The 57,671-nt window shown below is 38.9% G+C and carries 52 protein-coding genes (1 of these 52 running past the window's edge); 20 read left to right on the forward strand and 32 right to left on the reverse strand.

The features are described from left to right. Window positions 1-494: 494 nt before the first annotated feature. From GQR47_RS13865 to GQR47_RS13895, 7 genes are all read right to left on the reverse strand, one after another. Window positions 495-1,328, reverse strand: coding sequence for a sulfurtransferase (locus tag GQR47_RS13865; RefSeq protein ID WP_024597013.1), 834 nt, complete (start codon window positions 1,326-1,328; stop codon window positions 495-497). Next, complete coding sequence (locus tag GQR47_RS13870; protein WP_240915897.1) at window positions 1,328-2,422, reverse strand: capsular biosynthesis protein; 1,095 nt, start codon at window positions 2,420-2,422, stop codon at window positions 1,328-1,330. The genes GQR47_RS13865 and GQR47_RS13870 overlap by 1 nt, the downstream gene beginning before the upstream one ends. A 177-nt stretch (window positions 2,423-2,599) precedes the next feature. Next, on the reverse strand, window positions 2,600-3,019 hold the full coding sequence (locus tag GQR47_RS13875) for a group 1 truncated hemoglobin (RefSeq protein WP_024597015.1): 420 nt from the start codon (window positions 3,017-3,019) through the stop codon (window positions 2,600-2,602). Next, a complete protein-coding gene (locus GQR47_RS13880) occupies window positions 3,019-3,852 on the reverse strand; it encodes a DUF3034 family protein (RefSeq protein WP_024597016.1) in 834 nt (277 codons plus the stop codon). The genes GQR47_RS13875 and GQR47_RS13880 overlap by 1 nt, the downstream gene beginning before the upstream one ends. After that, window positions 3,839-6,154 (reverse strand): EAL domain-containing protein, encoded by a 2,316-nt coding sequence (locus GQR47_RS13885; RefSeq protein WP_024597017.1) that lies wholly within the window; start codon window positions 6,152-6,154, stop codon window positions 3,839-3,841. Before GQR47_RS13885 ends, GQR47_RS13880 begins: the two co-directional genes overlap by 14 nt. Next, entirely contained in the window at window positions 6,147-6,809 is a 663-nt protein-coding gene (locus GQR47_RS13890; protein ID WP_004335512.1) for a methylamine utilization protein, read from the reverse strand. Before GQR47_RS13890 ends, GQR47_RS13885 begins: the two co-directional genes overlap by 8 nt. A 122-nt stretch (window positions 6,810-6,931) precedes the next feature. Then, entirely contained in the window at window positions 6,932-8,035 is a 1,104-nt protein-coding gene (locus GQR47_RS13895; RefSeq protein ID WP_004335513.1) for a phosphoribosylaminoimidazolesuccinocarboxamide synthase, read from the reverse strand. Between the two features lie 178 nt (window positions 8,036-8,213). Here GQR47_RS13895 and GQR47_RS13900 point away from each other — a divergent pair, with 178 nt between their 5' ends. The 4 genes from GQR47_RS13900 to GQR47_RS13915 are packed head-to-tail and all read left to right on the forward strand — an operon-like array spanning window position 8,214 to window position 11,797. Further along, window positions 8,214-9,284, forward strand: coding sequence for a CDP-glycerol glycerophosphotransferase family protein (locus GQR47_RS13900; RefSeq protein WP_206016136.1), 1,071 nt, complete (start codon window positions 8,214-8,216; stop codon window positions 9,282-9,284). Window positions 9,285-9,291: 7 nt separating this feature from the next. Continuing rightward, window positions 9,292-9,990 carry an ABC transporter ATP-binding protein gene (locus GQR47_RS13905; RefSeq protein ID WP_024597019.1) on the forward strand — a complete coding sequence of 233 codons (699 nt, stop codon included), beginning with the start codon at window positions 9,292-9,294 and terminating at the stop codon, window positions 9,988-9,990. Next, the gene (locus tag GQR47_RS13910; RefSeq protein ID WP_165723907.1) at window positions 9,987-11,282 is read left to right on the forward strand and encodes an ABC transporter permease; all 1,296 of its coding nucleotides are present in this window, start codon (window positions 9,987-9,989) and stop codon (window positions 11,280-11,282) included. Before GQR47_RS13905 ends, GQR47_RS13910 begins: the two co-directional genes overlap by 4 nt. 14 nt (window positions 11,283-11,296) lie before the next feature. Beyond that, on the forward strand, window positions 11,297-11,797 hold the full coding sequence (locus GQR47_RS13915) for a DUF3299 domain-containing protein (RefSeq protein WP_004335523.1): 501 nt from the start codon (window positions 11,297-11,299) through the stop codon (window positions 11,795-11,797). Between the two features lie 69 nt (window positions 11,798-11,866). Here the strand turns inward: GQR47_RS13915 and mutM are convergent, their stop codons facing one another. Both mutM and GQR47_RS13925 read right to left on the reverse strand, forming a co-directional pair. Then, window positions 11,867-12,676, reverse strand: a complete 810-nt coding sequence (gene mutM / locus GQR47_RS13920) for a bifunctional DNA-formamidopyrimidine glycosylase/DNA-(apurinic or apyrimidinic site) lyase (RefSeq protein WP_004335526.1) — start codon at window positions 12,674-12,676, stop codon at window positions 11,867-11,869. Beyond that, window positions 12,676-13,191: a hypothetical protein gene (locus GQR47_RS13925; protein ID WP_004335529.1), complete on the reverse strand. Its 516-nt coding sequence runs from the start codon at window positions 13,189-13,191 to the stop codon at window positions 12,676-12,678. Before GQR47_RS13925 ends, mutM begins: the two co-directional genes overlap by 1 nt. A 118-nt stretch (window positions 13,192-13,309) precedes the next feature. On the opposite strand from GQR47_RS13925, the gene GQR47_RS13930 reads away from it, so the two are divergent. Next, a complete protein-coding gene (locus GQR47_RS13930) occupies window positions 13,310-14,236 on the forward strand; it encodes a manganese-dependent inorganic pyrophosphatase (protein WP_004335532.1) in 927 nt (308 codons plus the stop codon). 202 nt (window positions 14,237-14,438) lie between these two features. Here GQR47_RS13930 and rpmG read toward each other — a convergent pair whose 3' ends face one another. The 3 genes from rpmG to radC all read right to left on the reverse strand — a co-directional run bounded on the left by rpmG (window position 14,439) and on the right by radC (window position 15,791). Continuing rightward, window positions 14,439-14,594 (reverse strand): 50S ribosomal protein L33, encoded by a 156-nt coding sequence (gene rpmG, locus GQR47_RS13935; protein WP_004335545.1) that lies wholly within the window; start codon window positions 14,592-14,594, stop codon window positions 14,439-14,441. An 11-nt stretch (window positions 14,595-14,605) separates the two neighbouring features. Beyond that, on the reverse strand, window positions 14,606-14,842 hold the full coding sequence (gene rpmB / locus GQR47_RS13940; protein ID WP_004335549.1) for a 50S ribosomal protein L28: 237 nt from the start codon (window positions 14,840-14,842) through the stop codon (window positions 14,606-14,608). A gap of 274 nt (window positions 14,843-15,116) precedes the next feature. Beyond that, window positions 15,117-15,791, reverse strand: coding sequence for a DNA repair protein RadC (radC, locus tag GQR47_RS13945; RefSeq protein ID WP_024590645.1), 675 nt, complete (start codon window positions 15,789-15,791; stop codon window positions 15,117-15,119). Between the two features lie 144 nt (window positions 15,792-15,935). On the opposite strand from radC, the gene coaBC reads away from it, so the two are divergent. From coaBC to GQR47_RS13965, 4 genes are all read left to right on the forward strand, one after another. Continuing rightward, a complete protein-coding gene (gene coaBC / locus GQR47_RS13950) occupies window positions 15,936-17,129 on the forward strand; it encodes a bifunctional phosphopantothenoylcysteine decarboxylase/phosphopantothenate--cysteine ligase CoaBC (protein WP_154903588.1) in 1,194 nt (397 codons plus the stop codon). Window positions 17,130-17,240: 111 nt separating this feature from the next. Then, complete coding sequence (gene slmA, locus GQR47_RS13955) at window positions 17,241-17,828, forward strand: nucleoid occlusion factor SlmA (protein ID WP_004335558.1); 588 nt, start codon at window positions 17,241-17,243, stop codon at window positions 17,826-17,828. A gap of 140 nt (window positions 17,829-17,968) precedes the next feature. Beyond that, on the forward strand, window positions 17,969-20,737 hold the full coding sequence (locus tag GQR47_RS13960) for a prolyl oligopeptidase family serine peptidase (protein ID WP_024595538.1): 2,769 nt from the start codon (window positions 17,969-17,971) through the stop codon (window positions 20,735-20,737). A 251-nt stretch (window positions 20,738-20,988) separates the two neighbouring features. Then, the gene (locus GQR47_RS13965; RefSeq protein ID WP_024595537.1) at window positions 20,989-22,092 is read left to right on the forward strand and encodes a GGDEF domain-containing protein; all 1,104 of its coding nucleotides are present in this window, start codon (window positions 20,989-20,991) and stop codon (window positions 22,090-22,092) included. Window positions 22,093-22,094: 2 nt separating this feature from the next. On the opposite strand, the gene GQR47_RS13970 is transcribed toward GQR47_RS13965, so the two are convergent. After that, a complete protein-coding gene (locus tag GQR47_RS13970) occupies window positions 22,095-23,279 on the reverse strand; it encodes an NAD(P)/FAD-dependent oxidoreductase (RefSeq protein WP_024595536.1) in 1,185 nt (394 codons plus the stop codon). Window positions 23,280-23,607: 328 nt separating this feature from the next. Here GQR47_RS13970 and GQR47_RS13975 point away from each other — a divergent pair, with 328 nt between their 5' ends. Continuing rightward, window positions 23,608-25,734, forward strand: coding sequence for a S8 family peptidase (locus GQR47_RS13975; RefSeq protein WP_154903589.1), 2,127 nt, complete (start codon window positions 23,608-23,610; stop codon window positions 25,732-25,734). Between the two features lie 105 nt (window positions 25,735-25,839). Here the strand turns inward: GQR47_RS13975 and GQR47_RS13980 are convergent, their stop codons facing one another. The 7 genes from GQR47_RS13980 to rplU form a co-directional block, all read right to left on the reverse strand. Continuing rightward, window positions 25,840-26,313: a peroxiredoxin gene (locus GQR47_RS13980; RefSeq protein ID WP_024594812.1), complete on the reverse strand. Its 474-nt coding sequence runs from the start codon at window positions 26,311-26,313 to the stop codon at window positions 25,840-25,842. 130 nt (window positions 26,314-26,443) lie between these two features. Beyond that, the gene (galU, locus tag GQR47_RS13985) at window positions 26,444-27,328 is read right to left on the reverse strand and encodes a UTP--glucose-1-phosphate uridylyltransferase GalU (RefSeq protein WP_024594811.1); all 885 of its coding nucleotides are present in this window, start codon (window positions 27,326-27,328) and stop codon (window positions 26,444-26,446) included. Between the two features lie 448 nt (window positions 27,329-27,776). Further along, window positions 27,777-28,154, reverse strand: a complete 378-nt coding sequence (locus GQR47_RS13990) for a DUF3718 domain-containing protein (protein WP_024594810.1) — start codon at window positions 28,152-28,154, stop codon at window positions 27,777-27,779. A 78-nt stretch (window positions 28,155-28,232) separates the two neighbouring features. Next, window positions 28,233-28,724, reverse strand: coding sequence for a type 3 dihydrofolate reductase (gene folA, locus GQR47_RS13995; RefSeq protein ID WP_024594809.1), 492 nt, complete (start codon window positions 28,722-28,724; stop codon window positions 28,233-28,235). A 73-nt stretch (window positions 28,725-28,797) separates the two neighbouring features. Beyond that, a complete protein-coding gene (cgtA, locus tag GQR47_RS14000) occupies window positions 28,798-29,955 on the reverse strand; it encodes an Obg family GTPase CgtA (protein ID WP_002957746.1) in 1,158 nt (385 codons plus the stop codon). Window positions 29,956-30,093: 138 nt separating this feature from the next. Beyond that, window positions 30,094-30,351, reverse strand: coding sequence for a 50S ribosomal protein L27 (gene rpmA / locus GQR47_RS14005; RefSeq protein ID WP_002957747.1), 258 nt, complete (start codon window positions 30,349-30,351; stop codon window positions 30,094-30,096). A gap of 16 nt (window positions 30,352-30,367) precedes the next feature. Beyond that, window positions 30,368-30,679 (reverse strand): 50S ribosomal protein L21, encoded by a 312-nt coding sequence (gene rplU / locus GQR47_RS14010; protein WP_002957748.1) that lies wholly within the window; start codon window positions 30,677-30,679, stop codon window positions 30,368-30,370. 422 nt (window positions 30,680-31,101) lie between these two features. Here rplU and ispB point away from each other — a divergent pair, with 422 nt between their 5' ends. After that, window positions 31,102-32,073 carry an octaprenyl diphosphate synthase gene (gene ispB, locus GQR47_RS14015; protein WP_024596483.1) on the forward strand — a complete coding sequence of 324 codons (972 nt, stop codon included), beginning with the start codon at window positions 31,102-31,104 and terminating at the stop codon, window positions 32,071-32,073. Window positions 32,074-32,158: 85 nt separating this feature from the next. On the opposite strand, the gene mdh is transcribed toward ispB, so the two are convergent. Beyond that, window positions 32,159-33,091 carry a malate dehydrogenase gene (mdh, locus tag GQR47_RS14020; protein ID WP_002957751.1) on the reverse strand — a complete coding sequence of 311 codons (933 nt, stop codon included), beginning with the start codon at window positions 33,089-33,091 and terminating at the stop codon, window positions 32,159-32,161. 225 nt (window positions 33,092-33,316) lie between these two features. On the opposite strand from mdh, the gene argR reads away from it, so the two are divergent. Then, the gene (argR, locus tag GQR47_RS14025; RefSeq protein ID WP_002957753.1) at window positions 33,317-33,784 is read left to right on the forward strand and encodes a transcriptional regulator ArgR; all 468 of its coding nucleotides are present in this window, start codon (window positions 33,317-33,319) and stop codon (window positions 33,782-33,784) included. Window positions 33,785-33,791: 7 nt separating this feature from the next. Here argR and GQR47_RS14030 read toward each other — a convergent pair whose 3' ends face one another. The 4 genes from GQR47_RS14030 to GQR47_RS14045 are packed head-to-tail and all read right to left on the reverse strand — an operon-like array spanning window position 33,792 to window position 38,425. Continuing rightward, window positions 33,792-34,691: a Dyp-type peroxidase gene (locus GQR47_RS14030; RefSeq protein WP_154903590.1), complete on the reverse strand. Its 900-nt coding sequence runs from the start codon at window positions 34,689-34,691 to the stop codon at window positions 33,792-33,794. 48 nt (window positions 34,692-34,739) lie between these two features. Continuing rightward, window positions 34,740-35,789, reverse strand: coding sequence for an ABC transporter ATP-binding protein (locus GQR47_RS14035; RefSeq protein ID WP_002957755.1), 1,050 nt, complete (start codon window positions 35,787-35,789; stop codon window positions 34,740-34,742). Next, complete coding sequence (locus tag GQR47_RS14040; protein ID WP_154903591.1) at window positions 35,790-37,421, reverse strand: iron ABC transporter permease; 1,632 nt, start codon at window positions 37,419-37,421, stop codon at window positions 35,790-35,792. Further along, entirely contained in the window at window positions 37,421-38,425 is a 1,005-nt protein-coding gene (locus GQR47_RS14045) for a Fe(3+) ABC transporter substrate-binding protein (RefSeq protein ID WP_154903592.1), read from the reverse strand. The genes GQR47_RS14040 and GQR47_RS14045 overlap by 1 nt, the downstream gene beginning before the upstream one ends. Before the next feature lie 936 nt (window positions 38,426-39,361). On the opposite strand from GQR47_RS14045, the gene GQR47_RS14050 reads away from it, so the two are divergent. Next, the gene (locus GQR47_RS14050) at window positions 39,362-39,877 is read left to right on the forward strand and encodes a hypothetical protein (protein ID WP_024594644.1); all 516 of its coding nucleotides are present in this window, start codon (window positions 39,362-39,364) and stop codon (window positions 39,875-39,877) included. A gap of 10 nt (window positions 39,878-39,887) precedes the next feature. Here GQR47_RS14050 and GQR47_RS14055 read toward each other — a convergent pair whose 3' ends face one another. The 7 genes from GQR47_RS14055 to ampD all read right to left on the reverse strand — a co-directional run bounded on the left by GQR47_RS14055 (window position 39,888) and on the right by ampD (window position 49,540). After that, a complete protein-coding gene (locus tag GQR47_RS14055) occupies window positions 39,888-40,568 on the reverse strand; it encodes a tRNA-uridine aminocarboxypropyltransferase (protein ID WP_024594643.1) in 681 nt (226 codons plus the stop codon). Between the two features lie 136 nt (window positions 40,569-40,704). Next, a complete protein-coding gene (gene lpdA / locus GQR47_RS14060; protein WP_002957761.1) occupies window positions 40,705-42,129 on the reverse strand; it encodes a dihydrolipoyl dehydrogenase in 1,425 nt (474 codons plus the stop codon). A gap of 205 nt (window positions 42,130-42,334) precedes the next feature. After that, window positions 42,335-44,251 carry a pyruvate dehydrogenase complex dihydrolipoyllysine-residue acetyltransferase gene (aceF, locus tag GQR47_RS14065; RefSeq protein ID WP_154903593.1) on the reverse strand — a complete coding sequence of 639 codons (1,917 nt, stop codon included), beginning with the start codon at window positions 44,249-44,251 and terminating at the stop codon, window positions 42,335-42,337. Between the two features lie 10 nt (window positions 44,252-44,261). Then, on the reverse strand, window positions 44,262-46,928 hold the full coding sequence (aceE, locus tag GQR47_RS14070) for a pyruvate dehydrogenase (acetyl-transferring), homodimeric type (RefSeq protein ID WP_002957763.1): 2,667 nt from the start codon (window positions 46,926-46,928) through the stop codon (window positions 44,262-44,264). A gap of 90 nt (window positions 46,929-47,018) precedes the next feature. Then, window positions 47,019-47,768 carry a pyruvate dehydrogenase complex transcriptional repressor PdhR gene (pdhR, locus tag GQR47_RS14075; protein ID WP_002957764.1) on the reverse strand — a complete coding sequence of 250 codons (750 nt, stop codon included), beginning with the start codon at window positions 47,766-47,768 and terminating at the stop codon, window positions 47,019-47,021. A 352-nt stretch (window positions 47,769-48,120) separates the two neighbouring features. After that, window positions 48,121-48,972 carry a beta-lactamase regulator AmpE gene (ampE, locus tag GQR47_RS14080; protein WP_024597571.1) on the reverse strand — a complete coding sequence of 284 codons (852 nt, stop codon included), beginning with the start codon at window positions 48,970-48,972 and terminating at the stop codon, window positions 48,121-48,123. Window positions 48,973-48,985: 13 nt separating this feature from the next. Beyond that, on the reverse strand, window positions 48,986-49,540 hold the full coding sequence (ampD, locus tag GQR47_RS14085) for a 1,6-anhydro-N-acetylmuramyl-L-alanine amidase AmpD (protein WP_024597570.1): 555 nt from the start codon (window positions 49,538-49,540) through the stop codon (window positions 48,986-48,988). Between the two features lie 326 nt (window positions 49,541-49,866). On the opposite strand from ampD, the gene nadC reads away from it, so the two are divergent. From nadC to pilB, 7 genes are all read left to right on the forward strand, one after another. Continuing rightward, window positions 49,867-50,718: a carboxylating nicotinate-nucleotide diphosphorylase gene (nadC, locus tag GQR47_RS14090; protein WP_154903594.1), complete on the forward strand. Its 852-nt coding sequence runs from the start codon at window positions 49,867-49,869 to the stop codon at window positions 50,716-50,718. Between the two features lie 483 nt (window positions 50,719-51,201). Further along, a complete protein-coding gene (locus tag GQR47_RS14095) occupies window positions 51,202-51,615 on the forward strand; it encodes a prepilin-type N-terminal cleavage/methylation domain-containing protein (protein ID WP_029770243.1) in 414 nt (137 codons plus the stop codon). 64 nt (window positions 51,616-51,679) lie between these two features. Beyond that, complete coding sequence (locus tag GQR47_RS14100) at window positions 51,680-53,023, forward strand: O-antigen ligase family protein (protein WP_024597568.1); 1,344 nt, start codon at window positions 51,680-51,682, stop codon at window positions 53,021-53,023. Window positions 53,024-53,109: 86 nt separating this feature from the next. After that, a complete protein-coding gene (locus GQR47_RS14105) occupies window positions 53,110-54,339 on the forward strand; it encodes a type II secretion system F family protein (protein ID WP_024597567.1) in 1,230 nt (409 codons plus the stop codon). 163 nt (window positions 54,340-54,502) lie between these two features. Next, on the forward strand, window positions 54,503-55,396 hold the full coding sequence (locus GQR47_RS14110) for an A24 family peptidase (protein ID WP_024597566.1): 894 nt from the start codon (window positions 54,503-54,505) through the stop codon (window positions 55,394-55,396). A gap of 1 nt (window position 55,397) precedes the next feature. Beyond that, complete coding sequence (gene coaE / locus GQR47_RS14115) at window positions 55,398-56,039, forward strand: dephospho-CoA kinase (protein WP_024597565.1); 642 nt, start codon at window positions 55,398-55,400, stop codon at window positions 56,037-56,039. A gap of 126 nt (window positions 56,040-56,165) precedes the next feature. Then, window positions 56,166-57,671, forward strand: partial view of a type IV-A pilus assembly ATPase PilB gene (gene pilB, locus GQR47_RS14120; protein WP_002957773.1) — the 5' portion only. 171 nt of this gene lie beyond the right edge of the window; only the first 1,506 of its 1,677 coding nucleotides appear in the window; its start codon is at window positions 56,166-56,168; its stop codon lies off the right edge, out of view.

Below are 57,671 nucleotides of genomic sequence, written 5' to 3' on the forward strand. Positions count from 1 at the left end.
ATGAAGTAAATTTAAATCCAGAGAAAAAAGAAGCAATGCGGGCGGCATAAAATTTAATTTGATGCGACAACTAACTTGAAAAACTCCGTCATTTTCTTCTCTTTCACTTCTCCTTGTGAGTAATATTTTTAAATACTGTTATTCACAAAGAGGTTTAGAGGCGCTGCGTTTTTAGAGTAAGTGATTGTATAAAAATAGTATTCAAATACGAGTAAGCACTGGTTTTTACCTTCTCATTTTCTTCTCTTTCACTTCTCCTTGTGAATAATATTTTTAAGTACTGTTATTCACAAGAAGGTTTAGAGGCGCTGCGCTTTTAGAGTAAGTGATTGTATAAAAAGAGTATTCAAATACGAGCAAGCACTGGTTTTTACCTTCTCATTTTCTTCTCTTTCACTTCTCCTTGTGAGTAATATTTTTAAATACTGTTATTCACAAAGAGGTTTAGAGGCGCTGCGGCTTTAACGTGAGCAAGCTCTAAACCCACAACACATCTACTTTTCTCCTGTGGCGATGGGTAATGAATCACTTGCACCCCACTCACTCCACGAGCCATCATAAACGCTTAAATTACTGTAACCACATTCGGTAGCAAATAACGCTAAAGCACACGCTGTAATACCTGAGCCACAGCTAAACTGTAACTGCCGCGCATCATCAACCACGTCACTAAATATCGCTTTAATTTCGGCAAGTGGTTTGGCTTCACCTTTATTAAGTAAATCCATAAAAGGCAACGAGCGACTATTTGGGATATGCCCGCTACGCATGCCTTTTCGGGGTTCACTTTCTTCGCCTGTAAAACGCTTATAAGCACGTGCATCTACCAATACAATGCTGGGCTCATCAATTGCGTCAACCACTTGTTGGCTATTGATAAAATACTCAGGATTATAGCTTGCCGTAAAATCACCTTTACCTAACGATTTACTATAACCTTGCTGTGTGGCGTAACCACTCTCTAACCACTTTTTAAGGCCACCACTGAGTACTTTTACGTTGTGATGCCCCATAGCTTTAAACATCCACCACGCCCTTGCTGCGCTAAATAAACCGCCATCTTCGTATACAACTATGAACGAATCGTTATTTACGCCTGCATTTTGCATAACATGAGTAAATTGCTGCTCGCTGCATACCGTACTTGGTAAGGGGTTAGATCTATCGGCCAACTCATTTTTTATGTCAAAACGTTTAGCGTTGGGCAGCATTGCTTGTGGCGAATAAGTACCCAAAACACCTGGGCGCAGCATACCTGCATCAAATATCACTAATGCAGGATTATTAAGTTGATCGTGTAATTGCTGACAGCTAATTAGGTTTTTCACTACGATTCCTTATCACCATGATATTTAGCAAACTCATCATTACCCGTAAAACGCGCTTCAATCGCTTTAATGTGTTTATCTTCAGTGTGTTTCCAAACGCCAGGAATACAATATACATGTTCAATAAAGCTAAAAAACTTATCCTTTAATAATGTATTTGGTTGCCAGCCCTGCATTACTTCGTTCAGATTTGCTGCAAGCTGCTCTGCAGTGCTCGCATGCTTTACCAAACCCTCAATGTTGTAACAGGCTTGTCCAAGAGTTAAAACTCGTTTATTTAGCAGTAATGCTTCTAAGCCGACCGTTGAATTAATCGTTAATACGGCTTCTGCGCACTTAATCAAATCACTCGTTTGATTTCCATTAGCAAAAATTGCAATCGGATCTTTTTCATAAAGATGAGCGTAATGTTTATGCCACGACGGATGCTCTTTAAAAACCACTTTTAAACTTGGATCATTTAAGCTTTTGACGGCTTTAATCACCTCGTCGTAAAACATGTCCATAGAGTTTATCCACGGAGAAAAGCTAGCTAATTGAGTATCGTGAGGTACTTGAAAAGGCGCAAATATATAGCGTTCTGGCACATCGGCGCACTCAAATTCACAGCGCTTTTTATGATCAGCTCTTGGAATTAAATCCGGCGCAGAAAAGTTTAACTTATTTTGTGGGTCAAAATTTAGGTAAAAAGAAGGGTCACGGCTTAACGACGCATTATAGTTAATACCATTAGGGTCTAAACTGCTTGTACCGGGTAGTAAACCATTTTCATAATAAAACTGCTTTACACCTAATGCTTTTGCAGCCATAGCAACGGTTGTATTTGGAAGTTTATTGCCGTTCCAAATGACAATGTATTCAGGATTAGTCTCGGTTAATAAGGCTAAATACTTGGCGTATCGTAATCGTTCAAATAAAACTAAACCAGCACTATAAACCGCAGTAACGATAGAATTATTCCAAGTTGTATTACGTGCTCTTTTACGTTTTAGTTGAGAGTTTACTACACCAGTAAAATTAACTTGGAACGCATCTATTAAATATTTCACAGCAGAAAGCTTAGGCGCTCCCATGATGTGTAATTGGCAATTCATCGACAATCTTTTGATTATTTTTTTATAGTATTTTGCGTGTACATTTTTGCGAGAAATAAATAGATAAGCCATACAAGCTATATTTGCCAATTGTTGTTTTTATGAAATAATTCTATGTGGACAATGCAATCAAAGCAAGGTTCCCTTTACTTAATAATTACTTTGAAAGCTTTATAGTTACATTTTTATAATTTCATCACGAAGTGGCGCCATTCTAGAAAGAATATCGTTTTGTAAGCTATGGCTAACATCTTGCTCATTCATTGCATTTATAAGCAAATCAACAACATGATTAAAATCTTTCTCTGTAATATGCATACCAGTATGAATTGCCACCATAGAGTCACCATCGTATGTACACGGGCCCTCTACTAACATGCACATATGATTAATAAATCCTTGGCGGAAATGCGCTATATTACTGTGTTCAAAGTAATGAATTATCTGCTCGTCATTGCCTATTTGATAGATAAAGCTATCAACAATTCTGCCTATCCCAGCTTTACCATCCAGCTTTTGATAAAGTGAGAGCTTAGTAGAATTTGCACACCCACTAAGCAACCCTAAACAAATCAAAAAAATACCAACGCTTTTCATTACCAATACCCTGTAACCGATAAATACCAACCTGTTTGATCGTCAGCCCCTGCAATGCTTCCTAAATCAAGGTAAGCCGCAGTCACACTCACATGCTTGTTAGGCATCCACGCTACAAATAAGTCTTTCCAATCTTGTTCGCCTAAGTTTAAGTTATTTGATTTTTGACGATACTCAACACCTACGGCTATTTCGCGACTCAAAAATAGTGCTGTGCTGCCTTCAAATAATACTTTTCCGCTAGTATTTTCTCCACCGTAACCAAGTAAACCAAGTTGATTAGCTTCACTGTATCTTGTAGTTACGTTCCAAAACCAGTTATAGCCAGCAATAGCCCCTAAATGTAATTTACTAGCAGCGAGGTAGTAGTCAGTACCGCTAGTCTCTTCTGCGCCTACAAGTGTTGCAATACTGCCATCATCCAGTGATTTATGCTGAATCCCTAAGCTAAGCTGTGGCCAATCACTGTAAACAATATCGCCGTACAAACGTATTTTAGCACCTGTAATTGATTGCTCTATTTCAGCATCAAGTGCTGGTACATCAAAGCGCTGTTGGGCATAACTAAGCTCAACACGATTAAATAAATTAAGTTGTGCACCACATACGTCAAGTGTGTAGTCGGTTACATCTGCGCGACTACAAAAGCCATTTACCGAAAATTCATCATCACTTGCGTACCCAGCAAGTTGTGCCCACGGTACAATCCCCCCGCCGCCACTGCCTTCAATTTGAGAAACTCCCGGCGTAGCTAGCAGTTTTCCATTGCTTGCAATGCTCGGCACACTAACTATTAAAAACAAACTTGCTAATAAGTATTTAATTTTTTGCATAGTATTCCTCCAGCCATTCTTCTAATAGTTCTGCTTTTAAAGGCCTACTTAAGTAATAGCCTTGTGCATGGTCGCACTGCATGCCTCTAAGTAAATTTAATGAGCCAAGCGTTTCAACCCCTTCAGCTACAACCGAGAAACCTAGCTGATGTCCCAACGTAATTGATGATTGCACTATAAATTGATCTTTTTGCGATTCATCAAGTTTTAGGATAAAGCACTTATCTAGCTTAAGCTCATCAATAGGCAGCATTTTTAATCTACCAAGTGATGTTTGCCCTACACCATAATCATCTAATGATATTTTAACGCCAATTGCCTTTAGGTTTTCGAGCGCTTTAATACCTTTTTCTTCGTTTTCGATCATATCGCGCTCAGTAAGCTCAATAGTGATCAGCTTAGAATCTAATTTGTACTTTTTAAGCGTGCGAACTAATGCAGCGTGAAAGCCCGGAAATGCTATATCTTGCGCAGATACATTTATTGCAGCCTGTAAGTTTATATTTTTAGACTGCCAATCAGCTACTTGTGCTATAACCGTATTAACAACCCACCCAGTAAGCTCAACAATAAGCCCCGACTGCTCGGCTAAGTCAATAAACAGTTCAGGATTAACCCAGCTACCATCTTTTCGCTGCCAGCGAATAAGCGACTCAACTTTATCTATTTTTTGCGATTTCAAATGTAATTTTGGCTGATAAGTCATAAACAATTGACCATCGTCATCACTAATAGCCTGCTTTAGTTCATCAAGCATTATTAAGCGCTCTAAGTGCGCTTCGTCTTCGCCATTTTGATAGTAATGTATGCTCTCTTGTGTGTTTGCAGCACTTTCAACTGCAATTAGCACACGGCGCATTAAGTCATCACTTGCAATACCTTGTGTAGGATACTGCACAATGCCTGCACTAAAGCGTAAGTTAATTTTTAGTTTTTGAATGGTGTAGCACGCTTGTAATTGTGCCATTAAGCCAACAATACCGCTTTTGTGTTCACGCGCTGCCGCAGTCGGAAACACAGTTAAAAACTCATCGCCGCCAATACGGGCATGAAAGCCCCCTAACTCATCCGAAAACTCACTTATTCTGCAAGCAACGGCCTTTAGGCAGTCATCACCAATGCGCGGACCGAGCTTATCGTTTATATGGCGAAGACCTTTTATGTCTATTGCAACGAGCGTGTACTCGGCTGATGAATCTAACTCATCATCAAGCACCTCAAGCATTGCTGAGCGGTTATAAAAGCCTGTTAGGGAGTCGTGACGGGCTTGAAAGCTAATTTGTTGCTCGCGCTGATTAATATCATTACCCATGCTATCAAACGCTGCGACTAGCGTGTCTATTTCGGTACTTTGCCTTTGGCCTTTAAATTCAAAAGCATAATTCCCTTGTGCAAATTGCCTTGCTATTACAGCTAGTTGAGTAAGTGGCGTAGTTAAATTATTTGCAAATATGCTGCTTGTAATAACACCTACAAACATAGTTAAAATAGCTAAAATAATAAGTGTAAAAAGCAGTTTTTCGAAATCACTATAACTTTGTGTTAAATCGGCACTCAGCAAAATAATTATGGGATGGGTCAACAACGATGGTAAATCTATTTCTCGGTTACGAAACACTAAATACTCACCAAAAAACCGCGATGTGGTTACGGTACTAAAATAGCTAACAGGTTCAAATTGCTCAGGACGATTAGCTAATGAGCTAATAACAATATCGTCAGCACTGCCTATAAAACTTACATCCATGCCTGTTAAGCTTTTTAGTTCATGGGCTACATTGTCGTCAATTTTAAAGCCCACCAAACTATAGGCTACTGTACGTGGCGCTTTTACAGGTAATAAAATAATTTGATACAGCTCGTTATTAAGCACCACAAAACTAGACTCTTCTGGCGCACTTAAAAGCTCTTCCATCAAGGGCTTTAAGTTGTGTGCAAAAACGTCTTCGTCAGTATTGGCGGAAATTAGCTTACCCGATAAATCAAGTAACAACATTAATTCGGCATCAATACGCTGACTGTGATTAAACAACACGCTGCTGATTGTACCTGCATCTCGCGTTGCTACAGCTTGCTTAAAACCAAAATCGGAGGTGAGTACTTTTGCAGCGGTTAACAGTAGGCTTTCTTTTGACTTTAAATATTGCTTATAAACATTTTGCGCTACGGTAATATCTTGATTTACTTTTTCTTCTTGAAATTTACTCGTAGACCACCAAAAACTAAACAAGCTGACCATAGTGGTTAATAACACTAAGCCAACACATAAAATGGTTATGCGATTTCGTAAACTATTAGTCATTACCAGCCTTAAACTTACTACCAAAGGTATTTCTGGGTGCTGGAGTTGATGTGTTTACTGTTATCTGTAACTGTTTTTGAGAATTAATTGTTATCATTTTTTTATTCTCCAATGGTGCTGTTTGTAATGGATGCCACACACTCACTTGTGCAGGCAGTGTATTAATAGGCAAATTTACATAGCCTTTTTTATCTGTTTTATATACGAATTCGCTGTTAGCTACATAAATATAGCCAACCATAGAGTCATGTATATTACACCCCAAAACAACAACCCCTTGTTGCTCAAACGTAATGGGCTCTTTTGGTTGGCCTGAATATAATCTTAGTTGAAAAGGCTTAGCTTGTGAAAAAGAATAAACATGATGGCGAATATTATCGCTGTTAGGAAAGTTAACTTTTTGACCCTGTTGTACAACTAATAATTCGGGTAAAAACTGCTTATGGACTTGATCCATTATAGCAATGGGCAAATTTGATGGTGTGGCTTGTTTACCAGCAATATTAAGCTCAACCACAGCACCTGATAACTTTTGGCCGTGTTGATCTTCTATTACTAATTCAATATTCGCACTTAAAGCAAACTGACTAAAAAACAAACCTATAGCTAAAAAGTAATGACTTTTAGCAAACTTTTGCAATGCCCGTTCAAACATAACAATACCTAAACATTAATGTTAGGTTAAGTTAATTAGAGACGAGCACTAATTGCAAGAATTATAGCCCAGTAACTAAAAATAAAGATTTATTTACCGGCTTTATTAGCACTTAAGTGCTGTTATTTAACAATTAATCCGTAATCGTTATCTAAAATAGTAATAACTTCTTGGCGAGGATCTTCAGGGATCACGATATCTCTGCCAACAATTTTACTCGCTATGCCAACATAGGTATTTGACACTTCAAGCATTACTGATTCTGGTAAAATATAATCTTTAGCTAACTGCTCACGCTCACTCATGCGATCTTTATTTAATAATACGTCGCTCTCTGGCACGTTATTAATCAGTAATTGACGAAAGCCTTCTTTAGAATTTTCAACAATTTTACCGTCTTTGTAAGCGGCTTCATCCCAAATACGTGACGAATCAGGCGTGCCTACTTCATCAATATATATAAGCTGTTGCGCGCCATTTAAATCCTCTACATAACCAAACTCAAATTTAGTATCTACAAAAATTTGGTCAAGCTTCGCTAGTTCATCACTAATTAATTTAAAACCTTCAACTAACAGTTTTTCGTATTTGGTTACATCATCTGCCGATTTAAAGTTAAATACATCTAAGTTATTAGTAATATTAGCGCGAGTAATATTTACATCATCAACAGGCGGAATATCAGCAACGCCTTCAATAATACCTTTTGTTGACGGCGTAATTAAAACGTTATCAAGCTTTTGGTTCGCTTTTAAACCCTCTGGTAATTCAATACCACAAAAGTTACGTATGCCTTTAGCGTAATCGCGCCACATGCTACCCGTAATATATTGGCGAGCAATTGCCTCTACCTTCACTGTACTGGCTTTACGTACAATCCACACATACGGATGCGGAATATCTACAATATGATTGCCCGCAAGACCCGCTTTATCAAATAACTTAAACCAATGGGCTGCCACTGAGTTTAGCGCTATACCTTTACCTGGTACGCCATTTAAACCGTTTTCGCCCTGCCAAATGCAATCAAATGCAGAAATTCGGTCTGAAATAACCATAATAGCAAGCTCAGTACCTGTCGGTACTTGGTAGCCTTTATCTTTAATTAATCGTGCGCTGTCTTCATCAGTTAACCAATAAACTGAACGAACTTTACCGCTGTGTACTTCACCTTTGGTACGAATGGGTAAATCATCGTTTACGTCTAAAACTTTATAGCTAGTCATGCTATCTCCGGGGTTAGGGATGCTCTTTGAGCAAAGTATGGTATGGGGTTATATGGGCTGTATAATAATCTAGCCAACCTCAAAGCTCAATCGGATGCTTAAAACAAATAAAGGCATATATTTATAAGCGAGTCGCAATGGGGTAAACTTAATGTGCTAACCAGCCTGAGGAGATAGCTTGAACTACTTAACTGCCACTAAAAATAAAAAATACTTAATGTATATTTCTCAGAATTATTCATACGCTATCTTGAGACCTTTGCAGGCGCAAATATTGACACATGGTGGTGAAGTACGCTGGTTTTTAGCGGGTAGCGAAGTAAACCCCGATTTTTTATCCACAGACGAGCCACGTTTACATACCATAAAAGATGTAAAAAGCTGGGCTCCAAACATTACGTTTATACCGGGTAATATAGTACCTAGCTTTATTCCAGGTAAAAAAGTAGCTGTATTTCATGGTTTTAATTCTGAAAAGCGCAGCTCTGAAGGTAATCGTGGTCATTTTACTATTCGTGGTTGTTACGATTTATATTGTACGCAAGGCCCAAATACAACAACCCGATTTAAAGAGCTAGCTAAGCAGCATGGTTTCTTTAAAGTAACTGAAACTGGCTGGCCAACACTCGATCCACTTTTTAGTAACACTTCAAATAATCCTTATGTAAGCGACGACCCTCGCCCTACTTTACTTATATGCTCTACTTTCTCACGAAAGCTATCACTTGCTCCTAAATTATATGAGCAAATAAAACATTTTAGTGAGCAAGGTAAGTGGCGTATTTTGATGCAGTTTCATCCTAAAATGCCTGCCGAATGGGTTAATAAATATAAAGCGCTGAGTAACGAAAATCTAACATTTATTGAAACCGATAACGTTTTGCCGTTACTGCAAGCTGCTGATGTTATGCTGTGCGATACATCGTCAGTTCTTTTAATGTTTTTACTACTACGTAAACCGGTAGTCACGTTTTGTAATCAAAAACCACTTCCTCATTTACTTGATATTACCGACGCAGATGAAGTAGAAGCAGCTATTGAACACGTGCTTACTAAACCTAGTGATTTAATGCAAAATATTGAAAGCTATTGCCAGGAACTTCATCCGTATACCGATGGCCAATCTAGCCAACGCGTATTAAATGCAGCTAATGAATTTTTACAAAGTAACGAAAAACTAAAACCCAAGCCATTAAATATAATAAGACAGCTAAAAATGCGTAAAGATCTAAACTACTGGGGTTGGTAATCGGATAATGATAAACCTGAAAAACGTAACTTTTAAGTGGCATAAAAGCGATAGCTCACCCACGCTCAACATAAAAGAGTTAGTTATAGAAAAAGGTGAGCATATTTTTTTACACGGTCCTAGTGGCTCAGGTAAATCGACCTTATTAGCGATTCTTGCTGGCATTAATACAGCCACCAGCGGTGAGGTATCAATTTTAGACCAAAACCTAACTACATTAAGCAATACCACCCGTGATGTTTTTAGAGCGGATCACATTGGCTACATTTTTCAAAACTTTAACCTGCTTCCTTATTTAACTCCTATTGAAAATATAACGCTTGGGTGTGAGTTTTCAAAAAGCCGAAAACAAAAAATATTAAAGAAATCATCAAATAAAAACTCTGCCTTACAAAAAGAAGCGATACGGTTATTAAATGCTTTAGGCCTTACTGCCCAGTATCACCATAAAGATGTAGCGACACTGAGTATTGGACAGCAACAGCGCGTTGCTGCCGCTCGCGCATTTATAGGCAGCCCTGAACTAATAATTGCTGATGAGCCCACATCTGCACTCGATACAAATAACCGTGAGAGCTTTATAAAGCTACTGTTTGAACAAGCAAAGTTATCTAATAGTACGCTGGTATTTGTGAGCCACGATGAAACACTAAAGCCTTTATTTAACCGCTCCATTGATCTTATAAATTTGCAGGAGCAGGTATGATTCTCGCTAAACTTGCTTACAAAAGCTTATTAAATCGCCGCGCAAGTGTACTGCTTACATTATTTACTATCGCAATTAGTGTAATGCTACTTTTGAGTATTGAACGTGTACGAATTGATGCTAAAAGTAGTTTTAGTAATACTATTTCGGGCACTGATTTAATTGTTGGTGCGCGTACCGGCGATATACAGTTGCTGCTTTCGTCAGTATTTAGAATTGGCCATACTAATAACGGCGTAAGTTGGAAAAGTTATCAATACATAACAAGTCAGCGAGGCGTAAAATGGAGCATACCTATAAGCCTAGGCGACAGCCATAAAGGCCAAGCGGTACTAGGCACAACACTTGATTACTTTAGCCATTATCGCTTTGCAAAAAAACAAAATTTAACCTTTAACAAAGGCCACCCTTTTGCCGCAATTAACGAAGTGGTGCTAGGTAGCGAAGTTGCAAATAAACTAGGCTACAAACTTAACGACTCTATTGTTATATCGCACGGCATGGGGAACACCAGTTTTCATCATCATGACGATAACCCATTTAAAGTCGTCGGCATTTTAAACCCAACAGGCACGCCAGTTGATAAAACGCTGCACATTCCTTTGGCTGCAATCGATTTAATTCACGGCGGTAAAGCGAGCCTTGAGCATGAGCATGAGCATGAGCATGAGCATGAGCATGAGCATGAGCATGAGCATGAGCATGAGCATGACGAACATAACAACCTAGTCGGTCACCCAAAGCAAATTACAGCATTTTTAATGGGATTTAACTCGCCTTTGTATACATTACAAATTAGGCGCAATATAAATCAATATAAGCCAGAAGCCCTGCTTGGCATTATGCCAACCGTAACACTTAAAGAGTTATGGGAAATGCTCGCCATAGTAGAAAAAATACTATTACTATTCTCAGCTGTTGTCGTGTTAGTTAGCTTACTTGGTATGTTAACGACATTGCTTGCAAACCTGAGCCAGCGACGTCGCGAACTTGCTATATTGCGCTCAGTAGGCGCTCGCCCTTGGCATTTATTTACACTTATTAGTATTGAGTCATTACTGACCACTTTACTTGGTTGCCTAGTAGGTAGTGCGCTTTATTACTTAGTTATTTTTTCAGCCAGCGGTTACTTACAAAGCCATGCCGGTATAAGCGTAAATATCACAATGCTCTCTTACTATGAACTGGGCTTAATCGGGGTTATTATGGCCGCAGGTTTTGTTATTGGCTTAATACCCGCTACTCGCGCTTATTTTTATTCACTCAGCGATGGCATGAGTATAAAAGCATAATTTTTAGGTATTTTATGACATTTTTTAAAACAGCTTTTCAATACATTGCTGCTATTAGCTTATTATTTATAAGCGTAGCGAGCTATGCCAATCCACCAAAAGAAATTTTTTGGGAAGACTTAATTCCCAAAGGTCATATGCAAATAGACACTCAAGCACAAGCTAATCACGAAGGCAGCGATCAAAACTGGGTGCAACCCGATTTAGATGCTCCAGTGGTAAAAGCGCTTGATGGTCAATCGGTAAGTTTGCCAGGTTTTGTTGTGCCACTTGAGGGCGATAGCGAAGTCATTACTGAGTTTTTACTCGTGCCTTATTTTGGCGCCTGTATACACGTACCACCACCACCGCCAAATCAAATAGTCCATGTAACGATTAAAGGTGGTGTGCCTATAGATAGTCTTTACGACGCAATCGTTGTAACCGGAATAATAAGCACAGAAACATGGTCGGGCGAAATCGCGCAGGTAGGATATAAAATGAAGGCAGTCGGTGTAGCACCGTTCGAGCTTTAAAATAAAGGGCCCGCTTTTAGAGCTGGCCCTTAAATCTCATTAAATTTAGAGTCAGTAAAATTCAAATAACTACTTTTGGCAATTTGAGCAAAAAATAGTACTGCGTTGCCCTAATCTAATTTCTTCTAATTCGTTTTCGCACGTCATACATGGCTTACCTTTGCGCCCATATACTAATAACTCTTGGGCAAAATACCCAGGCTTACCATCACTTTGTGCAAAGTCTTTAAGCGTTGTACCACCTTGTGTAATAGCCGCCGCAAGCGTGTCTTTTATAATAGGGATAAGTGCTTGATAACGTTTGAGCGATACTTTTCCCGCTTCTCGCTTTGGATGTATACCCGCTTTGAATAACGATTCATTCGCGTAAATATTACCAACACCAACCACCACTGCGTTATCCATAATAAATTGCTTTACGGGTACTTTTTTATTGCGCGATTGTTCGTACACGCGTTTAGCAAAAAAATCATCGGTAAGCGGCTCAGGACCAAGCTTAGAGAGTAGCTTATGCACTTCACCGGGCTCTTGCCATAAGCAACAACCAAAACGACGAGGATCGTTTAAGCGCAGCGCTTTACCGTTGCCAAAAATAAACTCTACATGGTCATGCTTTTTAAGCGGCTCACTTTTATCTACTACACGCAAATTACCTGACATACCCAAATGTAAAATAGTGCTCCCAAGCTCACAATGTAAAAGTAAATATTTAGCTCGTCGCTCAATACTTGTAACAATTAGCCCTTCAAGTTGATACACATCATCGGGCACTGGCCAGCGCATACTGGCATTGTAAATATTTACCTTTGTAACAACTTGGTTTTGTACGTGGGGAGTGATACCCATTCGGCTCACTTCTACCTCTGGTAATTCAGGCATTAATTAGACTCACTTTGTGAAAAATCAAAACTAGGGAATAACTGCTGAGCAGTTTTTAAATCGAGTGCGAGTATTCGCTGGCTTCTCTTTTCGAGTAAATAATATTGTCCATCGCCTTTGTAGAGCAAATAAACCCACGGCATACTTTCGCCAGCCAACTCAAATGTAGCAACGTATAAAGGTGCATTAGGATTAAAAACAACAGACTCATTAACCCCCATTAGCGCCGCACTTTGCCATTGGTTAACTAAATCACTAAGCTGCTGCTCAGAAGCTTTCCACACGAGCGGTATATCTTTTTGTAGTGGTGTTGTACGCCAACTTGTTCCTATTCGCTCAATTTTTTGATCAACAAATTGCAGTGTAAGTACAAAACTTTGCTGGGGGAGTACAGCTTGTAACGCTGGTTTATCCTCCCCTCCTAAAAATTGCTTATGCCAGCCATTTAAAAAGAAGATCATAATCAACATCGAAAATATTATAACGTTGTTCCAACCTTTACGGCCCAGTCGCATATAAATACACCTAATAAATTCAAGATTTTAAAGTGTAACTAAAACTTAATTGCGCTGTCTATATGTTAAAGGCCGCAGACTTTGTTAGAATATCGGCAAATTTAAAGGAGTTCCGTCAATGTCTATGTATGTAGTGGGCCATAAAATCCCAGATTCAGATTCTATTTGTGGTGCAATTGCACTGGCTTATTTAAAAAACCAAATTGATGAGCCAGCAATTCCAACTCGTCTTGGTGAAGTTTCACCTGAAACTCAATTTATCCTTGATAGATTTGGTTTTGAAGCACCAGAGCTTAAGTTAAGCTACGCTGGTGAAGATGTGTATATTGTAGATCACACAGAAAAAACACAAGCACCTGATGATATCGACCAAGCTCGCGTTGTTGGTGTGGTAGATCACCATAAATTAGGTGACTTAACATCATCGACTCCGCTTGAATGTTGGATTCGTCCTGTTGGTTGTTCAAACACCATTATTAAAATGATGTATGACTTCTACAACGTAGAAATCCCTAAAGACATCGCTGGTATCATGATGTGTGCAATTTTAAGCGACACAGTTATATTTAAATCGCCAACATGTACCACAGCCGATATTAAATGTGTTGAAGCGCTAGCTGAAATTGCAGGCATCGAAGACTTTAAAGAACTTGGTATGGATATGTTCCGCGTTAAATCTGCGGTAGAAGACACACCAGCACGTGATTTAGTAATGCGTGACTTTAAAGATTTCAACATGAACGGTAACCTAGTAGGCATTGGCCAGCTAGAAGTAATCGACCTTGCTGTTTTTGACGATATTAAAGCAGACCTTGCAGCCGATATTGCTAAGCTAAAAGTTGAGGGCAACCGCCACTCTGTATTTTTACTGCTTACCGATATAATGAAAGAAGGCTCAGAAATGCTAATTGTATCTGACGATGCAAACTTAGTTGAGCAGGCTTACGGTGTAAAACCAGAGAATGATAAAGTATGGTTAGATGGTGTACTGAGCCGTAAAAAGCAAGTAGTACCACCACTACAAGATGCATTCACAAAAATCTAATGATACCAATTTTATTAAAAACATGATTATTTTATCGCATTAAATAAATCACTAATTTAATGCTATTGGTATAACGTTTTTTGATTTAAAAGCCTTGTTGGTTATGCCAACGAGGTTTTTTTATGTCAATTCGCTAATCATAGTTTAAAAACAAAAAACCCAGCCTAAGCTGGGTTTTTAAATTCTAAAAGAAGAACTAAAATTACTTAATTTTAGCTTCTTTAAAAAGAACATGTTTACGAATCTTTGGATCAAACTTTTTGATTTCCATCTTCTCAGGCATGTTACGTTTGTTTTTGTCAGTAGTGTAGAAAAAACCAGTACCGGCAGTTGAAACTAAACGGATTTTATCGCGCATGATTCAGATCCTTAAACTTTAACGCCGCGAGCACGGATTTCTGTAAGAACCGTGTCGATGCCTTTTTTATCGATAATACGCATACCTTTAGTAGTAGTGCGTAATGTTACAAAACGTTTTTCACTTTCAACCCAAAAACGGTGTGTTTGTAGGTTAGGTAGGAAACGACGTCTAGTCGCGTTTCTCGCGTGTGAACGGTGATTACCAACCGCTGGACGCTTACCTGTAACTTGACATACTTTAGACATGTCTATATATCTCCAATAACTTCGCTCGAGCTTAATTTAATCTAAGGCCGTGTATTTCCGCCCTAGAGATAAATCGAAGGGCGCTCTTTATACAGCTTTTACAGGCAAAGATCAAACACTGATCTATCCAATCAGCTCATATATGTAAATTTGATAGCGGCTAATTATAAAGATCGAATGCCCTTAGGGAAAGTAAAAACTGCATTTAAATTAAACTAATTTGCCAAAACACGTTAAACAGCTCATTTTTAACACACTTATGTGTCTAACAAAGCTAAATCAGGCCTCGCTCGGCAAACGAAACACAGGTTTCTCCACCAACAATGATGTGATCGAGCACACTTATGTCGACCAATTGCAGTGCTTGCTGCAATTTATTCGTAATAAGTTTGTCTGCTTGGCTCGGTTCTGCAATACCACTTGGGTGATTATGCGCAAAAATAACAGCGGCTGCATTATTTTTAAGGGCAGCCTTTACCACTTCACGCGGATAAACACTGGCAGAATTAATTGTGCCATAAAAAAGTATTTCGTCTTTTACTAATCTATTTTGGCTATCTAGGTATAACACCATAAATACTTCTTGTTGCAAGCCTCGCATTTGAATTGTTAGATAGTCATAAACTGAGTTAGGCGAATTAAACACTGCATCTCGTTGGCAACGCTCCTGCATATAACGTTGGCTTAGCTCTAATACAGCTTGTAGCTGCACATACTTAGCGGTCCCTAACCCCTTTTGAGAGCAAAACTCCTCAATACTGGCATTAAACAAATTATGTAGGGTTTTATTTTCATTTAATAGATGCTGAGCCAACTCAATTACATTCATTCCTGGTAACCCTGTTCGTAAAAATATGGCAAGGAGCTCAGCATCAGTAAGCGCTTTAGCTCCTTTGGAGATGAGTTTTTCACGAGGTCGAAGTGAGTTTGGAAGTGAAGTAAGTTGCATTGTTCATCCTTGAGAGGCGAAAGTGTCTTATAAATGTAATGCAAATTTAAAATTTAGCCTGTTATTTCGAATTAAAAAACTTCGCTGTACGGGTAAAGATTTGTTATTTTAAGCCCAATATTTAATAAAAACTGATGAACATTCATGACTAACTTAACAAACAAAAAAATTGTACTAGGTATTACCGGCGGTATTGCAGCTTATAAATGCGCAGAACTCGTTAGGCGATTAAAAGACGCTGGTTGTGAAGTAAAAGTAGTTATGACTGAATCAGCTAAACACTTTATTACACCACTGACCATGCAAGCCGTTAGTGGAGAAACAGTCTCTGACTCATTACTAGACCCTTCTGCCGAAGCTTCAATGGGGCATATTGAATTTGCAAAATGGGCTGACTTAATTTTAGTTGCCCCAGCTACCTGCAATATTATTGCAAAAATGGCAGCGGGCATTGCTGACGACCTACTAACGACGTTACTGCTAGCAACGCCTGCAAAAGTAGCTGTAGCACCTGCCATGAACCAGCAAATGTATGCACACGCAGCTACACAAGCAAATTTAGCCACATTAAAAGCACGTAACGTACTTATTTGGGGCCCAGGTAAAGGTGAGCAAGCGTGTGGTGATATAGGCGCTGGACGCATGTTAGAGCCACATGAGCTAGTTGCGCTATGTATAGCAAAAGAGCAACCGCAACTACTTGCAGGAAAAACAATTACAATAACGGCAGGCCCAACGCGTGAGCCTCTCGATCCGGTACGTTTTATATCAAATCACAGTTCTGGAAAAATGGGTTATGCACTAGCAGAAGCAGCTTTGCAATTCGGTGCTAAGGTTAATTTAATTTCGGGCCCTGTCACTATAAAAGCCCCAACTGGCGTAAACCTTATTAATATAGAAAGCGCTGAGGAGCTATTAACTGAGTCACTTACCTATGCATCACAATCTGATGCTTTTATAGGTTGCGCTGCTGTTGCGGATTATCGAGCTGCAAACATTGCGACTCAAAAAATGAAAAAGCAAGGCGACGAACTCACCCTTACTTTAACTAAAAACCCTGACGTAATTGCAGCTATTGCAAACCTTACACAAAACCGCCCCTATACGGTTGGATTTGCCGCCGAAACTCAAAATGTAGAAAGCTATGCTAAAGGTAAACTACAAAATAAAAATCTAGATATGATTTGCGCTAATGACGTATCAAAAAGTGGCTTAGGGTTTAATTCCGATCATAATGCTTTAACACTGTACTGGCACAATGAACAACTAGAATTACCAACAACAAGTAAAGTAGAAATAGCTCGCAAGGTGATCGAACAGCTGGCTAAACATCTATAAAAAGGCTGGAAACAAACTGAATAAAACATTAACATACGCCAATCATTTGAACAAAAAATGACTAGGGTTCTTAACTGCGCCACTAAGAATAACTAATAAAAAGGAATGTTCATGCCTGCGACAAAAAGAAGTAATCGCAAAGAGCAAATACTGCAAGCACTCGCACAAATGTTAGAAACTAATTTAGGACAACGCATCACCACAGCAAAACTAGCTGCTGAGGTGGGTGTGTCTGAAGCCGCGCTATACCGTCATTTTCCGAGCAAAGCGCGTATGTTTGAGGGCTTAATTGAGTTTATTGAAGATACCCTTTTATCTCGTATAAATATTATTATTGAAAACGAAAAAGAAAGCCAAACGCGCATTTATAACATTCTATTATTACTTCTAACCTTTGCTGAAAAAAACCCAGGTATTACTCGTATTTTAACGGGCGATGCTCTGCAAGGTGAGCAAGAACGTTTACGCGAACGTGTACAAACCTTGTTTGAAAAACTAGAAACTCAGTTTAAACAAGTGCTTCGTGAGCGCAAATTACGTGAAGGTAAAAACTTTCAAAGTGATGAGCTTACACTTGCAAACTTTTTACTTGCCTACGTTGAAGGCAAAATGAATCAGTTTGTACGTAGCGACTTTAAAGCAAAACCTAGTGTTCAATTTGAAAAACAATGGCTTGAGCTACAAAAAATTTGGCTGTAATGTTTGCTAAATTAATAAATTGAATACTAAAAAACGACCTGCGGGTCGTTTTGTCGTATGTAGCTGCCATTTATCTGATCCGCTCGAATTATGAACCAAACTCGTTACAATGAAACAATGTCATAATACGAGAATCAATAATGAAAACAAAACTCACCTTATTAAGCACGGCACTCGTTGCCAGCTTAACTAGCACCGGCATACACGCCAAAGAATCGCTACAATTTAAAGACGTATTTAGTTTTAAATCAGCTAAAAGCACACAACTATCTGACAATGGTCAAGTACTCACTTTTAGTGCAACGCCGTATCGTGGAAATGCAACTGGTCAAGTTTACTCACTACAAAGCAATACACTCATCGCAGAAGTAGAACGCGGCACTAAGCCTCATATTAATAAAGCCGCTAACTGGGTCGCCTTTACACAAGTACCTACCTTACTTGAAAAAGAAACAACCAAAAAAAAAGACACACTTAAAAACAATCTGGTACTCGTAAACACACAATCAGGTGCCCAACAAAGCTTTGCTAATGTAAAAGATTACACGTTATCTGATGACGGTATGTGGCTTGCTTATCGTTTAAATAAAAAAGACGATGACGCAAAAGTAGAAGATAAAACCGATAGCACTAAAAACGAAGAAGACAACGCTATCACGCCCGATAAAAAAGATAAGAGCTATGCGCTTGTTATCGTAAATTTATCTGATAAACGCACTCATACAATAGAAAACGTATTTAGCTACGCTATTAACTCAGCTAACAGCCAGCTATTAGTGAGTCAAAGTTACAGCGATGGTAATAACAACCAAATAGCGTTAATTGAGCTCAGTGACTTTAATAGCAGCGTATTAATTGATGAACCTGGCGTAATCGCAAATAAAATAGCGTGGCACCCCACTGACAATATTGCAGCGTTTACATTGGGTAACTATGTAAATGATGACACGCGCCGCCGAAACTACACTTTACAGCTATATAAAAACGAGAAGCTCTCAACTATAGATTCACCTAATAAAGCATGGACGTTAGGGAAAACAGCCACCCTTGAATGGTCAGAAAATGGCGAGCGCTTATATTTTGAAAACCATCCTAAATTAGCAGCTAAAGTAAAAACTAAAGAATATACCGACGAAGCCTCACTGTACGACTTTGATACCATACGTGAGCATAAAGGTCTTAATGTATGGCACAACAACGATGCGCAAATAAAACCACGTGAAGAGCAACAATGGAACGAAGTTAATAAAAATCGCCATTACAGTGCGGTGTATCACGTTAACTCGCAAAAAGTTGCGCAACTTAGTACACCAAACATGCCTGAGGTTGCACTAAACCCTCAGCGAGATATATCTTTACTTGGCTCATCTAACATCCCCTACCTAAAAAAAATTATGTACGGCGGTTTTTTTGCTGATTACTTTGCAGTAAATATACACACCGGTAAACAAACTCCAATTATAAGTAACTACCCGTTTAGACCGAGCCTTGCCCCTAATGGTGAGTTTGCAGCTTATTTTAGCGATAGCCAAATACAGTTAAAAGATTTAAAAAATAATAAAGTAACACCGCTTACAAAAGCGATTCAGGCAACCTTTGCTGATGATAAACACGACTACCCATCTACTCAACCTGGTTATGGTTTTGCTGGTTGGATGACCGATAGCAGCCAAGTGCTTGCTTATAGTAAATACGATATTTGGGCGTTTGATGTAAAAACGCAGCAAGCTAAACGCCTAACTAATGGTAAGCAAAGCAATACGCAGTACCGTGTTATTAAGCTTGATAAAACCCAAGTGGGCTTTAAAAAAGGCGATACATTACTTGTCTCTGCTATTAACTTACAAACTAAACAAAGCGAAGTTGCAAAGCTCGACTTAACCACTAACACACTAACTAAGGTGCTTAGCGGTGATAAACGCTTTGATATGGTTAAAAAAGCCAAAAAGGCTGACAAGTACTTATTTACCTCGCAAACTTATAGCCAATTTCCTGATTACTACCAAACAGATTTTAGCTTTAGTTCACCAAAACAAGTGACCACGCTAAACCCACAAATTAGTAATTTTGCCTGGAGCGAAAAGCCAGAACTAATAAGCTATAAAGGCTTTGACGGTGAAGATTTACAAGGTGTATTAATAAAACCAGCGGGATATAAAAAAGGCGATAAAGTACCTGTGGTTGTGTATTTTTACCGTTACATGAGTCAACGCATGTTTGATTTTCCTAAAATGGAATTAAACCATCGCCCTAATTTCCCTATGTTTACCTCAAACGGTTATGCGGTATTTTTACCTGACATTCGTTTTGAAATAGGTCACCCGGGTAAATCGTCAACGCAAACCATGATCAACGCCACCCAAAAATTAATAGATTTAGGCATAGCCGACCCAGATAAAATAGGCTTACAAGGTCACTCTTGGGCAGGCTATCAAAGTGCGTTTATGATAACCCAAACAGATATGTTTAAAGCGGTTGTATCTGGCGCGCCAGTATCAAACATGACCAGTGCTTACAGTGGCATACGTTTGAAATCAGGTCTTGCTCGTCAGTTTCAATACGAAACAGGGCAAAGCCGTATAGGTAAAAACTTATTTGAAGCACCAGAGCTGTACATAGAAAACTCACCGGTGTTTTTTGCAGATAAAGTAAATACCCCTATTTTAATTATGTTTGGCGATAAAGACGATGCAGTGCCTTGGCACGAAGGCGTGCAGTACTACTTAGCGCTTCGTCGCGCAGGTAAAGATGCAACCTTTTTACAATACGAAGGTGAACCACACCACTTGAAAAAGTTTCCTAATCAGGTCGATTTTTCAGTACGTATGATGCAGTACTTTGATCATTACTTAAAAGGCAAACCTGCTGCTAAGTGGATGACACAAGGCGAAGCATTTATAGAGGAATAGATATAGCATTTATTCAGAGCTCTACGTAAGCGATAACGGCGAGCTCTGCGTCAATTAAATCAAGGCGAGGCATATTACATTTAAGTAATCAGTCACTACCTAGTCCTTCATACCTTTGAAAAATGCTGTAATGATCTTTAAACTTTTATAAACACCACCGTATATAAGCGTTTTAATCAAAGTAAAAAACTATAATAAAAGCCTAATATAAGTAATAATCACTAAATTCAGAGGTTAAAGAGTCGTTCATTATGCTAGGTTTTTGGTACAAAGAGTTTCCACAATACCCAAAAGACCATAAGGATTTTTGGCGTACTCGCTTAATAGCCCACTCTTTACTAATAACTACATGTTACTTTTTAGTTTTAACACTCCTCAATCTTTTTTATTTTAAAAGCTATAACATTGCTTTAATTGATGCCTTAGGGCTGACTATATCACTAGGTATCTATACTTGGTTTAATAAAACAGCCAACGTAAATGCAGCAGCATGGGCCGTTGCCCTTATGGTTGTTAGCTTAATAATGATGTTTGTGATTTCTGTAGGCGGACATGCGCATTCTTTATTTTGGGCAACGTTGATCCCGCCTTTTAGCTTTTTTTTAGTTGGAAGAAACTGGGGAAGCCTATTTAGTGCAGTCGCTTTTGCTATTTGTGCGTATCTTGTGTATTTACAACAACAGCAAACTGTAACAATTGGCTTAGGCTCTTTATTTAATCTTATAGAGGTAAGCCTTGCTCATATTTTAATTTTTAGGTTTTACGAAAAAACACGGTTTTCGGCATACACTCGATTATCTATCCGTAACTTAGAAATTCAACACTTAGCAGAAACCGATAAGTTAACGGGGCTTTATAACAGGCAAAAATTTGATTTTGAATTATCACAGTTAATTGCTAAAAATGACGTTTTTAAAACCCCACATTGCTTACTTATTTGCGATATAGATCACTTCAAAAATATAAACGATACCTACGGGCATTTGGTTGGTGATAACGTGCTAACTGAATTTGCAAAAATATTAAAAAGCCGTATGGGAAATGACGCACTTATTGCGCGATGGGGTGGAGAAGAATTCACTATTATTTTATCCAACACCTCTTTAAATGATAGCGCTAAAAAAGCCGATGACCTGAGAAAGTATATTGCCGAAAACACAGTTACAAATGTAGCATTTACTATAAGTATTGGATTAGCAACGATACAAAAAGACGATACAGTGCTAAAACTACTGGAGCGGGCTGATACAGCGCTATATAAGGCTAAAAATAATGGACGCAATAAAGTATGTGTTAGCGATAACGATTCAACCGTTATCGCTCAATCAACTTACTTAGATGGGTTTATAGCCTAAACTTAAGCGTGCTGCCCACAAGCAAATCCACAGCTCCACGCATATTGGAAGTTGTAGCCTCCAAGCCACCCTGTTACGTCAGTTACTTCGCCTATAAAGTATAGGCCTTTAGCTTTTTTAGCTTCAAAGGTTTTTGAGCTCAACTCGTCGGTATCTACACCGCCCAATGTTACTTCTGCTGTTCTATAACCTTCTGTGCCATTGGGTTTAATTTGCCACGCATGAATATAATTTACTAACTCATTTATTTGAGCATGGGTAAGCTGATTAATATTACAATCTGGTATCGCTTTGCTTTCGTGCAGTATTTCTATAAAGCGTTTAGGTAAAATAGTTGCAAGGCTATTTTTTAAGGACTTTTGGGCTTGCGTTTCTCGCCAATCAGCAAGTTGCTGCCTTAAATCAATTTCAGGTAATAAGTTTATAGTTACAGCCTGCCCTGCTCGCCAAAATGAGCTTATTTGCAATATTGCTGGGCCCGATAACCCTCGGTGAGTAAAGAGGATGTTTTCTTTAAATACGGTGCCGTCTTCGCTTGAAACTTCACAAGGGATACTAATTCCCGAGAGCCCTTCAAAACGCTCTTTATCATGCTGATGCAAAGTAAACGGCACAAGTGCAGCCATAGTTGGTAACACGCTTAAGCCAAACTGCTCTGCAATTTTATAACCTATTGGTGTAGCCCCTAGTTTTGGCATAGTTAAGCCACCTGATGCTATAACTAACGACTCACAGCTTAAGGTTTCTTGCTCTGTGGTAACGCTATAGCCGGTTTCGGTTTTTGATACGCTGATCACTTCACTGCGTAGTTTTATATTTACCCCGGCCCACTCACATTCGGTCAGTAAAATATCAACAATGTCTTGTGCATTGTTATCGCAAAAAAGCTGACCTAGTGTTTTATGGTGATACGCCAAGCCATGTCTGTCTACCAGCTCAATAAAGTCATGCTGTGTATAGCGACTTAAACATGATTTAACAAAATGAGCATTTGCGCATAAGTAGTTATCAGGGGTTGCGTTTTCATTTGTAAAATTACAACGCCCACCACCACTTATTAAAATTTTACGACCTGGTTTTTTCCCCATATCAAGTACTGTAACGCTTCGGCCACGGTATCCAGCTTGCGCTGCACACATTAATCCTGCAGCTCCCGCACCTATTACAATTACATCTACTTGACTCATTATTTTACCCTACTAAAAAATTTTTCCGATTATAGCAAAGTTTGATAGCTAACAACGTAGCATTTAAATTATTAGCAATAACACAACAAAAACGCATCAGTAATAAGTCGGGAATAATTACCCGCACAATAAACCAACCCTTTATACTTATTTTTAATTTATATGACAAATACTAAACAACGAGTAAACCGCGAAAAACCTGAGTTATAACTAAATGAAAGAGGTACATAATAAATTGATATTTTAACCTAGTTAACAGATCGTTTACTTTTGTTCCCGCATCGTGATCCTACATCACGAAATAATAAATAAAAATCTAGGGATAATTATGACAACAAGTAAAACTTTTAAAAGATGCGCAATTGCAATTACAGTTAGTACGCTTTTTGCTGCAACATCTGGCATGGCTCAATCAGTTTCAAGTTCAATGGCTGAAACATCGGCTAAACTACAAAGCCAAGGCGGTTTCGAAACTCAGTTCATTATTAAATATAAAAATAATAACGAAATGGCGAGCCTCTCAACTGCAGACGCAAGCCCAGCTAGCATGAAAAAGCGCGCACAAAGCTTTGTTAAAAACTTCGCTTCTAAAAAAGGCAAAGTAAAAGCAAAATACGTTCGTGCAATGGCACTTAATAATCATCACGTAATGCGTGCTGATAAAAAATTAAGTGCGGCTGAGGCCCAAGAGTTTATGCAAGAAATGGTTGATTCTGGCAATGTTGAATACATTGAAGTGGATCAAATGCTAAAGCCGTTTTCAACTCCTAACGATCCACGTTTTGATGACCAATGGCACTACTACGAGCAAGCCGGTGGTTTAAACTTACCGACCGCATGGGATACCGCAACGGGTAGCGGTGTAGTTGTAGCTGTACTAGATACGGGCTACCGCCCTCATGCTGATTTAAACGCTAATATTTTACCGGGTTACGATATGATCTCTAACCTTTCGGTAGCTAATGACGGTGGTGGTCGCGATAGCGATGCACGTGATCCTGGTGATGCAGTTGCTGCGAATGAATGTGGTACTAACGGTGCACAAAACTCTAGCTGGCATGGCACGCACGTAGCCGGCACAGTTGCTGCGGTAACCAATAACGGTGAAGGTGTTGCAGGCGTAGCTTATAACGCAAAAGTAGTGCCTGTTCGTGTACTAGGTAAGTGTGGTGGTTTAACCTCTGATATTGCAGACGGTATTATTTGGGCATCTGGTGGAAGTGTTTCAGGTATTCCTGCTAACTCAAACCCTGCTGATGTAATTAATATGAGTTTAGGTGGGAGCGGTTCATGTAGCTCTACAACTCAAAATGCAATTAACACAGCACGTAGTAACGGCACTGTGGTAGTTATTGCTGCAGGTAACGATAACGATAACTCAGCAAACTACAACCCAGGTAACTGTAACGGTGTAGTAAACGTAGCCTCAGTGGGCCGTAATGGCGGCAGAGCTTATTACTCAAACTACGGTAGCAATATTGATGTTGCAGCACCAGGTGGCGCACAAAGCTTTGCAAACGACTCTGAAGGCGTTCTATCAACTTACAATTCAGGTTCGTCTACACCTTCAAGCGACAGCTATGGCTTTTCACAAGGTACATCAATGGCTGCGCCCCACGTAGCAGGTGTTGCGGCACTTATTAAGCAAGCAAAGCCAGATGCAACGCCTGACGAAATAGAAAGTATTTTAAAATCAACTACCCGTTCGTTCCCTGCAACATGTACTAGCTGTGGTACGGGTATTGTTGATGCTGCCGCAGCTGTTGCAGCAGCAAGTGGCGGCACTACTCCACCTACCGGTGGCGATAGCGAGCTTATTAATGGTGAAGCTAAAACAGGTTTAAGTGGGGCTGCAAATGCACAAGCATTTTACACGATGACAGTACCAAGCGGTGCAACTAACGTAACATTCACTATGAGTGGTGGTACTGGCGATGCTGATTTATACGTACGTGCAGGCAGTAAACCTACAACTACTACCTATGATTGTCGTCCATATAAAGGCGGTAATAGCGAAGAGTGTTCTATTGATAACCCTACTGCGGGAACTTACCACGTAATGCTTAACGGCTACTCTGCGTATTCAGCTGTTAGCTTAGTAGGTAATATTACTGGTGGTTCATCATCGGGTGGCGGTTCAGGTACTCCACAAGCAGGTGGCGGCACTATAAGCGATGTGTCAGCCAATACTGGGCAGTGGAAACATTACACGTTAGATGTACCAGCTGGAATGACTACGTTTACAGTAACAACATCGGGTGGCAGTGGCGATGCTGATTTATTTGTAAAATACGGTAGCCAACCAACAGCAAGCTCATACGATTGCCGCCCTTATAAAAATGGCAATGCAGAAACATGTACATTTACTAATCCACAAGCAGGTACTTGGCACTTAAGCGTTAACGCTTATAGCACTTTCTCTGGTTTAACGCTTAGCGGGCAATACCAACCGTAATTTAAAGTTTGAGCCTTTAATAAAAAAACCGATGTTGCTGCCAACATCGGTTTTTCAATAATAACTAGCAGATTAGTTAAAACTAAAATCTACACTTTATTACTGTTATAGCTTCTCTAGTACTGATTCTGCGCGGCTTACAACAAACTCTTTGTCTTGTTCTACAAATAAACCTGTTACTAGCGCATTTTCAATAATCATAGCGTAACGCGTTGAACGTATACCACCAAAACTAGCAGTATCTTTATCAAGCCCTAACGATTTAGTGAAACTTCCATCGCCATCCCCAAGCATTGTAATTTCTTGCGCGTTTTGTGAGTCACCCCATGCTTTCATAACAAATGCATCATTAACTGATACACAGTAAATAGCATCAACACCTTTTGCTTTAATTTTATCAGCAAGGGTAATAAATTCAGGTAAATGGGCATTTGAACACGTTGGTGTAAACGCACCAGGAACTGCAAATAACACGACTTTTTTACCTTCAAACAATTCTTTATTTGTAAGAGATTGCATACCGTCGTCAGTTAATTGCGTTAACGTCACTGCTGGTAATTCTTGGCCTTGCTCAATCATGGTAATTCCTTGAAAAGATTAATACAGAATAAGTAACAATCGTACTACGTAGCCTACTACTATGTATAAAAAGTACGGCTAACTTAGTAGCTCAAAACAGCCTACCATAGAACGAAGAATACGCGCTGTATTAAGGTAAATTCAAATCATTTATAAAACTTGAAAAATCATTACCTAGCTTTTCATCTCGCAGACTGTACTCAACAATTGCTTTTAAGTAGCCTAACTTATCTCCACAATCGTGAGAGCGACCACTCATATGAAATGCTTCAACGGTTTCTTGTGCCATTAATGCGTCAATAGAATCTGTAAGTTGTATTTCACCGCCAGCACCTACAGACGTTTTTGCAAGTAGAGGCCAAATGTTCTTACTCAGTACATATCGCCCTACAACAGCTAGGTTAGAAGGCGCTAAATCTGCATCTGGTTTTTCAACCATTGCTTTTATTGCAGCACTTTTGCCTGGCATTAACTCAACACCGTTTATATCCGCAATACCATATTTACTAACGTCTTCTTTAGCTACTGGCTCAAGCATTATTTGGCTTGCTTGAGTTTCTTTAAAGCGTTTAATCATGGCCGCTAAGTTTTCAGTTTCTTGATCCGCAGTATAGGCATCAAGTATCACATCAGGCAGGAGCACAACAAAGTTGTTATCACCAACTATTGGTTTAGCGCATAAAATAGCATGCCCTAGCCCTTTAGCTTCACCTTGGCGTACACTCATAATAGTTACATCATTTGGACAAATAGAGCGAATTTCATCTAATAAAGCTCGTTTAACACGCTTCTCAAGAGTCGCTTCTAGTTCATAACTTGTATCAAAGTGGTTTTCGATTGCATTTTTAGAGCTATGCGTAACTAACACAATATCTTTAATACCAGCGGACACACATTCGCTGACAATATATTGAATTAGAGGCTTATCGACTATTGGGAGCATTTCTTTTGGGATAGCTTTTGTCATAGGGAGCATTCTCGTCCCTAAGCCAGCTACTGGAATTACAGCTTTCATATCTGTCCTTAGTGATTAAGTTTGTAAATAATATCAATTCGCTTAATTAAGTGATCTATTTTTAGGATGGAAAAACGTGTTGATAGCTAGGCAAAAAATTCGCTACTTAGTTGTTCTAAATGAGAATTATTTAACACAGGTGCGACACGTTTAGCCCCGCAAAATAATTAAGTATTATTGCGTATTGGTACAAACTAGCAGATACAAAATAGATACTAGCTGAATAAAGTTACCTCTTTTGAAGAAGTAAATTTGAAGCTGTTTATTAAACAGAGACTCTACATTTTTGGTTATTTAAAATGAGCAGGTAAGTTATGAAGTTTATTAATGATTTTGTTGTGGGGTGAGATTACATTAGCTAAACGAAAAAAGCCTGGGTTTGCTATAAATAACAAACCCAGACCAATAAATTTCTAACTAAAGGTCGCGTTACAAAACCTTTTTATAATTAAAGACCTGCACGCTCTTTAATTACTGCAATAAGCGGTGAGCTGGCAAAATTCCCTTCAGCCCAAGCAATATCAGCACCATCTGTTAACGCACTTTTTGATAAGTTTTTAACTATATACTCACCAGTATCTACTGCATTACTAGCAACAGCATGACGTAATAAGTTATTACCATTACATTGTACTGCATCATAAATATTACGAATTTTTACACGAGAGCTTTTAAGCTTGCTGCGTAATCGGTTTTTATCGTCTGCCGCAATATATTCACAAATAGATACTGCTAATTGATCTTCAGCATTTACAGGTGCTGTATACGAAAACGAACTAACAGCTACAACGGCAGTAAGTGCAACTAGCTTTGGTAATTTAAACATGACAAACCCTTTATAATACTTTGTTCTTATATAGACTATCGAATATTATATCAATCTATCAAAATTTACGCAATAATGTTAACGTTCTTTATATAAAGTTACGAATTTATAACTAGATAAATTCTTGTCATTCGGATGGTTTTCTTGCTCTTCTTTCACGTACCAATTAGCAACTTTATTGTAATCTGGAAACTGTGTATCGCCTTTAACATCTAAATCAATAAAAGTTAGATACAGGCGTTCTGCTTTTGGTAAAAATTGCTCATAGATATTACCACCACCAATAATCATTACTTCTTCAGCAGTAGTAACGAGTTCTAATGCGGCATCTGGCGTAGTTACTACTTCAATACCCTGTGCAGTATATTCGCTGTTTCGAGTAATAATAATATTACGGCGCCCAGGTAATGGACGGCCTATAGACTCAAAAGTTTTACGACCCATGATCACAGGCTTACCCGTAGTGACCTTTTTAAAATGCTGAAGATCTGCAGGTAAATGCCATGGCATTTTATTATCTAGACCAATTACACGGTTATTTGCCATTGCTGCAATCATTGAAATTATCATAATAAACACCTAGTACTTTATTCTTAAACAAAGAAAAAGGAGCATAAGCTCCTTTTTAGTAAATTCTATTTAATTAACGCTCGTAGACAACTTCTACGTCGTAATCATCTTCATCCCAGTCATCCCAATCATCATCATTACCCTTACCTTTAGTGGCTTTTTCATGATAGGTATCCCACTTAAATTCAACTTCTTCATCTTCCACTTGTACAAACTTCTCTTTAGGCATGCTATCAAGTAGTGTCATTATGTTGTGGATTAATGGTTGAGTGTTAAGTTTATTAATTGCTGAAATGTGATAGATATTTTCAGTTTCGCCCAGCTCTTCTGCAATCGATTCGCATAACGCTTTTGCTTCATCCTCTGGTAATAAATCTATTTTATTAAATACTAACCAGCGTGGCTTCTCAGCTAATTTAGGGCTGTATTGGTGCAGCTCGTTAATAATCGAAAACGCATTATCAACAGGGTTTGAACCATCTACCGGCATTACATCAATAATGTGTAATAACACACGACAACGCTCTAAATGTTTCAAAAAGCGAATACCTAGGCCTGCGCCATCAGATGCACCTTCAATTAGACCCGGAATATCGGCTATAACAAATGATTTATTTGCTTCAGGACGTACCACACCTAAATTAGGAATAAGCGTCGTGAATGGGTAATCAGCTACTTTTGGTCTTGCTGCAGATACACTGCGGATAAACGTAGATTTACCGGCATTTGGTAGTCCAAGTAAGCCAACATCAGCTAATAATAGTAACTCTAATTTTAAGTTACGTACTTCACCTGGTGTGCCTAATGTTTTTTGACGAGGTGCTCGGTTAGTACTTGATTTAAAACGCGCATTCCCCAAGCCGTGGAAACCACCTTTTGCAACCAAAATTCGTTGACCATGTTGAGTTAAGTCGCCAAGTCCCTCTTGGGTATCAACATCCATGATGCGCGTGCCTACAGGCACCATAACAAACAAGTCATCAGCTTTTCGGCCTGTACAGTTACGGCTACGACCGTTAGTACCACGTTCAGCTCTATGGAAGCGCTCAAACTGATAATCAATTAAGGTATTTAAGTTTTCATCAGCTTGTAGATAAACACTACCACCGTCTCCACCGTCACCGCCGTCTGGTCCACCATCTGGAACATATTTTTCACGACGGAAAGACACGATGCCGCTGCCACCGTCTCCAGCTTCTGCGCGAATTTCTACTTCATCTACAAACTTCATGATTACTCACTTTAGGGATTGGCTTGTTTAATAACTCTATTATATACCCAAGCCAGCACAAATGCAGGCTTGGGTATATATTGGCTGACTACAAAACAAAAAACCCCGCAAAGGCGGGGTTTTTAACTACCTTACTGATTACTCAGTTACGATAGTTACGTATTTACGGTTTAAAGGACCTTTTTGTTCAAACTGAACTTTACCATCTGCTTTTGCGAAGATAGTGTGGTCTTTACCGATACCTACGTTAGTACCAGGGTGGAAACGAGTTCCACGCTGACGAACAATGATGCTACCCGCTAGAACTGATTCGCCACCAAAACGCTTAACACCAAGGCGTTTGCTTTCTGAATCGCGACCGTTACGAGTACTACCAGCTGCTTTTTTATGTGCCATTTCTAAGTACCTCTAATTAAGCGCTAATGCTAGTGATTTTAACTTCAGTGAACCATTGACGATGGCCCATTTGCTTACGAGAATGCTTACGGCGTCTAAATTTAACAACCTTAATCTTCTCACCGCGACCATGTGAAACAACCTCAGCTGTTATCTTGCCACCGTTTACGAACGGTACACCGATCTCGATTTTCTCACCATCAGCAACTAAAAGTACTGAATCAAATTCTACTGCCGCACCAGTTTCAACGTCTAATTTTTCAAGACGAATCGTTTGACCTTCAGTCACACGATGCTGTTTACCACCACTTTGGAAAACCGCGTACATAATTAACTCCGTCTGTGCACCCTCAAATCGGCGCAACTAAAATATTCTTCGATAGGGCGCGAAGTTTACGCTAACGCGAAATAACTAGCAAGCCTATTTTGTAATTAAAATGAATAAAAAGTAGCTGCTTTGAGAGCAATTCAATATTTACCCCATTTTATATTAATTGGCCCTTTTGCCAAGCGCTTTTTAACTCTTAGCCGAAATAAATTAATGTACTCAAATATGACCCTCACAGCTCAATATCTAAGCACACCATAAACTCTATATTGATTATCAATTAATCAGTTATCTTGGCTAATTCAGTCTAAATTAAGTACTTTAATAGTGTTTTTTCAATCAATCGTCACAAAATATCGAGCTAGTGCATTTTTTGTTGTACAATCTGCGCCGTTCACACATAAAAATTGGCTCGGAGATCAATGGATATAAAAGCTATCCAGGCGTTAATCGAAAGCGATATGAATGACGTCAATCAACTTATACATGCGCAAATGCGCTCAGATGTGGCGTTAGTTAATCAGCTTGGTTTATATATAGTTAGCAGTGGCGGCAAACGCGTTCGTCCAATGCTGGCTATTTTAGCAGCCAAAGCGCTCGGTTATCAGGGTAAAGATCACATAACACTTGCAACAATTGTTGAGTTTATCCATACAGCAACGCTATTGCATGATGATGTTGTAGATGAATCAAACTTACGACGTGGCACGCCTACAGCAAATGCTGAATTTGGTAATGCTGCTAGCGTATTGGTTGGTGACTTTATTTACACTCGCTCATTTCAGCTTATGGTTGGCCTTGGAAAAATGCAGATTATGCAAGTACTTGCCGATGCAACAAACATTATTGCTGAAGGTGAAGTATTGCAGCTGATGAACTGCAATGACCCAGATACGACTGAAGCCAGCTATATGCAGGTTATTTACTCTAAAACGGCTAAATTATTTGAAGCAGCTACAGGCCTTGCTGCCATTATCACAGAGCAAGACCAAGCGACACTTGATGCACTAAACCTATACGGTATGCATTTAGGTACTGCGTTTCAACTAGTAGATGACGTACTCGATTACAATGCAGATGCTGAGCAGCTAGGTAAAAACATTGGCGATGATTTAGCTGAAGGCAAACCAACCCTTCCGCTTATTTATGCTATGCAACATGGTAGCGAGCAGCAAACACAGCTCATTCGTGATGCAATAGAGCACAGTAATGGTATGGAGCATTTAGAAGAAATTTTAACTGCACTAAAACAAACTAATGCGCTTGAGTTTACAATGCAAAAAGCAGAGCTTGAGGCCGAAAAAGCCATTGCCTGTTTAGACTTTTTAGCTGAGTCTGACTATAAGCAAGCACTTATAAGCCTTGCCCGTATTGCGGTTGACCGCGACCACTAGTTTTAACTAGTTACACAGTGTGACATTAATTCTGAGCAATAAAAAAGCCTGCAAATGCAGGCTTTTTTGTTGCTTAAAGCGGCTATTACGCCATGAAATCAACACCTTCTTTGATGTCTTTTTTCAGAGTTTCAAGCATGTCATTTTTTGCTTTTGTTTCAAATGCGCTTAGTTCGCCGTAAGAAAGAATTTCTTCTACGCCGTTTTTACCTAAACGTACTGGATGTGCAAAGTACTCTGCATCGCCATTTTCAACAGCAACGTAAGCGTAATCTACAACTTCTTCACCTTGTAGGCCTTTAACTAAAGACATACAAAAACGAGCTGCAGCAGCACCCATAGATAGCGTAGCTGAACCACCGCCTGCTTTAGCATTTACAACTTCAGTACCCGCATTTTGGATACGTGGAGTAAGTGCAGCAACTTCTTCATCAGTGAAAGAAACACCTTCAACTTGAGAAAGTAGAGGCAGAATAGTTGTGCCTGAGTGACCACCAATTACTGGTACTTTTACAGTTGCTACGTCTACGCCTTTAAGTTCAGCAACAAATGCTTCTGAACGAATAACGTCAAGCGTAGTAATACCGAATACGCGTTTAGCGTCGTAAGTACCTGCTTTTTTGAATACTTCAGCAACAATTGGAACTGTGCCATTTACTGGGTTAGTAATAATACCTACTAACGCTTTAGGACAGCTGGCAACAATGCCTTCTGCTAACGTTTTGATGATGCCAGCATTTACATTGAATAAATCAGCACGATCCATACCTGGTTTACGCGGCATACCCGCTGGGATAAGAACGATGTCAGAGCCTTCAAGCGCTTTATTTAAATCGTCTGCGCCAAAGCCTGCAACTTTAACATCTGTTGGGATGTGAGAAAGGTCAACCGCAACACCTGGTACTACTGGTGCAACATCATAAAGTGATAATTCAGAGCCAGCTGGTAAGCCTGTTTTTAATAATAAAGACAACGCTTGGCCGATACCGCCTGCAGCACCTAATACAGCAACTTTCATTGGAATTCTCCGTAATTTGAGGTAGGAAACATTTGTGGCTCTTAAGATAATGAAATTAGCGACTAAAAACAAATTTATCCTGTCTATTTCAAGTATATTTTCGACCATAGTCGTAAACTTATGTGATTTAACGCATCAAACTGGCAAGTTAACTAAACAACTGCTGCATAATTATTCATTTTTGTGTAGAATTTGCGGCATAAATAACAAAAACGAATAAAGACTATGCAACCACAAGATAAACAAGAAGCACTGGTAAAAGCATTTAAATCACTATTAAAAGAAGAAAATTTTGGCTCTCAAGGCGAAATAGTTGATGCGTTAAAAGATCAAGGTTTTGACAATATAAGTCAGAGTAAAGTTTCACGCATGTTAAGTAAATTTGGCGCTGTACGCACACGCAATGCCAAACAAGAAATGGTTTACTGCTTACCTGCTGAAATGGGTGTACCTACGGCTAAAAGCCCATTACGCCAATTAGTAATCGACATTATGCACAACGAAATGATGATCATCATTCGTACCAGCCCTGGTGCTGCTCAGCTTATTGCACGTTTATTAGATTCATTAGGTAAAGCAGATGGCGTACTAGGAACTATTGCCGGCGATGACACTATTTTTATCGCTCCTGCTAAAATATCTGAAATAGATGTAACACTTGAACGCGTTCGCATTTTATTTGATACGGTTTAATAGCAAATTAAATTTGTTTTAAAAACCCTATTGAAGGTGCAAAGAAAGCAGAGCCCATATCGGCTTGAGTAAAATCAAGCCAGTGGTCGTAGCAATCCCCTTCCCCTAAACGACTATTAAGTACTTTTTCAAATGCGGTGCCCGTACAAGCGCATGTAATTGATAACATTCCCTGCTCATACACGTCGCCATAAGGCATGCTTTGATTTAATAGTAGCGGTTGTCCGTCTTCGTCTTTTAGCTCACTTCGCGAAGCATGGCTGGTTTCGACCGCTGGAGTAATTAGCGTGTTATCAAGACGCGTACGTCCCATTATTTGCTCTTGCTCACTCAATGATAAATGCTGCCACATAGTTAAATCATGTTTATAACGCTGAACATGAATATAACTCCCCTGATCTTCAAAGCTACCAGAGTTGCTGATTAAAGCCGTAGCGCGCTTTTTTCTTCCATGTGCGGTGTCGCCACCATAAATAAAACCGTTAAAATCACGACCATCTAAAAAACGAAAATTACGAATTTGCTCCACCAGCTCAACATCGGGGGCAAATAGTTTTAAAATTTGCAGCGCAAATAAATGGTTAACATCTTCACGGTCAGAGCGAATTTGCACAAATAAATCGCACGGTTGTACGCTCATTTGGTGATCGCTATGGGTTATATTGGGAAAGCTCTGTAATTCGCTTGGAATGTATTCAGGGAGGATATGCGGCCAGTATTGCGCACCAATAGCAACCATACAAGAGAGCATTGATTCTGAAAATTGATCGCTAAACTCTTCTTCTATAGCGCTTACTTGTTTTAACTTTGCGCGAAGTGATTCGTCTTGACCATCAAACACATTAAAAAATAAGTGCAAACCGTGTAAGTTTGCTTCAGCACAAATCCCTGATTGCGCTTGCGCCATTGTTATTCCTTAGTTTTACAGATAAAAACACAGCGAATAACAAATTAATTACGATTCGAAAAAATTCACCGTGTGAGGTTTTATTTTTATTATAACCTGATCATTATTTTCAAATGACTGGCCATATTGTGCAGCAACTTCAATTTCTTGTTCATCAATAACAAGCGAATAAACATACGCCGAACCAATAAAGCGACGACTTATGATTGTAGCTCGCTTGCTGAATTTGTCACTTTGGTTATCTGCCACTAATTCTATTTGATGAGGGCGCACATATATAAGCCCTGCACTTACATTATGCTTACTCTCAACATAAGATTCGACTAAACCAAATGGTGTTTTATATTCAGTTGCGGTTAACACTTCTGCGCTTAAGTATATGCCCTGACCCAGAAACTCTGCAACCTCCTTTGAACATGGAGATGCAAAAAGCTGCTCAGGCGTGCCTTGTTGTGCAATTTTACCGCGATGCATAATGGCAAGTGTATCTGAAAACGCAAACGCCTCTTCTTTTGAGTGTGTAACAAACACAGCAGATACTTGAGTTGCCTTAATAATTCGACGTATATCGGCAATTAATTCAAAGCGTACTTGTGTGTCGATGTTTGAAAAGGGCTCATCAAGGAGTAATAAACTAGGTTTATAAGCTAATGCACGAGCGATAGCGACGCGTTGCTGTTGGCCACCCGATAACTGGTGTGGAAACCTGTCAGCACAGCCAATTAAATGTACAAGCTTAAGCATTTCATCAACGCGTTGCTGCTTTTGAGCTTTGCTCATATTACTAAGCCCAAATGCGATATTATTTGCCACCGTTAAATGCGGAAACAACGCATAGTCTTGAAACATCATGCCGATGTTACGATGCTCAGGTGAGACAAAAGATTGCTCATCACTCACTAATTTACCGTCTATAAAAATAGACCCTTGCTTAGCTTCAATTAAACCTGCAATCGCTTTTAACGTGGTCGTTTTGCCGCATCCACTCGCCCCGAGTAGACAAACAATTTCATCTTTACCCACCGTTAAATCTAAATCGTGAATAACCTTTGTGCCGTTATAGTGATAGCTCACGCCTTGTAAAATTAAACTACTCATTTAACTACGCTGCTCCATAGAACGATTAATAAAATACAAAGGAATAAACCCAACAATAACAATAAATAAAGCCGATATTGAAGCAAGCTCTAATTGCTCGTCACTTACATACTGAAATACATGAGTAGCTAAGCTTTCAAAATTAAACGGTCTGAGCAATAGCGCAGCCGGCAACTCTTTCATACACTCAATAAATACCAATAAGGCAGCAGTGAGCAATCCTCTTCGCAGTAAAGGTAAGTGCACTAAACGCAGCGTTTGCCCTTGGCTTTTACCCATTGATTGGCTTGCCATATCAAGTGATGGGCTAATACGTAAAAAACTCGACTCAATTGCTCCGTGTGCAATGGCGTAAAACCTAACAATATAAGCAATAATAATAGTAAGAATGCTACCTGTAAGCAGTAAGCCAATATCTAAATTATACGGCTCGAGCGCTGTGTTAATGGTGTTCTCTAATAATGTAAGGGGTAACAAAACCGCAATAGCGAGTACAGTTCCTGGCAACGCATAGCCTGTGCTTGCTAAACGCCCGGGAACAAGCGGATACGTTTGCTTTGCCACACGCTGATAAAAAACAACAAAAATACTCAATGTAATGGTTATAACACTTACAACCACTGCCACTTTTAAACTTTGCCAAGCGTAACTAAAAAACTCAACATTCCATGCTTTATCAAAGTAGGTAATGGCGTAATTTATAAGTACTGCAATAGGAATTACAAAAGCGATAAGTAAAATAAAGCTACAAAATGCCGTTGCGAGCCAAGCAGACTTTCCTTTTAATACATAGAGAGATTCACTATTTACGCTTGATTGTCGCTCAAATACCGCTTGGTTTCGGCGACTAAAACGCTCTGCCATTAATGCTAAAAATAACAGCAGTAACATCACACCCGATATTTTAGCGGCCGCTGTAAGTGAGTAATAACCAAACCACGTATCGTATACGGCGGTTGTTAATGTACTTACGGCAAAATAACTCACTGTTGCAAAGTCGGCCATGGTTTCCATACTAATAAGTGCAAGAGCCGCCACAATTGCCCCACGAGAGAGCACTAAACTGACTTTAAAAAAGCTTTGCCAAGGAGATAGCCCCATTAACTGGCTAGCTTGTACTAATTTGAATGACTGCTCGCGAAGGGCCGTTTTAAAAATTAAAAATAAATACGGGTAAAGCACCAAGGCAATCATAACGATGGCGCCGGGTAATGTACGTATATCAAAAAACCAATAGTCGCTAGGCGATTGCCAGCCAAACCATTCTCTCAGCGCTATTTGCACCGGGCCCGCATAATCTAATAAATCAGTGTATACATAGGCAATAATATAGGTGGGCATAGCAAGGGGTAGCATAAGTGCCCATTCAAACTGTTTTTTACCCGGGAAACTACAGTAAGCCGTTAGCCACCCAAGTGGCAAAGCTATGGCGCAGCTAAGGACGCAAACACCTAAAACTAACAATACGGTATTGTTTATGTAATCCCAAAGCACGGTATCCCACAGGTGAGAAAACACCTTAGAGCTACCTTGTAGAGATTCAAAAAGAAGAAAAAACAACGGGGCCGATAGTATTAAGCCAGTCGACCACGCAAAGAGCTGCCATTTAGACAGCTTAAATTTATTAGTCATTAAAGATCGAACTTCACCTCATCAATTAGCTTAAGTGCTAACGGACGATATTTACTAATCTCATCAAGTGGCAAGCTGTCTTCTCTAAAGCTACCCCAAGAGGCAACCAAAGTTGATAATTCAACACCCGACTTAACTGGATACTCCATATTTAATGAGGCATACATGTTTTGTGCTTTGCTGTCGGTCATATACTCTATGAGCTTTAATGCATTTTCAGGGTTTTTAGCGTATTTGGTAATAACCGCACCCGATACATTTATATGTGAGCCACGATTAACTTGATTCGGAAAGTTAATATTTACGGCCTCTGCCCAACCTTTTTGTTCTTTATCTTCTAGCATTTTGCCAAGGTAGTAACTATTACCTAATGCCAAGTTACATAAACCTTCTTTAACAGCTTTAACTTGAGCACGATCGTTACCTTGAGGCTTGCGCGCTAAATTAGCCTTCACACCTTCAAGCCACTCTTTAGTTTGCGCTTCACCATGGTGTGCAATCATAGAAGCTACTAAACCTAAATTATATGGATGTTTGCCTGAGCGCGTACAAATTTGTCCTTTGTATTTAGAGTCTGCTAAATCTTCATAAGTGAGCTTAGGTAACTCACCAACTCGCTCTTTTGATGAATACACATTACGCACTCGCTTAGTAAGCGCAACCCATTGGCCATCACCGTCACGAAAGGCGGCTGGAACATTATTATTTACACTGTCACTTTTTATAGTTTGTGTTAATTTTAAATCTTCTAATTGAATAAGCGCGCTAAAGTTAGAGGTTAATACTAAATCAGCTTTACTGTGCTTGCCTTCGCGTTTAACACGCTCAATTAGCCCTTTTTTAGCAAAAACAACATTGGTTTTTATGCCTGTTTGCTTTGTAAAGTCTTCTAAAATTGGCTGAATTAAAAACGGTTGACGAAAAGAGTAGATGTTAACAACATCGTTTGCAAAGACTGGTGCCGATGCAACTACCCCTAAAACAAGTGCAAATACTTTCTTCATTATTCCACCTAAATAACTGTTATTATCAACGAATTCTACCGTGCTCATTCTAAAAGTGCACACTTTAAATAAATGTAAATATGTAAATAACGCCCAAAAAGGAAATACGGTGTAAGAGATGTCTTACGGATGTGACAGCTAATGAGTAAAAAACAAGATAAAAAACAACCTAAAAACAGTTAAACACATGAATTATATGAGATTTATTTTTATTACTATTGCAAAAACACTAATTGAATGTAGTTTTATCTCTATTTTAGTTGCTCTATTGCACTATAATTTACGCATCAACCAAGCAATGACGCTTATTGAGTAAAAGGAAATGGACTGCTTACTCAACCAACCAATGATTAGGTTATCAGGACAACACGGATTTTAGGACAGGTTCAGGATGAGTATCACAACGCAATGTTGTAAAAAGGACAGCGTCAGGAAGATGCGAAAAGGATAATAACAAGGCTAAGTTGTTCAACAGGATGTTGAAGGAATAAATGGACAGGCCTTTAAGGCAACACAAGGGATTGGTTAAAACAAGGATACACTAGGAAGTGTAATTAAGGATTTGGTAATAGTATTTACCCTACAGGATGTTTAGGAATTAAAGGATACAGGCCCGGACGGTCTACATTACATAGAACTAAAAAGTAATATAGTAATAAACATGGATTAGTGAAAATTGGAGTTGATTAAGTTCAATTGCAGGATGCAGAAAATTAGAAGATTCCGCAAGCGCGCCTAGAGATAGAGCGCGCTTTTCTTTGCCTAAAATTTGGGTGAGTAAAGCACTGAGCAACTATCACTAATCTTTACTGAGTAATATCGCGTCACAGCAAATCAATGCTAAGACCTTAAAATACTTTATTAATATTTTAAATTTCGCTAAGTTTTTTATTAATTGCGCCGATAACTAAATAACGCAAGGATCATAAATACTCAATGGATATGAATTTTAAAACATCTCAAAGTAATACCTTTTTATGTAAAGTATCAGACGAAAGTACAGCAAAACCAATTGGTGTTTTTAGTGCGCAAATCCCCAGCGAAAATCCCTATAAAGCTTTATTTAACCCCAAAGGTTATAACTTTTTAAATATGCCAATGAATGAGTTTAAAAATATACTTAACGAAATTATTCAGTTAGAACGCGACATTCGTATTAGCAAGTGGGGTGAAGGTGCTCGACCTGATGAGTTTAGCTATCAACTTAATAGAATAGCAGACGCAATTGCAACGACTCAATTTAATGGCAAAATAGACATTAACTGCTACTTTTTAAAACGAGTTGAAGAAGCAAAAGAAATGATTGGTGAAGACTGTATCTCGTTTATTCAAGTGCATAATAGTATAAGTCAATTGTATAATACTGTTTTACAATTAACATCTGAAGAAGGCTTCAGAGCAATTCAAAATAAAGCACTTGCTCACTTAAAAAATCAGCAAGCATTTGCTTAACTTCGTAAAATTAACCTTCTAGCGGTCGGCCTTTATTGCGCTTACCCAATAAATACGCATCACGAAACTTAATAAAATGCTGCTCTAATTTTGTCGATGCATCCATTTCGCCCGCAAGTGCTAATACCATAATAGCCACTTCAGCAGTGCCTAGTTGATGCGCATGAGGGGCTACACGTAATCGGTAATCAGATAGTTTATCAGCAGTAACAGAAAGTACAGGCAAGTTATCTAAATAAGGGCTTTTGCGAATCATTTTTTTAGCTTCGCGCCACGTACCATCTAAGAATATAAATAGCGGCTTTTTACCTGATTCAATACTCACTTCTGTAATGGCTCTGCCCTCTTCTACATCTTCAGCAGGAAAGACGACCATAGGCTGATACTGCGAATCATTTATTAAAGCTAAAAGAGCGGGGTTAGGATCTGTTCTATCCCATCTAAATGCGTGGTTATCTGGCACTATTTCAGCAATTAAACGCCCTGTATTAGAAGGTTTAAAGCTTTCATTATGATACATCAGTAAGCACACAGCGGCCTTACAATCTGCATGCTCAACACCTTTGCAAATACAGTAGTGCTTAGCAATCAGGCATTGTTCACAGCGATCTAATTTACCGCCTCGAGCATTAAACTCTCGACGAGATTCACTTATTTGTTGAGCGCGTAATGCTAAAACTGAGTTTTTCACTGTATTTACCTTCAATTAATTAAGCGCGCATTGTAACGACTTCTTGTTATTTAATCTTATATTTATCTAAGTTAAAAATAGACATAAAAAAACCCAACCGAAGTTGGGTTTTTTAAGCAAATACTAAGAAGTTAAATTACTTCTTTTTAGCTGCTTTTTTGTTTGGTAAATCAGTGATTGAACCTTCAAAAATTTCAGCTGCGAGGCCGATTGATTCATTCAATGTTGGGTGAGCATGAATTGTAAGCGCTAAGTCTTCACCATCAGCACCCATTTCAATACCTAAACCGATTTCGCCAAGCATTTCGCCCGCGTTAATACCGATCATAGCACCACCGATTATACGGCCACTTTCTTTATCAAAGATAAGTTTAGTAGAACCTTCAGTACGAGCAGATGCAATTGCACGACCAGATGCTGCCCACGGGAATACCGCAGTTTCAACTTTTAAGCCTTGCTCTTTTGCTTCTTTCTCAGTAACACCTACCCAAGCGATTTCTGGGTCTGTGTACGCTATTGAAGGAATACATTTAGGGTCGAAGAAATGCTTCTGACCAGAAATAACTTCTGCAGCAACATGACCTTCATGAACCGCTTTATGCGCAAGCATAGGCTGTCCAACTAAGTCACCAATTGCAAAAATATGGCTTACGTTAGTACGTAATTGCTTATCAACATTAATAAAGCCACGCTCATCAACGTTTACGCCCGCTTTTTCAGCATCAAGTAAGTTACCGTTTGGAGTACGGCCAACTGCAACAAGTACTTTGTCGTAACGTACTGGTTCTGCTGGTGCGTTTTTACCTTCAAACGTTACGTATAAGCCGTCTTCTTTAGCTTCAACACCAACAACTTTAGTTGAAAGCATTACGTTGAATTTTTTGCTTACGTATTTTTGGTAAATTTTGATAATGTCTTTATCAGCTGCTGGTACTAATTGATCAGCAAATTCTACAACATCAATTGCAGAACCTAGCGCACGGTAAACCGTACCCATTTCAAGACCGATAATACCACCACCAAGTACAAGTAGCTTTTCTGGTACGTCTTTAAGTTCTAGTGCGCCAGTTGAATCAATTACACGGTCATCTTCTGGGATGAAAGGTAAGTTAACTGGTTTAGAACCTGCTGCAATAATCGCGTTATCAAACGTGATAGTTGTAGCGCCGTCTGCGCCTTCAACTACTAAAGTATTGCTGCCAGTGAATTTGCCGTATCCAGATACAACTTTCACTTTACGCATTTTGGCCATGCCTTCTAGTCCACCAGTTAACTGGCCAACTACTGAATCTTTCCAAGTACGAACTTGGTCAAGATCGATTTTTGGTGCGCCAAAAGTAACACCGTGAGATGACATTTCTGCTGCGTCATCAATCACTTTAGCTACGTGTAAAAGTGCTTTAGAAGGAATACAACCAACATTAAGACATACGCCACCTAATGTTTCGCGAGATTCTACTAATGTAACTTCTAAGCCCAAGTCAGCAGCACGGAAAGCCGCAGAATAACCACCAGGACCACCGCCTAGTACAACAACTTGAGTTTTTAATTCGTTGCTCATGCTTTTACCTTAATTGTTTGAACGGGACACTGCCCTAAAATTTAACTGCCATGTTTCTGCAAGGCAGAAAGAGTGAGCAGCGCACAAAGTGATGCAATTCGTACAAAGATTGTATCATTGCAAATGGTAAAAATCCCAGCTAAAAACAACTGGCTGGGATTTGATTCTATTTATTTTATTGCGTATACCAATTTTACTAAACTGGTTACATCACCAACTGGCGAATATCGCTCATGTAACTTGCAAGAGTCACAGTAAAGCGTGCAGCTAATGCTCCGTCAATAACCCTATGGTCGTATGACATAGACAGCGGAACCATTAGTTTAGGTTCAAACTCTTTGCCATTCCATTTAGGTTTCATTTCAGATTTAGATACACCTAAAATAGCAACTTCTGGCGCATTAACAATTGGCGTAAATGCCGTACCGCCGATACCGCCAAGGCTAGAGATAGTAAAACAGCCGCCTTGCATATCAGAAGATGTAAGCTTACCGTCACGTGCTTTAACAGATACTTCCATTAGTTCACGTGATAATTCAATAATGCCTTTTTTATCAACATCTTTAAACACTGGCACTACTAAACCATTTGGCGTATCAACAGCAACACCGATGTTAATGTACTTCTTAAGAATTAAACTTTCGCCGTCGCTAGACAGTGAAGAGTTAAATGTTGGGAAGTCTGCAAGTGCTTTAGCCGCTGCTTTCATCACAAACACAAGTGGTGTGATTTTAACGCCAAGCTTTTTCTTCTCGCTAAGTGCATTTTGCTCTTTACGGAATACTTCAAGACTTGTGATATCAGCTTCATCAAACTGTGTAACATGTGGGATTTGTACCCAGTTACGGTGTAAGTTTTTACCTGATAGCTTTTGAATGCGAGACAGTTTTTTCTCTTCAATTTCACCAAATTTAGCAAAATCTACTTTAGGCCATGGAATAAGACCAAGCTCACTACCACCTGCGCTACTACCTGCAGATAATTGACCAGATTCAACTTGCTTAACTAGGTTTTTAACGTAGTTTTGCACGTCTTCTTTAACTATACGGGCTTTGCGACCAGTGCCCTTAACGTTAGCTAGGTTAATACCAAACTCACGCGCTAAACGGCGAACAACGGGTGATGCATGAGCATACGCGCTATTTTCTGTGAAGCTTTCATTACTTGCTTTTGCAGGTGCTGCTTGAGCCGGTGCTGACTCAGTTTTAGCCGCTGCTGCAGGTGCTGATTTTTCAGCTGGTGCAGATGCTGCTGGCGCACTGCCTGCAACTTCAAATACAAAAATTAATGAACCAGTCGATACTTTATCGCCAGCGGCTACTTTAATTTCTTTAACTGTACCTGCAAAAGGAGCTGGTACTTCCATTGCAGCTTTGTCGCCTTCAACGTTTAAGATTGATTGATCTTCTGAAACTTCGTCGCCAACGGCAACCATAATTTCAGTTACTTCAACTTCATCGCCACCAATATCAGGCACATTAACTTCTTTAGTGCTTGGTGCTGAACTTGCTGTTGAACTCTCAGCTGGCGCTTCTACAGGAGCCGACTCTTTAGCCGGTGCTGCAGATTCACTTCCTGCTACTTCAAAAACAAACACTAACGAGCCAGTTTTAACTGTGTCGCCAGCGGCTACTTTAATTTCTTTAACTGTACCGGCAAATGGAGCTGGAACTTCCATTGCTGCCTTGTCGCCTTCCACGTTTAAGATAGATTGCTCTTCTGAAACGGTGTCACCAACAGCAACCATGATTTCAGTTACTTCAACTTCATCATCGCCAATATCTGGTACAGTTACTTCTTTAATTGAAGAACCTGTAGAAGCAGCTGGTGCTGCTTCTTCAGATTTAGCTGGAGCAGCGGCTGATGTATTTTCCTCATCAGTGCCTTCACTCTCGCCTTCAAACAAAAATACTAAAGAGCCTGTTGTAACGGTGTCGCCAACGTTAACTTTAATCTCTTTTACAGTCCCTGCTTGAGAAGCAGGTATTTCCATTGATGCTTTGTCACCTTCAACATTTAGTAATGATTGGTCAACATCTACTTTATCGCCAACGCTTACTAATATTTCGGTTACTTCTACTTCGTCGTCACCAATATCAGGTACTTTAATTTCAATACTCATTGCAAACCTCTTATGCGTACAGTGGGTTAAGTTTGTTAGTGTCGATGTTGAACTTTTTAAGTGCTTCAACAACTACTGACTTCTCAACTTCACCGCGTTTAGCAAGTTCAGATAACGTAGCAACAACAACGTAGCTTGCGTTAACTTCAAAGTGACGACGTAGGTTTTCACGGCTATCAGAACGACCGTAACCATCTGTACCTAACACTTTGTAGTTGCTGCTTGGAATGAATGAACGCGCTTGTTCTGCGTAGTTTTTCATGTAATCCGTTGCTGCAACAGTCACAGAGTCGTTTAATACGCTTGTGATAAATGCTGTTTTTTGCTCGCTTTCAGGATTAAGCATGTTAAAACGCTCAACATCTTGACCATCACGCGTTAGCTCATTGAAAGATGTTACTGAGTAAACATCTGATGCAATACCATATTCTTCGCTTAAGATTGAAGCAGCTTTGCGCACTTCAGTCATAATAGTACCTGAGCTTAATAGCTGTACGTTGGCTTTTTTACCTTCGTAACTTTCAAGCTTGTAAATACCTTTACGAATACCTTCTTCAGCGCCTTCTGGCATAGCTGGTTGATGGTAGTTTTCGTTCATAAGCGTTAGGTAGTAGTAAATATTTTCTTGGTCGTCACCGTACATACGACGAATACCGTCTTGTACAATAACAGCCACTTCAAACGCGTAAGTTGGGTCATAAGAAACACAGTTAGGAACCGTGTTTGCAAGAATGTGGCTGTGACCATCTTCGTGTTGTAAGCCTTCACCATTTAGCGTTGTACGACCCGCTGTAGCACCTAATAAGAAACCACGTGCTTGTTGATCGCCCGCCATCCATGCCATATCGCCAACACGTTGGAAACCAAACATAGAATAGTAAATGTAGAATGGGATCATTGGTAAATCGTTAGTGCTGTATGAAGTTGCAGCAGCAACCCATGACGACATTGCACCTAACTCATTGATACCTTCTTGCAATACTTGACCTGAAGTTGCTTCTTTATAGTAAGAAACAATATCACGATCCTGTGGCGTGTAGTTTTGGCCATGCGGGTTATAAATACCGATTTGACGGAATAAACCCTCCATACCAAATGTACGCGCTTCATCTGCAATAATTGGTACGATATTTTTACCAATGCCTTTATCTTTTAATAAGATATTAAGTGCACGAACAAAGCCCATAGTAGTAGATATATCACGCTTTTGCTCTTCAAGTAGTGGCTTAAATGCATCTACTTCTGGCAACGTAAGTTTTTCACTAAAACGTGGAATACGCTTAGGTGTGTAACCTTTAAGCTCATCACGACGCGCATGTAGGTACTTGTACTCAGGTGAACCTTCTTCAAGCTCTAGGTATGGTAATTCTTTTAATTGCTCTTCAGATACTAAGTCATCAAGACCAAGGCGTGAACGTAAATGTGCAACATGCGACATGTCCATTTTTTTCACTTGGTGCGCAATGTTTTTACCTTCAGCTGCTTCACCCATGCCGTAACCTTTTACAGTTTTAGCAAGAATTACAGTTGGACGACCTTTTGTCTCTTCTGCTTTTTTAAATGCAGCAAATAGTTTTGATGGCTCATGACCACCACGCTTAAGCGCAAAAATTTCATCATCTGTCATATCTGCAACAAGGGCAGCTGTTTCAGGGTAGCGACCAAAGAAATGCTCACGCACGTATGCGCCATCTTTAGCTTTGTATGTTTGGTAATCGCCATCAATTGTTTCGTTCATCAATTGTAGTAATTTACCTGTTGTGTCTTTAGCAAGCAGAATATCCCAACCGCTGCCCCACACTAGTTTAATTACGTTCCAGCCAGCGCCTTTAAACAAGCCTTCTAACTCTTGAATAATTTTACCGTTACCCATAACTGGGCCGTCTAAACGCTGTAAGTTACAGTTAATTAAATAACAAAGATTATCTAGTTTTTCACGTGCAGCGAAAGAAATAGCACCACGTGATTCCGGCTCATCCATTTCACCGTCACCTAAAAACGCATATACACGTTGGTTTTTAGTGTCTTTTAAGCCACGACCATCTAAGTATTTTAAGAAGCGTGCTTGATAAATTGATGAAATAGGACCTAAGCCCATTGATACCGTAGGGAACTGCCAAAACTCAGGCATTAACTTAGGGTGTGGGTACGATGGTAAGCCTTCGCCATCAACTTCTTGGCGGAAGTTATCTAGTTGCGCAGCCGATAAACGACCTTCAACAAATGCTCGTGCATAAATACCTGGAGAAATATGACCTTGGTAATAAACTAAGTCACCACCGTCTACATCATTTGGTGCTTTAAAGAAGTGGTTAAAACACACTTCATAAAAAGCAGCAGATGATTGGTAAGACGCCATATGGCCGCCTAAGTCGAGATCTTTTTTAGATGCACGTAGAACGATCATAATCGCGTTCCAACGTATAATTGAACGAATACGACGTTCAAGATTTACATCACCTGGGTAAGCAGGCTCTTGATCTACAGGAATAGTATTAACGTAGTTCGTGGTAATACCCGTTGGCATATCAACGCCGTCTAAACGGGCTTGCTCTAATACTTGCTCAAGTAAAAACTGAGCTCGTTCAACACCTTCTTCGCGCACAACTGATTCAAGAGCTTGTAACCACTCTTGTGTTTCTAGCGCGTCTACGTCAATTTTATTGACTTCAGACATATGGAGGTTTCCTTATGTTTAAAATACGAATATTGTTAATTTAATATCACAGCTACTTAATTTGTGTGTTCAAAGTAGTTATGTACTAACTTAATTTTGTTTAGTGCGTCTTAAACTACGTTCAATTCGCGAATGTTCTTTGCCTGCTTCAAGTAGTGCTTCTTCGATAAATGCTAAGTGCGCATTACTTGCTAAACGGGCTTGCTCTGGATTACCGTCAATAACGGCATCCATTAATAAACGCCTGTGTTGGGCTAACTGACTGCTAATATCTGACTTTTTTAATAGAACAGTTAAATTTTGCAATACATTTTGCTCAAGCAGCGCTTTCATACCTCTAACTAAATGCAGTAACACCACATTGTGCGAGGCTTCTGCCACGCTAAAGTGAAATGCATTAATTGCTTTTGCTTTTTGCTGTAAATCATCATTAACTAAGGCAATTTCATCAAAGCTTTGTTTTACTTTGCTAAAATCGTTGCTGGTCCCGCGCAGTGCTGCGTAGTAAGCAGCAATCCCTTCTAATGCATGACGAAATTCAAGTAAATCAAACTGCGACTCAGGGTGTTTACTAATCAAATCAAAAAGTGGATCAGTAAGCCCTTCTTCGAGCTGATTTTTTACAAACGTGCCGCCACCTTGGCGACGCGTAACTAAACCTTTCGCTTCTAATTTTTGAATTGCCTCACGCAGTGACGGGCGAGACACTTCAAACTGCTTTGCTAGTTCACGCTCTGGTGGCAACTTTTCACCTGGTGCTAACGAGCCTTCAAGAATCATATTCTCAAGTTGCTGTAAAATAACATCAGATAATTTTGCTGCTTTAATCTTTAAAGACATGAATCAACGTCCGCGTTGTATAAATACCAAGAGCCCATAAAACGGGGCTTTAAGTAGTATGATTTACCCAAAAGGTAAATTGGTCATACCAAAAATTTTCAATACGGTATCAAAAACACTATTAGCTGTCAATTTACAGGTAGTTTGAGCAATTAAAGTAGCGTAACGCATTTTGAACGAAGATCAAACAATGCGCAATTTACAAAAATTGTTATAACGTATTTGGGATGAAAACAATTGGTCTGACCAGAATAAATTAGAATATTAGCTCTATTTTATTGTACTTAAAAACTGCAGGAAGAGATTAAAGCACCTTACATTGCATAAGGTACTTTATTAAAAAAGTATTAACTTAAGACAGCCCACCAAATAATGTAAGCAACGCTATAAGTACTAAGTAAAATAATACATTACGCTTAACAAGCTTAATCATACACGTGGCTTCGTAGGTACAGCCGTAATAACGCTTTTCAATTTGCTCTGCAGCAAGTGCAGTACATGTTACTACTTCGCGATTTGGAGACTTAAAGTTAAGCACGTAACGTAGCCAACAACTTGTGCCTTTATTAAAGTTACCTATTACTAAATAACCAAAGCTGGTAATACGTGCAGGTAACCAGTCGAGCCAAAACAATAGTTTATGTATAAGTTTAAAACGCTTAGCAAATATTACTTTATGATCTTCTCGTACTAAATCAGCTAAAGTACGTACCAGTGCATATAAAACCGCACCTGGCGCACCTAAAACAACAAACCAAAAAATCACCGCACAGTAAAATCTAAAGTTTACCCATGCCAATGTTTGCCCAAAGGTTTCGCCACCATCTTGATCATCAGTACGCTTTTGACCTATTTGCAGCGCATATAAAGATGCAGCAGTACCATCATCTCGCGTTAAGGCATTTAAGTAAGACTTATATAAAGCACGCTGCTTGGCACAACCAAAGCAAACCAAAAGCACAGCAATATTAATAGCTAACTGCCATAGTACAAAATCAGATAAACAATAAATAAACGCTATTGCTATTACTGGAAGTAACAGCCAAATTAAAAAGCCCGGAGCAGAACTAAATAAGCCTTTGTCACCTAGTAGCTTATTAGAGCGATTTAAATAACCATTTGTGTAATAGCTTATCTGCCAGTAATTAGACCGAGCCCCTAAACGCTCCAGAATTAATGCAATTATTATAGAAACTAAAATCATGGGAATAACTCTCTTAACTTAGTTGTTCAAGCATATTAAAAAACAATGGCCAATTAAAGCTACTGCCAGGATCGGTTTTACGTCCCGGGGCAATATCGCAATGCCCAACAATACGCGAAGGGGTAATTTTTGGATAGCGTTGTATTATAGATTTACTAAGTGTAGCTAATACTTCGTATTGCGCTAAAGAGTATGGCGTGGTGTCGGTACCTTCAAGCTCAATGCCAATGCTAAAGTTATTACAAGCAGATACGCCCTCAAACTTAGATTGCCCTGCATGCCAAGCACGTTTTTCAAAAGGCACGTATTGTATAACCTCACCGGTGCGCTTTATAAAGCAATGGGCCGATACACGTAAATTTTTTAAGTCACTAAAACTCGAGTGAGCATTGCAGTCAATGCTACCCATAAATAACTCATCAACAAAAGGTGTACCAAACTGCCCTGCTGGCAAAGATATATTGTGAATAACCAGTAAAGAAATATCAGCCTCATCAGGGCGCTCATCAAAATGCGAACAAGGCCGCTGCGCTACAGTACTTAAAACACCGTCTAAATCTATTTTCATGATACGTTTATTATATAAATATCAAGATATACATAGCACTGATGCTAAAGGATTTATTAAAACAATGATAGTAACAAACAGGTATAAAACCCTACCTGCAAATAATTCAAACCCACACGTAGGTGCTAATTTACGTCCGCTCATGTAACGTAACTTTTGAAATTAAAAGCGAGGTATAAAACCTCATCTACAGGTAATACAACCCCACACGTAGATACTAATTTACTATAAGCACTTATCTTTATATTGGTGAAAAGGCAATCGCTTCTCTTTCTTTTATAAACATAGTAAAATTTGCTTAATTTATTAACGCTTATGAGCATCCCATGTCTATTTCGCACACTCTTATTACTCAGCTTGTTACTCTTGCACTTGACGAAGATTTAAATTATCAAACAGCACAAGAAGGCGATATTACCGCGCAATTGATCCCTCAAAATGAGCAAGCAAACGCCAAAGTAATCACCCGCGAAGACTGTATTTTTTGCGGAAAAGACATCATCCTTGAAGTATTTAAACAAGTAGACCCAAGCGTTAAGGTTAATGTACTTATTAATGATGGCGACGCAGTTAAAGCAAACAGCACATTATTTACAGCCACTGGTTCAGCGCGTTCAATATTAACTGCCGAGCGTACTGCACTTAACTTTGTACAAACGTTATCGGGTACAGCCACTACTACAGCCCATTATGTAAAAGAGCTAAGCGGCACAACAACGCAACTACTCGATACACGCAAAACCATACCAGGCCTTAGAGCACTTCAAAAATACGCAGTAAAATGTGGCGGCGGTGCAAATCATCGTATTGGTTTATTTGACGCATTTTTAATTAAAGAAAATCATATAGCGGCTTGTGGCACAATAAACAAAGCCGTTGCTCAAGCTAAACAAAATCACCCAAACAAACCTGTCGAAGTAGAAGTAGAATCACTCCCAGAACTTAAGCAAGCAATTGAAGCTGGCGCCGACATAATTATGCTAGACAACTTTAGCGTAGAGCAAATTAAGCAAGCTGTAATTTTAACCAATAAGCGCGCAAAACTAGAGGTTTCAGGCAATATGACCCTAGAAACGCTCAAAATTTATTCACAAGCAGGTGTCGATTTTATATCAAGCGGGGCATTAACAAAAAACTTACAATCAATCGATTTATCGATGCGCTTTGAACAATTATGAAGCAATAATGGGTAATTAATACCGCTAATTAATTGACAAGTTAAGTAAAAAAGCATTAAATAACCCAAAAGGCTTACTTTGTAACAAATTGTTAAATTAAATCGCTTTTTTATAATAAGATACGTGCTAAATACTAAAATAAAATGGTAGACTAATTCTGTTGTACTATTTTATTTAAAAAGATAGTCATAAATAACTAGTACCTTTACTTTTTAAAGACATAATTAAAAACTAAATCAACTAAACTACTTACTTTATGCCTATACTATTTGTTGCTACAACATGTAGTGCACTTAGTAAACTTTTATAATTAGTACTAAACATAATGAATTCACATTCGGCTTTTGTGTTTCATACTCTAAAGCTAAAGTGTAATAAAATTAATTTTAAGTAAAACTGTAAAGTAAATCAGTTAAATTAAGTGAGGCATTTTGCCGCTTAAGTGATTTAAGTTACAAAAATCTATCCTTTAGGAGAGGAAACATGAAAACAATGACTCAAAAACAACAGGGTTTCACCCTAATTGAATTAATGATTGTAGTAGCAATCATCGGTATTCTTGCTGCAATTGCATTGCCTGCGTATTCGAACTATCAAGCAACATCAAAACTTACGGCTGGGTTATCTGAAGTTTCAGCGGGTAGAACAGGCTTTGAGATAACGTCAAATAGCGGCACAACTCCAACAAATGCTCTTGTTGGTCTTCAAAATACAACAGAAAATTGTACAATTACAACTGATGCCACAGGTATTGAGTGTGCAATTCGAAATGCTCCTACTCAAGTAACTGGTGCTAAAATCAAATGGACTCGTACATCGACTGGTGGCTGGTCTTGTGCGACCACAGGTATTACAGGTGACAAAACTCTTGCACCTAAAAGCTGCCCACAATCTTAATCATTTATTGATTACTAAAAAGCGCCTTGTTTGGCGCTTTTTTAATGCGTAAGAATTAGCATTCATGAATTTAACAAATACAACAAAACCATCGCTTATCAGCTTTTTTTTTCTATGTGCGCTAATACCTTTGATACCAATAGTTTCCTACGATTATCATAACCACCAACGTATCATTCAAATAGCTTTTTTACTTATCACAAGCCTACTAGTGCTTACTCCTTTTTTAGGTAATAAAAAACCTACTTTTAAGCTTTCACTAAATAAAAAAAGCAGTGTTTTGTACTTAATTTTTATTTTCAGTGGTTGCTTATCTACATTGATGAGTGTGGAGCAAAGTTTTAGTCTGCTGTACACGCTTCATATAAGCTTACTTATTTTAACTATGTATTACGTAAGTACCATAAATGACAAAAGGTCTATTTTATTTATCATTTATGCATTATTGATAGCTCATACGAGCTTAATTTTAATATGCCTACTTAATATAATTTTTACACTTTCGGAGCAGCAACCTTTAAATCCATACATAATTTACTCAGGCTTTATTAATATTCGCTTTTTTAATCAAGTACAGGTATTTATTCTTCCATTTTTAGTGTTACTCCTAAAATTTACAAGCATACAGCGCCTTGTATTTATTATTTTATTTTTAAACTTATTACTTATATTTATTGGGCAAGCTCGCGGGGCTTTACTCTCATTTTTAGTTTTCTCTATTTTTGCTCTCGCTTTAAAAACTACATTAAAAAAACAAGTACTTATTGGATTAGTCTGCCTTGCTTTAAGTTGTATTACTTTTTATGCCCTGGATTCATTAAATAAAGGAGGTACTGAAATACTACGCACATCCTCCTCAGGCCGTATCGAGCTATGGTTTAATACTTTTTCTAACCTATCTTTAAAGCATTTATTTATCGGCAATGGTCCTGGAGTATTTGAAATGTCACTTGGGAGTTCAGCCCCTTTTAGTCACCCCCACAATTCATTAATTGAAATTTTAAATGAATGGGGTCTTATCGCCCTTATATGTATTTTAACCGCTGTTTTTACAACATTTAAAAAAGCGATAACACATTTAAAAAAGCATAAAAAAGACATCATTACTGAAAGCCTCTTTTATTCTTTTGCTATAGGAATTACATACTCACTATTTTCTGGTGTGCATGTAATGCCGGTTTCGCAAACACTCTTATTTATAATGTGGGGGTTGCTACTTGGTAGAATCAATAAAAAAAGTATCCAAAGCATTTCCATAAATAAATACTTAAAAGCTTTAATAGCCATTTTATTTATTTTTGCATGGTACCTTTACTTACAAAAAGCGATAAGTATTTATAATAATATTGACCCTGATAAGGGCTACATTTACGGGCCTAGATTTTGGTCCGTTGGGCAACGATTTTAAAGCGTCCAACTTTTCTACCAAGAATCATTAGTTTAAGTTATGCTTGTAATAATGAAGTTTAAACCAAATTCAGCTGGGTACTCTTAATGGCAAAAAAACAACAAGATAAAGGCCTCGATACTTTTCAGTGGGTCGGTGTAAGTGCACGAGGGAAGAAACTTGAAGGCGAGCTTACAGGTAATAGTATTGCATTAGTAAAAGCTCAGCTTCGTAAGCAAGGTATCACTCCTTCAAAAGTGAAGCGTAAAGCAAAACCACTGTTCGGTATTCAAAGTGTTCAAAAGGTAACCCCTAAAGATATAGCACTACTTACTCGCCAAATTGCGACTATGTTGATGGCGGGCGTTCCTTTAATACAGGCCATTGAAATGATTGGCTCTGGCTCGACCAATAAAAGTGTCGCCAAATTAATGGAAACTATTGCTGATGAAGTAAAAGCGGGGCAACCACTATCTACTGCACTTAGAAAACACCCACGTTATTTTGATGATTTATATTGCGACCTTGTAGCCTCTGGCGAGCAATCTGGTGCACTTGATAAAATATTTGACCGAGTTGCTTTATATAAAGAAAAGTCCGAAGCGCTAAAATCAAAAATTAAAAAAGCGATGTTTTATCCTATTTCAGTATTAGTAATCGCCGGCATTGTAACCTCAATACTATTAATATTTGTAGTGCCGCAGTTTCAAGATATATTTGCAGGTTTTGGGGCAGAGCTTCCTGCATTCACTTTGTTTGTTATTGGCATATCAGACTTTATGCAAGCATATTGGTGGATGATACTAATCGCTATTGTAGCTTTTGGATACGCTTTTAAAGAAGCAAAACTAAGAAGTTTAAAGCTCAGAGATGCAACCGACCGAGCTATACTAAAACTGCCAGTAATTGGTATGATTTTAAACAAAGCAGCTGTTGCTCGCTATGCACGAACTCTGTCGACTACGTTTGCTGCAGGTGTGCCGCTGGTTGATGCGCTTGACTCTGCTGCCGGGGCTTCAGGTAACGCTGTTTATCGCTATGCCATTTTAGATATTAAAGTTGAAGTGAGCTCTGGTAATCAAATGAACTGGGCAATGCGTAACTCAAAAATATTCCCTGATATGGTAATACAAATGGTTGCGATTGGTGAAGAATCTGGCTCACTAGACGGTATGCTTGCTAAAGTAGCTACTATTTACGAGCAAGAAGTTGATGATGCAGTAGACGGCCTTTCAAGCCTACTTGAGCCACTTATTATGGCTGTACTAGGTGTACTTGTTGGTGGCTTGATTGTTGCGATGTACTTACCTATTTTCCAACTTGGCTCTGTTATTTAATTACCAAAAATAACAATTTACAGGAAATAAAAGAGAGGCTTACTTTTTTGATAAGGTATGGCTATTAATGTCTTCTCATTTACTCTCTTTCACTTCTCTATGTGATAAATACTTCACTTAATTTTTAAACGCTTAATTTTTAAAATAATTTTCAGGTAATATGATGCAAAGTATTATTGAAGTAATGCAAAGCCAGTTGTGGTTTTATTTAACCACTATTGGCTTAATTAGTTTATGTATTGGTAGTTTTTTAAATGTGGTTATTTATCGCTTACCACTGATGATGCAACGTGAGTGGCAAAGCGAATGCCGCATATTGCTAGATGATGAGCTTACAGCTAATAAATCTAAACAAGCCAATATCAATAAGCCTTTTAACTTAGTAAAACCCAACTCTACCTGCCCTAAATGCAAAACTGCCATTAAGCCTTGGCAGAATATTCCTATTATTAGTTGGTTAATACTTAAAGGTAAATGTGCAAGTTGCAGTAATCCTATTTCGGTCCGATACCCTGCTGTAGAGCTAATTACTGCCCTATTAAGTTTAATTGTTGCCTATAGCTTTGGTGCGACCGAGCAAGCTTTATTATATATTTTTGTAACGTGGATTTTAGTAGCACTGACCTTTATTGATATTGACCACATGCTGCTGCCAGATCAACTTACACTTCCGCTTGTTTGGCTTGCACTTATTACCTCGGTAATGGGTTACACAATTACACCAACCGATGCCATTATTGGTGCGGCTTGTGGTTATTTAAGTCTATGGAGCGTGTTTTGGCTATTTAAGTTATTAACCGGTAAAGAAGGCATGGGTTATGGCGATTTTAAGTTGCTTGCTGTATTTGGGGCGTTACTTGGCTGGCAGTCATTGCTTACTATTATTCTGCTTTCGAGCGTAGTGGGTGCCATTATAGGTATTGCACTGTTAAGCATACAAGGTAAAGACAAAGCGACCCCTATCCCTTTTGGCCCTTATTTAGCGATAGCTGGCTGGATCACTATGCTTTGGGGCAACCAAATTCAAGGCGCTTATTTTAATTTAATTGGTTATTAAAATGAGTGAGCAAATTACTAAAGTAAACAGCTGGGTATTAGGTTTAACAGGCGGTATTGGCTGTGGTAAAACGGCCATCAGTAACATGTTTGAAGAGCTTGGGATTACAATAGTTGATGCCGATATAATTGCGCGCGAAGTAGTACTCCCAAATAGCAAAGGGCTAAAAGCGATTACAGCACACTTTGGCAAAGATATTTTATTGCCTGATGGCACATTAAATAGAGCAGAGCTTCGCGCAAAAATATTTACTAACAACAGTGACAAAGAATGGCTTAATGCGTTGCTACACCCTCTTATTCGCGCAAAAATACTAAACGATTTAAATAATGCAACTAGCCCTTATGTTGTTTTAGTAGCGCCTTTATTGTTTGAAAACAACCTTGATAAATATTGCGACCATACCTTACTTATTGACGTACCAACCTCTGTACAAGTAGCGCGTACAGCAAAACGTGACAACACAAGTAGTGAGCAAGTTAAAAGTATTATTGCCTCGCAAATGTCACGTGCCGATAAACAGCAAAAAGCGGATGATATTTTAAATAACGACCGTAGTTTAAACCTAGTGCATATAGAACTTGTTGATCTGCATAAAAAGTACCTACAATATGCATTACACAACAAAACTAACTCACTTTAACACTGTCCTAACTCACACAAACTCGTATTTTAGTTAGTAAAATCACAACAAAGAATGAAAGGTGATGTAATCACCTTCTTTTTTCTGATAAATTGCTTACTATTGAAGGAATAAAACAGGTGCGCAATGAATATTAACTCACCGTTATTGAGAAAATTTATAACCCTTGGCCGCATTGATGCCGACACGGTTAAAAACAAACAAAATGAATTTGCCTCAACAGCTGAGCTTATTTCTAAATGTGGAAAAATCGATAGTAAAGATTTAGCTGAACAATGCATTGATTTGTTTCGCGTACCTTATTTTGATTTAAAAGACTTTGATCCTACAAGAATCCCGGCCGATCTCGTAAAAGAAAAACTCATACGTAAACATCACATTTTACCGCTTGTTCAAAAAGATCGAAAAGTTTATATAGCAGCATCAGACCCAACAGATTACGGCGCATTCGAAAACTTTGAGTTTAGTACCGGTCTTTCATGCGAAATTGTTGTTGTTGATTATATTCAACTCGATAACAAAATTGAGCAATTACTAGATGCCACTGGCAGCTTAAATCTAACTGATGACGAGTTTCAAGAATTTGCTGATTTAGACTCAGAAAGCCAAAGAGATACAGCACCACAAGATGACGATAAAGATGATGCGCCTATCATCGTATATATCAACAAAATTTTAATGGATGCCATTAAAAAAGGCGCCTCTGATTTACATTTTGAACCGTATGAGCACAAGTACCGTATTCGCTTTCGTATTGATGGCATTTTGCATGAAGTGGCAAGCCCACCTAATACATTAGCAACCAAGCTTTCTGCGCGTATTAAAGTAATGTCGCGACTCGATATTGCCGAAAAACGCAAACCACAAGATGGTCGTATAAAGCTAAAAATTACTGAACGCAAAAGTATCGATTTTCGTGTAAGTACCATGCCTACCTTGTGGGGCGAAAAAATAGTAATGCGTATCCTTGATTCATCAAGCGCTATGTTAGGCATTGATGTATTAGGCTATGAGCCTGAGCAGAAAAAGCTCTACATGGACGCGCTTGCCCAGCCTCAAGGGATGATACTTGTAACAGGGCCAACGGGTTCTGGTAAAACAGTATCGCTATACACAGGTTTAAATATATTAAACCAGCCTGAGCGTAATATTAGTACTGCGGAAGATCCGGTTGAGATTAACCTTGAAGGTGTAAACCAGGTACAAATTAATATTAAAGCCGATATGACTTTTGCCAACGCCCTGCGCGCATTTTTACGTCAAGATCCTGATGTAGTTATGGTAGGTGAAATACGTGACTTAGAGACCGCAGAAATATCAATAAAAGCGGCGCAAACAGGTCACTTGGTTTTATCAACATTGCATACAAACTCAGCGCCGGAAACAATCACTCGTTTATTAAATATGGGTGTACCCGCTTATAACGTAGCAAGTTCGATTAGCTTAATAATAGCCCAGCGTTTAGCACGTCGCTTGTGCCCTAAATGTAAAACGCCAGAACAACTTCCGAGTGAAGAACTTGCTCGCCAAGGATTTAGTGCCGAGCAAATTGAAGAAATGACGTTATATATGCCTAAAGGGTGTGATAGCTGTACTGATGGTTACAAAGGGCGTGTGGGTATTTACGAAGTA

Origin of the sequence: Pseudoalteromonas sp. Z1A2, from assembly GCF_011378755.1 — a bacterium.
Lineage (GTDB): Bacteria > Pseudomonadota > Gammaproteobacteria > Enterobacterales > Alteromonadaceae > Pseudoalteromonas > Pseudoalteromonas distincta.

Bases quoted from the DNA above. Each gene is read 5' to 3' on its own strand.
- GQR47_RS13870 (WP_240915897.1), bottom strand. From the start codon at position 2,422: ATGAATTGCCAATTACACATCATGGGAGCGCCTAAGCTTTCTGCTGTG.
- GQR47_RS13875 (WP_024597015.1), bottom strand. From the start codon at position 3,019: ATGAAAAGCGTTGGTATTTTTTTGATTTGTTTAGGGTTGCTTAGTGGG.
- GQR47_RS13880 (WP_024597016.1), bottom strand. From the start codon at position 3,852: ATGCAAAAAATTAAATACTTATTAGCAAGTTTGTTTTTAATAGTTAGT.
- GQR47_RS13885 (WP_024597017.1), bottom strand. From the start codon at position 6,154: ATGACTAATAGTTTACGAAATCGCATAACCATTTTATGTGTTGGCTTA.
- GQR47_RS13890 (WP_004335512.1), bottom strand. From the start codon at position 6,809: ATGTTTGAACGGGCATTGCAAAAGTTTGCTAAAAGTCATTACTTTTTA.
- GQR47_RS13895 (WP_004335513.1), bottom strand. From the start codon at position 8,035: ATGACTAGCTATAAAGTTTTAGACGTAAACGATGATTTACCCATTCGT.
- GQR47_RS13905 (WP_024597019.1), top strand. From the start codon at position 9,292: ATGATAAACCTGAAAAACGTAACTTTTAAGTGGCATAAAAGCGATAGC.
- GQR47_RS13910 (WP_165723907.1), top strand. From the start codon at position 9,987: ATGATTCTCGCTAAACTTGCTTACAAAAGCTTATTAAATCGCCGCGCA.
- GQR47_RS13915 (WP_004335523.1), top strand. From the start codon at position 11,297: ATGACATTTTTTAAAACAGCTTTTCAATACATTGCTGCTATTAGCTTA.
- mutM (WP_004335526.1), bottom strand. From the start codon at position 12,676: ATGCCTGAATTACCAGAGGTAGAAGTGAGCCGAATGGGTATCACTCCC.
- GQR47_RS13925 (WP_004335529.1), bottom strand. From the start codon at position 13,191: ATGCGACTGGGCCGTAAAGGTTGGAACAACGTTATAATATTTTCGATG.
- GQR47_RS13930 (WP_004335532.1), top strand. From the start codon at position 13,310: ATGTCTATGTATGTAGTGGGCCATAAAATCCCAGATTCAGATTCTATT.
- rpmG (WP_004335545.1), bottom strand. From the start codon at position 14,594: ATGCGCGATAAAATCCGTTTAGTTTCAACTGCCGGTACTGGTTTTTTC.
- rpmB (WP_004335549.1), bottom strand. From the start codon at position 14,842: ATGTCTAAAGTATGTCAAGTTACAGGTAAGCGTCCAGCGGTTGGTAAT.
- radC (WP_024590645.1), bottom strand. From the start codon at position 15,791: ATGCAACTTACTTCACTTCCAAACTCACTTCGACCTCGTGAAAAACTC.
- coaBC (WP_154903588.1), top strand. From the start codon at position 15,936: ATGACTAACTTAACAAACAAAAAAATTGTACTAGGTATTACCGGCGGT.
- slmA (WP_004335558.1), top strand. From the start codon at position 17,241: ATGCCTGCGACAAAAAGAAGTAATCGCAAAGAGCAAATACTGCAAGCA.
- GQR47_RS13960 (WP_024595538.1), top strand. From the start codon at position 17,969: ATGAAAACAAAACTCACCTTATTAAGCACGGCACTCGTTGCCAGCTTA.
- GQR47_RS13965 (WP_024595537.1), top strand. From the start codon at position 20,989: ATGCTAGGTTTTTGGTACAAAGAGTTTCCACAATACCCAAAAGACCAT.
- GQR47_RS13970 (WP_024595536.1), bottom strand. From the start codon at position 23,279: ATGAGTCAAGTAGATGTAATTGTAATAGGTGCGGGAGCTGCAGGATTA.
- GQR47_RS13975 (WP_154903589.1), top strand. From the start codon at position 23,608: ATGACAACAAGTAAAACTTTTAAAAGATGCGCAATTGCAATTACAGTT.
- GQR47_RS13980 (WP_024594812.1), bottom strand. From the start codon at position 26,313: ATGATTGAGCAAGGCCAAGAATTACCAGCAGTGACGTTAACGCAATTA.
- galU (WP_024594811.1), bottom strand. From the start codon at position 27,328: ATGAAAGCTGTAATTCCAGTAGCTGGCTTAGGGACGAGAATGCTCCCT.
- GQR47_RS13990 (WP_024594810.1), bottom strand. From the start codon at position 28,154: ATGTTTAAATTACCAAAGCTAGTTGCACTTACTGCCGTTGTAGCTGTT.
- folA (WP_024594809.1), bottom strand. From the start codon at position 28,724: ATGATAATTTCAATGATTGCAGCAATGGCAAATAACCGTGTAATTGGT.
- cgtA (WP_002957746.1), bottom strand. From the start codon at position 29,955: ATGAAGTTTGTAGATGAAGTAGAAATTCGCGCAGAAGCTGGAGACGGT.
- rpmA (WP_002957747.1), bottom strand. From the start codon at position 30,351: ATGGCACATAAAAAAGCAGCTGGTAGTACTCGTAACGGTCGCGATTCA.
- rplU (WP_002957748.1), bottom strand. From the start codon at position 30,679: ATGTACGCGGTTTTCCAAAGTGGTGGTAAACAGCATCGTGTGACTGAA.
- ispB (WP_024596483.1), top strand. From the start codon at position 31,102: ATGGATATAAAAGCTATCCAGGCGTTAATCGAAAGCGATATGAATGAC.
- mdh (WP_002957751.1), bottom strand. From the start codon at position 33,091: ATGAAAGTTGCTGTATTAGGTGCTGCAGGCGGTATCGGCCAAGCGTTG.
- argR (WP_002957753.1), top strand. From the start codon at position 33,317: ATGCAACCACAAGATAAACAAGAAGCACTGGTAAAAGCATTTAAATCA.
- GQR47_RS14030 (WP_154903590.1), bottom strand. From the start codon at position 34,691: ATGGCGCAAGCGCAATCAGGGATTTGTGCTGAAGCAAACTTACACGGT.
- GQR47_RS14035 (WP_002957755.1), bottom strand. From the start codon at position 35,789: ATGAGTAGTTTAATTTTACAAGGCGTGAGCTATCACTATAACGGCACA.
- GQR47_RS14040 (WP_154903591.1), bottom strand. From the start codon at position 37,421: ATGACTAATAAATTTAAGCTGTCTAAATGGCAGCTCTTTGCGTGGTCG.
- GQR47_RS14045 (WP_154903592.1), bottom strand. From the start codon at position 38,425: ATGAAGAAAGTATTTGCACTTGTTTTAGGGGTAGTTGCATCGGCACCA.
- GQR47_RS14050 (WP_024594644.1), top strand. From the start codon at position 39,362: ATGGATATGAATTTTAAAACATCTCAAAGTAATACCTTTTTATGTAAA.
- lpdA (WP_002957761.1), bottom strand. From the start codon at position 42,129: ATGAGCAACGAATTAAAAACTCAAGTTGTTGTACTAGGCGGTGGTCCT.
- aceF (WP_154903593.1), bottom strand. From the start codon at position 44,251: ATGAGTATTGAAATTAAAGTACCTGATATTGGTGACGACGAAGTAGAA.
- aceE (WP_002957763.1), bottom strand. From the start codon at position 46,928: ATGTCTGAAGTCAATAAAATTGACGTAGACGCGCTAGAAACACAAGAG.
- pdhR (WP_002957764.1), bottom strand. From the start codon at position 47,768: ATGTCTTTAAAGATTAAAGCAGCAAAATTATCTGATGTTATTTTACAG.
- ampE (WP_024597571.1), bottom strand. From the start codon at position 48,972: ATGATTTTAGTTTCTATAATAATTGCATTAATTCTGGAGCGTTTAGGG.
- ampD (WP_024597570.1), bottom strand. From the start codon at position 49,540: ATGAAAATAGATTTAGACGGTGTTTTAAGTACTGTAGCGCAGCGGCCT.
- nadC (WP_154903594.1), top strand. From the start codon at position 49,867: ATGTCTATTTCGCACACTCTTATTACTCAGCTTGTTACTCTTGCACTT.
- GQR47_RS14095 (WP_029770243.1), top strand. From the start codon at position 51,202: ATGAAAACAATGACTCAAAAACAACAGGGTTTCACCCTAATTGAATTA.
- GQR47_RS14100 (WP_024597568.1), top strand. From the start codon at position 51,680: ATGAATTTAACAAATACAACAAAACCATCGCTTATCAGCTTTTTTTTT.
- GQR47_RS14105 (WP_024597567.1), top strand. From the start codon at position 53,110: ATGGCAAAAAAACAACAAGATAAAGGCCTCGATACTTTTCAGTGGGTC.
- GQR47_RS14110 (WP_024597566.1), top strand. From the start codon at position 54,503: ATGCAAAGTATTATTGAAGTAATGCAAAGCCAGTTGTGGTTTTATTTA.
- coaE (WP_024597565.1), top strand. From the start codon at position 55,398: ATGAGTGAGCAAATTACTAAAGTAAACAGCTGGGTATTAGGTTTAACA.